Below are 57,671 nucleotides of genomic sequence, written 5' to 3'. Positions count from 1 at the left end.
TCGCCCTGCGGGAACAGGGCTTCACCGGACCGGTGACCCTCATCGGCGCCGAGCCGCACCAGCCGTACGACCGGCCGCCGCTCTCCAAGGCGATCCTCCTGGGCACGGCGGAGGGCTCCGCGTTCGACATCGACTTCGACGCGCTCGACGTCGACCTGCGGCTCGGCTGCGAGGTGACCGGCGTACGCCCGGGGGCGCACGAGGTGGACACCGCCGCCGGCCCCGTCCCGTACGACGCCCTCGTCCTCGCCACCGGAGCCGAACCCGTCGCCCTGCCCGGAGCCACCGGCGTCCCGGGCGTCCATCTGCTTCGGACGCTCGACGACGCCGAACGGCTCCGGCCCGTGCTCGCGCGCCGGCACGACATCGTCGTCGTCGGGGCGGGCTGGATCGGCGCGGAGTTCGCGACCGCCGCGCGCGAGGCGGGCTGCGCGGTGACCGTCGTCGAGGCGGCCGACCGTCCGCTGGCCGGCTCCCTGCCCGCCGAGGTCGCGGCGCCCATGGCCCGCTGGTACGCCGAGGCGGGCGCCGAGCTGCTCACCGGCGAGCGGGTGGCCGCCGTCGAGCCGGGCACGGTCGTGCTGGCCGGATCGGGGCGCAGGATCGCGGCCGGCGCCGTCGTCGTCGGCATCGGCGCCCGGCCCGCGACCGCCGCCCTCGCCGGCAGCGGCATCGAGCTCGGCCCGGACGGCGCCGTCGTCGCAGACCGGCACCTGCGCACCTCCGCGCCCGACGTGTACGCCGTGGGTGACTGCGCCTCCTACCCCTCGGGCCGCTACGGCACCCGGCTGCTCGTCCACCACTGGGACAACGCGCTGCAGGGGCCGCGCACGGTCGCGGCGAACATCCTCGGGGCCGCCCCGGAGCCGCAGGTGTACGACCCGGTGCCGTACTTCTGGTCGGAGCAGTTCGGCCGTTTCGTGCAGTACGCGGGCCACCATCCGGCGGGCGACACGCTGCTGTGGCGGGGCGACCCGGCCGCAGGCGCCGGCTGGTCGGTGCTGTGGCTGCGCGAGGGCCGGCTGGTCGCGCTGCTCGCCGTCGACCGGCCGCGTGACCTGGCCCAGGGCCGCAGGCTCATCGCGTCCGGCGCGCGACTGGACCCGGGCCGGGCCGCCGACCCGTCCGTCCCCCTGAAGGGGGCGACCGCGTAGGCGTCGGCTACCGGCTGTCAGTCGCAGATGGCAGGCTTGTTCCTGTGACCGAGATTGACGCAAAGATCGATGCTCTCGTCCCCGCCTGGCTTCACCTGCCCGACATCGCGGAAATGCTCGATGTCGAGGTGACGCGCGTGCGGCAGCTGGTCAAGGAGGGCCAGCTGATCGCCGTCCGCCGTGGTGAGAACAGGACACTGCAGGTGCCTGCCGCCTTCATCGACGGCACCAAGGTGGTCAAGGGCCTCTCCGGGACCCTGACGCTCCTGCGGGACGACGGCTTCACCGACGAAGAGATGCTGGAGTGGCTGTTCACTCCGGACCCGACCCTGCCGGGGACCCCGGCGCAGGCGCTGAGCGAGAATCGCGGCACGGAGGTGAAGCGCCGGGCGCAGGCGCTCGCCGTCTGACGCCGTCGTCCCATCGGAGCGCGTGGTGCGGGCGGGAGCCGCACGGCCCCGGCCCGCACCCGCGCGCCGCTCATCACCCATCCTGCGGGGGGAAGCACCATGTCCACGGCTCGCGAACTGCTCGGCGACGCCCGCCTGTATCTCTGCACCGACGCCCGGAAGCGCCAGGGCGACCTGGCGGCGTTCCTGGACGCCGTGCTCGCCGGCGGCGTCGACGTCGTCCAGCTGCGCGACAAGGGCATGGAGGCGGGCGAGGAGCTGGAACACCTGCAGGTCTTCGCCGACGCCTGCCGGCGGCACGGCAAGCTCCTCGCGGTCAACGACCGGGCGGACGTGGCCCACGCCATCGGCTCGGACGTGCTGCACCTGGGCCAGGGCGACCTGCCCGTCCCCGCCGCGCGGGCCATCCTCGGCGACCAGGTGCTCATCGGCCGCTCGACGCACGCCGAGGCAGAGGTGGACGCGGCCGCCGCCGAGCCGGGCGTCGACTACTTCTGCACCGGTCCCTGCTGGCCCACCCCCACCAAGCCCGGCCGCTTCGCCCCGGGCCTCGGCCTCGTGCGCTACGCGGCCTCGCTGGGGAGCGAGCGGCCCTGGTTCGCGATCGGCGGCATCGACGCGTCCAACCTGGACGAGGTGCTGGACGCGGGGGCCCGCAGGGTCGTCGTCGTACGCGCGATCACGGAGGCCGACGATCCGGCCGCGGCGGCCGCCGATCTGGCGAAGCGGATCAGGGAGCGCAGCGCCTGATCGGCGGGAGGACCCCGGCAGCCGGAGACCGCCGGCGTCGCCGAGTCGTCTCACGAGTGTCCAGAGTATGGACACGAGGCGGACAAAAGGCGACAAAATCCCCTGATCTGGTTGGGTGATCCGTCCCGCCTGGCTAACCTGCCCGTATGGCCCTCGGCACTGCTTCCACCAGGACGGATCGCGCACGCACCGTGCGCGACATGCTCGCGACAGGCGAGACGACGTACTCCTTCGAGTTCTTCTCGCCCAAGACGGACAAGGGCGAGAAGAACCTCTGGAACGCGCTGCGCAGGGTCGAGGCCGTCGCGCCCGACTTCGTCTCCGTCACCTACGGTGCCGGCGGCTCCACCCGCGCCGGCACCGTGAAGGCCACGCAGAAGATCGCCGCCGACTCCACGCTCACCCCCGTCGCCCACCTCACCGCCGTCGGCCACTCCGTCGCCGAACTGCGCAACATGATCGGCCAGTTCGCCGACGCGGGCATCCGCAACATCCTCGCGCTGCGCGGCGACCCGCCCGGCGACCCGATGGGGGAGTGGGGCAAGCACCCCGAGGGCGTGACGTACGCCGCCGAGCTGGTCCGGCTCATCAAGGAGTCCGGCGACTTCTGCGTCGGCGTCGCGGCCTTCCCCGAGATGCACCCGCGTTCCACCGACTGGGACACGGACATCCGGCACTTCGTGGACAAGTGCCGTGCGGGCGCCGACTACGCCATCACGCAGATGTTCTTCGAGCCCGAAAACTATTTCCGGCTCCGCGAACGCCTCGCCGCGGCCGGCTGCGAGACCCCGATCATCCCCGAGGTCATGCCCGTGACCAGCGTGAAGCAGCTGGAGCGGCTTCCGCAGCTGAGCACCGCCGCCTTCCCCGAATCACTCCGGGACCGGATCCTCTCGGTCAAGGACGATCCGGCCGCTGTACGCTCCATTGGCATCGAGTTCGCGACGGAGTTCTGCGCACGGCTGCTGTCCGAAGGTGTCCCGGGACTGCACTTCATCACGCTCAACAACTCCATGGCGACGCTCGAGATCCACGAGAATCTCGGACTGCACCAGCAGTCCTGACCGGCCACACCCGCCACAACCCCGGGCGGCGGCCGCAGGAGAGGGGCGGGCATGGGCTGGACGGTCCTCTACATCGCGTTCGGCATCGTCGCGTTGTGGCTGCTCGGTGAGGTGCTGCTGCAGTACAAGGCACGACTGCGCTGGCGCGTTCTTGCCTTCGCGGGGTTCCTCGGCGTTGTCGTGGGCGTGCTGCTGACCTCCGTCGTGGTGATCGCGCTCGGTGCGGCCGCCTTCGCGGTCGGACAGACGTTTGTGACGCTCTCCTTCCGGCGCGGCTTCTCCACAGGCTGGGCGCTGGGCGGCAGCCCGGGGGTCAGCAGGCGCCGCAGGTCCGCCCCGGTGAACACCGAACGGGAGCCGACACTGGAGGTCTCGGACCTCTCGTACGAGTCCTCCGAGCCGCCCACGGCCGAGCCGCCGCACGCCCCCGAGGCACCCGAGGTCTACGAGCCCCAGCCGCTGCCCGACGAAACCGGTCAGTACGGCATCTACACCGACGACGCCTACGCGGCACGGCAGCAGGAACAGGCACCGCACCAGTCCTACGCCCCGTACGGCGCCGACCCCACCGGCTACGGCGCGTACGACCCCTACGGGCAGCACCAGCAGGTCGGCCACGGCGGCCAGTACGACTTCGGCTCGGGCCAGGACTACCCGGCCTACTCGGACCCGTACGCCGGCGGACAGCAGTACGCGGCCTCCTACGGCGGCTACGACGCCTACGGCGCGCAGCAGCCGTACGCCGACCCCTACGCGCAGCAGTACGGCGAGACGCCGCCGGGCGGGGTCTGGGTGCCCGAGCAGCGCGACGGCGACCAGCAGATGCCCCCGATGCCGCAGGAACAGCCGTCGCCGTACGGCTACGACGCGGGATCCGGCCACAATGAGCAGCAGTACCGCTACTGACGAGCAGCAGGACCGCTGCTGAGGAACCCGCGCGGCCACGGGCCGGCGGGGGCGCCGGCCCTGTCCCGCACCCGTGTCACTGCGAGCCGCGGAACTCCGCGCCCTCCACGATCAGCCCGGCCACCAGTGCCCCCGACATCCCCGCATGCGCCAGGCCGCCGCCCGGGTGCGCCCAGCCCCCGGCGACGTAGAGCCCGGACAGAGCCACGGTGTTCGCCGCGGGCAGGAAGGCGCCGGACGCGCCCGCGAGCGCCGGGGCCGGGATCCGGTCCGCGCCCGTCTCGCGCCGGATGTCCTCGGGGCTGCGGACCTCGCGCCACAGGATCCGCTCGCGCAGGTCCGGCACCGCGGCCCCGGCGGCTTCCACCATCCGGTCCGCGGCCTGCTCGGCGGCCTCCGCCCAGCTCTGCCCGCCGTGCAGGCCGCTCGGCACGGTGGCGATCAGCGTGACGCTCTCGTGGTCGTCGTCCGGCCGCAGCAGCGGGTCGTCGGGCCGCAGGACCGTCACCGTCGGGCGCGGGGCCGTGCGCCCGGACGCGATCGCGTCCCACTCGGCCGCCGGGTCCGGCGCGTGCACCACGGTGCGGTGCACGGCGGCGGCCTCCCGGCCGCCCCGCAGGGCGAGGTGCACGGTCACCCGCCCGGTCCGCACCCGCGGCTGCCAGTGCGGCCACTCGTCCCGGCGGCTCGGCCGCCCGATGTGCGCCTCGAACAGGGACGGCAGCAGAGCGCCGCAGACCACCGCGTCCGCCTCGACCGGGTCGCCGGAAGCGAGCTCCAGGCCCGCCGCCCGGCCGTCCTTCTCCAGCACGCCCGTCACCGCCGCCCCGAAGACGAACTCCACCTTCCGGGCCAGGCACCGCTCGTACACCGCGTCCGCGAGCGCGCGCAGTCCGCCCCGCACGTACCACGAGCCGAAGGTCTGCTCCATGTACGGCAGGACGGCGGCCGACGCCGGCGCGGTGCGCGGATCCAGCCCGTACGCCACCGCATGGCTGCCCAGAAGCGCGGCCAGGCGTGGATCGCGCAGCTCCCGCTCGCCGATCTCGCCGAGCGTGCGGGCGGGACGCCGGAACACGCCGCGGCGCAGCGCCGGATAGGGGTCCCGCGAGAGCGGCGAGCGGTCGGCGGGCAGCGGCTCCTCCAGCAATGGCCGCCGCGAACGCTCCCACGTCTCGCGCGCCCGCCCGAGGAATTCGCCCCAGCGCTCACCGGCGCCGGACCCCAGGGCGGCGTCGAGCGCGGAGACGATGCCGGACCGCGAGGCGTTCGGCAGGGAGACCTCCGTGCCGTCGGGGAAGACGTGCCGGCTCGCGGGATCGACCTGGGTCAGCTCGACGCACCGCTCCAGCGGCTCCTTGCCCGTCTTGACGAACAGGTCGCGCCAGACGGCGGGCAGGTGGAGGAGTCCGGGTCCGGTGTCGAAGGCGAAGCCGTCGCGCGACAAGCGGCCCACCGACCCCCCGTGGGTCGCCGACCGCTCGTACACCGTCACCCGGTGGCCCGCCGTGGCCAGCCGGGCGGCAGCCGCCATCGCGCCCATGCCGGCGCCGATCACCGCAATTCGTGCCATGCGCCCGACTTTATCGACCGCCCCCGACACTCCCTCCCGTGGCCTGTGGACAACTGCGGCGACCGGAGGTGAGTACGGAGACGGACGTGATCGCGACCAGACCCGGGGGGTCGCGGTGGGGCCCCGCACACAGGGCTGAGTATCCGTACTCAGGTGGCGAGATGAGTACCCGCGCGGATGGGGTGCCACCTGCGCGGAGGGAAGAGTGGAGATCGCGGGAGGGGCGCGGCGCCGGCACCGACGACACGGGGCTTCGGAACGGCGCGGCACCCCTGCCGAACGGGGAGAACTCCGGAGAGCCCACGACCACGGGGGAACGAACGGGGGACGGGCTCTCCGGACCGCGGGGGACCAGGGGGAACGGGGGACGAGGGGGATCGAGGGAAACGGGGGACCAGGGGAACGGGGAACAGAAACGGGGGACACGGGGGACGCAGGCGAGGCCCGGCCGGAACATCCGGCCGGGCCCTCGCGTGTCAGTCGCGTCGCCCGCTCACCCGCCCGTGCAGCAGCAGCGACAGGGCCCCGTGCACGTCGTCGAGCGACCGCTCCCGCTGGAACGCCTGCCAGTCGAGCGCCGCCACCAGCACCATGCCGACCAGGGCGGCGGCCGTGAGCGGGACGTCGATCTCATCACTCAACTCGCCCGCCTCGACGCCCTCCCGCAGCACCCTCTCCACGACGGCCACCGCCTGCTGCCGGACGACGAGCAGCGTGGACTGCCAGGCCCGGTTGGTGCGCCACAGCTCGGCCACGTACAGCTGGGTGAAGGCCGGATAGCGGTCGATGAACACGAGACCGGCCCTGATCATCGCGTCCAGCGCCTCGACCTTGGTGCCGCCGCGCTCGGCCGTCTCGTCCGCCGCCTGCTGCAGCGAGGAGGTCAGCAGGCCGACGCCGAAGCGGAGCAACTCCTCGAAGAGCTCGGTCTTGCTCTTGAAGTTGTAGTACACCGTGCCCTTGGCGACCCCGGCACGCTCGGCGATCTCGTCCACCGTGGTGGCGGAGAACCCCTGCTCGGCGATGAGGGTCACGGCGGCCTCGTAGAGCTTGGCCCGCGTCGCCCGGCGTCTGGTGCTCGTGCTGTCCATGGCGTCGATTCTCACAGGTCGCACCGCTGTCACAGACTCAGCTCGGGGTGCAGCCGGTCGAGTGTCCACACCTGCTTGCGCCGGGCGGAGACCGCGGTGAGTGCGAGGGCGCCCGCGGTGAAGGCCGCCAGCACGAGGCTCGCCTGCCACACCGGTCCGAGCCCGCCGCCCGTGATGAGCCGGCGCAGCGCCTCGACCACGTAACTCATCGGCAGGAAGGGGTGGATGGCGTTGAAGAACGCGGGGCTCGTCTGGACCGGGTAGGTGCCGCCCGCGCTCGTCAGCTGGAGCATCAGCACCGCGAGGACGAGGATCCGGCCGGCCGCTCCGAAGCGGGCGTTGAGCCACTGGATGATCGCGGCGAAACAGCAGGTGACCAGTGCCAGGAAGGCGGCGGCGCCTGCGGCACGCGCGGCTCGCAGCCCAAGTCCCCAGTGCAGCACGGACATCAGCGCGGCGACTTGCAGCAGACCGATCGCGGCCACCGGCAGCCAGCCGGCCAGCGCGATCCGCCAGGCGGAGGCGCCCGCGGCGAGTGCCCGCCGGTTCAGCGGCTGGATGATCATGTACGCGACCATGGACCCCACCCACAGGGACAGCGGGATGAAGTAGGGCGCGAAGCCCGTGCCGTAGTTGGGCGCCTTGTGCAGCGACTGGGCGGCCAGCTGGACCGGGTCGGCCATGACCTCCGTACGCCGGTCGCGGTCCTTCTTGTCGTAGTCCGGGATCCTGCCGACGCCGTCGTGCAGCCCGTCGGCGAGTTCCTTGGAACCCCCGGACAGCCGGAACAGCCCGCCGTCCAGATCGCCCGCGCCCTTCTCGAGCCGGCCGACACCCGCGTCGAGATCCGCGGAACCGGACTTCGCGCTGGTCAGGCCGGTGTGCAGCCGGTCGGCTCCCCGGGCGACCTTGTGCGCGCCCTTGTTGAGCTCGTTGATCTTCCCGACGGCGTAGTCCAGGTCCTCGTCCAGCCGCGGTGAGCGCGCGGCGAGGTCGTCCGCCTGCTTCTCGAGCTTCTTGAGGTGACCGGTCATCGCCTTCAGGTCGCCGTTGTTGTCGGCGACGAGCGCGTTCACGTCGTCGGCGATCGCGGCCACGTCGGCGGCGGTGACCTCGGCGCGCTTGAGGGCGGGGCAGAAGCCGGGGTCGGGGAGCAGGTTCTCCTCGCAGTGCGTGCGGTACATCTCGCTCAGCTCGTCGGCCGACTTGTGGGCGAGCCGGGCCGTGGCGGGAGCGTTCTTCGCGAGGACGTCCAGGTTGTGGCGCACCGCGCGGGAGGAGTCCGCCACGAGGCGGGCGGTGTCGCCGATGGACCTGCCGTTGTCCTTGAGGTACGGACGGATGTCGGCGGCGATGCCGTTGACCTTGTCGGCCAGCTCCTGGGTGCCGGCGGCCACCTGCCGGGAACCGGTCTCCAGCTCGCCGGCGCCCTTGTTCAGCTTCGTGATGCCGCCCGCCAGCTCTCCGCTGCCGGCCTTCGCGTCCTTGAGGCCGTCGGCGAGGTCCTTCGACCCCTTCTTCGCCTTGCCGACGCCGTCCTTGAGCGTGTCGGCGCCCTTGGCCGCCTCCGCGGTGGCGTCGTGGATGTCGGAGAACGAGATGAAGATGCGGTCCAGGAAGCCGCGCGAGGCGTTCGTCGACGCGGCCGTGCGCACCTCGGAGAACACGGTGCGGGAGATCTGCCCGACGATGTAGTTGTTGGCGTCGTTGGTACGGACCCGGAGTGCGCCCGTCTCGGGAGAGTCGCCCGAGCTGGAGGCGATCCGCTTGCTGAAGTCCTCGGGCATGGTCAGCGAGAGGTAGTACGTGCCGTCCTCTACGCCCTCGCGGGCCTCGGCGTCGCTCACCTCGTGCCACTCGAAGACCTCGCTGTCGCGCAGGCCCTCGGTTATCTCGTCGCCGGCGCTGACCTTCTTGCCGCCGGCGGTTGCCCCCCTGTCGTCGTTGACGAGGGCGGCGGGGATCTTGTCGAGACGGCTGTACGGGTCCCAGAAGGACCACAGGTACAGCGCCCCGTACAGCAGCGGCAGCAGCAGTACGGCGACGAGCGCGGCGCGCGGCAGCTTTCCCCTGCCGAAGCGCCTCAGCTCAAGCGCGGCCAGTTTCGGCGATCGCATCGGCCGCCCCCTCCTCGGTCGTGTCCTGGTGATCGCGCGGCGTGGCTTCGGCGGCGCGAGTGGCCTTTTGGTCCTCGTCGGCGTGTGTGGCCTCGGCGGGGTCGCCGGGCTCGCCGGCCCGGGCCCGGTCGCCCGGCTCGCCGGCGTGGGTCCGTGCGGTGGGATCGGCGTCGGGGTCGGTACGGGGGCCGGTCGTGCCACTGGCCTCGGCGGCCTGTCCGGCCTCGGCTGTCCGGGCCGTGTCATCGCTGTCGGGTGAGCCGTGGGCGCACGTGGTACTGCCCGGGGACGCGGCGGAGGCGGGTGGCGACGCAGCGGCGCCTGGCGTGTTCGCGGCGGTCGGCGGCGACGGTGGCCTCGTTGGAACCGTCGGAACCGTCGGAACCGTCGGCAGCGGCGGTGCGGGTGGTGCCGGGCGTGGCCGAGGGCTTCTCGGCCGAGGGACCGGCTGCGTCCGCCGGGTCCCCGGCCGGCGCTGGGCCCGTGCGGACCACGGTCGCGTCCTGCGGGGCCTGGCTGCACACCGCCAGCACGGTGGTGCCGCTGTCGGCGATCGCGCGCAGCAGCGCCCACGCCTCCGCGCGGTCGGCGTCGGAGAGTTTCAGGTCCGTGTCGTCGACGGCGAGCAGCCGAGGGCGACCGATCAGCGCGAGCGCGACGGACAGCCGCAGCTCCTCCAGCCGTTCCAGGTCGCGTACGGCCGTCCGTTCCTGCTTTGGCAGTGTCGCCAGGTCCAGCCCGGCGGCCTCCAGCGCGCCGTCGATGCGTCCCCGTGCCTCGGCCGCCCGCTCGCCGCGCGGACGCAGCAGCGCGCGCAGCGAGCCGTCGAAGCGGCGCTGCAGCAGAGTGCGTTCGCGGAGGTGCTCGGCGACGGTCAGCGCGGGATCGAGGTCGCTGACGCCCGGCACCGGGCCGAGCGCGCTGATCCGCCGGACGGCCGCCATCCTGCGCGGCAGCTCCAGCCCGCCGACCTCGGCACGGCCCGCGGAGGGGCGCATCCGGCCGGTGAGCGCGAGAAGCAGGCACGTGCGCCCCGACCCCGACGGGCCCTCGATCGCGACCAGCGACCCGGGCGCGGCGTCGACGACGACCGCGCGGAAGGCCCAGCCGCGCGGCCCTTTGAGTCCGAACCCGTCGGCGGCCACTGCCGCCCCGTGCGGGCGCTCCACGGCCCCCACCCCCTGTTCGCGCACTGCCGCCCATTCTTTGGACTGACTGGTCAGTACAGAAGCTACCCCGAAGCCTTGATCGAGGCAAAGTCGCAGGTCGGGGCGGATTGTCAGTGGTGGCCCTCACGATGGACACATACGGCCGCAGTGCCGTCACACGACGACAGGAGGCTCGTCATGGCCAGCCACTCCGCAGCTGCCGCGTCCCGGCGCCGCGCCACCGGCCCTGCCCCCTCACTGACCGGTCCCGCTCACGACGTCCACCCCGTCCTGCGACGCGCCTCGGCGCCGCCCGCCGCGCTCGACCTGCTCGCCCAGGCGCGCGCCGGTCTGGAGGAGGCCGCCGTCCTGGACGTTCCGAACGAGCGCTATGCCACAGCCCATCTCGCGGCGCTCCGCACCGCCGCCGCCGTGCTCGCCGCCCGTGGCCGGCCGGAGACCAGTCCCCGCCGCCGGCAGCGCATCCGCAGTGCCTGGGAGGTCCTGCCCGAGATAGCGCCCGAGCTGGCCGAGTGGAGCCTGCTTTTCGCCTCGGGCGCGGAGCGCCGTGCCCGGGCCGAGGCCGGGATACGGGGCGCGGCCAGCGCCCGTGACGCCGACGACCTGCTGCGCGACGCCGCCATGTTCCTGCGCCTCGTCGAGCGGCTGCTGGTGCTGCAGCCGGTGCTGCCGCAACCGAGGGCCGACCACCCGCATCAGCGGCCGCAGGCGGCGCAGCGGCCCGGCGGGACCTTCGGGACGGGACGGGAGGAGTCGTGAGAGGAGACGGAGCGCTGCGGGACCGGTGAAGGCAATAGGGTGGACGGCGTCTCACCAGCACATCGTCCGAGGAGTCAACTGCCGTGCCGGACCCTTCCCCTGCCTCCGGTGGGGAGACCCCACCGCGACCCTCCCGCGCCTCGCTCCGCACCGCCGTGGTCTGGGAAGTCCTCAAGGACGCCATCGACCTCCGGGTCAAGGCGGCCGGTACGGAGTCCCTGGACGTCCTCGACACCGGCGGCGGCACCGGTAGGTTCGCGGTGCCCCTCGCCCGCCTCGGCCACCGCGTCACGGTCGTCGACCCCAGCCCGAACGCGCTGTTCGCCCTGGAGCGCAGGGTGGCCGAGGCCGGGGTCGCGGACCGGGTGCGCGGCGTCCAGGGAGACGTCCACGGCGTGTTCGACGTCGTCGAGCGCGGCAGCTTCGACGCCGTGCTGTGCCACGGCGTCCTGGAATACGTGGACGACCCGGCCGAGGGCGTGCGCAACGCCGTGGACGCCCTGCGGCCGGGCGGGGCGATCAGCCTGCTCGCCGCCGGCCTCGGCGGCGCGGTCCTGGCCCGGGCGCTGGCCGGTCACTTCACCGAGGCGCGCCAGGCGCTGAGCGACCCCGACGGGCGCTGGGGCACGGGCGACCCGGTGCCGCGCCGGTTCACCGCCGACCAGCTCACCGAGCTGGTCGCCGGTGCCGGGGCGGAGGTCTCCGCCGTCCACGGCGTGCGGATCTTCGCCGACCTGGTCCCGGGGGTCCTGGTCGACACGGAGCCCGGTGCCCTGGAAGCGCTCCTGAAGCTGGAGGAGGCCGCTGCCGAGCTCGCCGCGTTCCACTCCGTGGCCACCCAGCTGCACGTCCTGGGAGAGAAGCGGGGCTGATCAGCGGCGCAGCCGCAGACGGAGTAGGCCACAGACCCCCCGATCGGGGGCTTCGCCCCGTATGATCGGGGGACACCGTCCGGCATGACGGATCGGAGGTTGGGGAATCAACGCTTCAGTAACTTCGATCGGGCATGGCGGCCCGGACTGGTTTGGTGAGAGGGCGGGTTTCACGGGGGCGAAACCCTGCCTATCCTGAAAGGGCCGCATACCGGTCGCCCCCGCGACCGACGACGAGGAGGACTCCGTGCCGCTCTCGGAGCACGAGCAGCGAATGCTCGAGCAGATGGAGCGAGCGCTGTACGCCGAAGATCCCAAGTTCGCTACAGCGCTCGAGGGAAGCGGGCTGCGTACGTACACCCGGCGACGGGTCTACCAGGCAGTCGCAGGCTTCCTGGTGGGTATCGCGCTCCTCATGGCCGGAATGGTCGCGCAGCAGATCTGGATCAGCGTCGTGGGTTTCCTCGTGATGCTCGGCTGCGCGGTTCTCGCGGTCACCGGGTGGCGCAAGGCGCCGAAGCCGGGCGAGCAGCAGGCCCCTGGAGGTTCGGCCGGGCGCCGGCAGTCCCACCCGCGACGGTCGATGATGAACAGGATCGAAGAGCGGTGGCAGCGCCGCCGCGACGAGCAACAGGGCCAGTGATCCGGCGGCTGCCGGACCGACACGCACGGATGAGGGGCGACGCGTAAAGCGTCGCCCCTCATCCGTGCGTGCACCTCGTTCCGCGACAGGGCCGGTCCCGCCGTGCCTCTGGCCCTAGGACGAGACCCGGGGGCCTCAGGGGGGCGACAGCCGCCCGGGCCCAGGCCAGCCCGAGCCGTTGCCCACTCCGTGCGTGCACCGTTCTTGGCGCGAGACATGGCCGAGCCGACGCCCGCCCTGGTTGCCCCCGGGCCGACGCCCGCCCAAGGCCCTGGCCCGGCGTGGGCCGGGCCAGGGCTCCGGCCTTCCGGGCTCACGGGGCCCACGCCCGGGTTCAGGTCTCCGCTTCGCCGATGCCTCGCCCGGGCGGACGCCGTCCGGGCACCCCGGGCCCGACCCGACCCGGGCCGACGCCCGTCCGGGACCCGCGCCCGGGTCCACGTCTCCGCCTCGCCGAGGCCTCGCCCGGGCCGACACCCCCCCCGGCCCTGGCCCGGCGTGGGCCGGGCGTCCTGGGGCCGGGCCTCGCGGGCCCACAGCCCGCCCCCGGGTCACGGTCTCCGCCTCGGCCGAGGCGGCGTCGGCTCAGCCCCGTTGGCGGGTCGGGCGGGGGAAGCGCGTCAGCCACTCCGGGAGCGTGAGGCGGGGGCGGAGGGACTCCCAGCGGGAGGACAGTGCCCAGACCACCCGTACCGACGACCGCGGCAGCAGCAGCGCCCGCAGCCGGGTCCACCGGTTCACACCCTCCCGCAGGCCCGCCCGGATCAGGTAGGCGTCGTCCGCCAGTCCCGTGGCCGGACGCGGGGCGGGGGCGTACAGGACCTGCTCGACCGCCCGGGCCGTGCGGTGCATCGCCGCCGCCGGCTCGTCCGTCAGCTTGCCCAGCCGGACGATGCGGGCCGCGGCCTTCCGAGGCGTCTGCGACTCGTCGGGCAGGATGCCGAGGTCCCAGGCCGTGTCCGTGATCTCCTGCCACACCGCCAGCGTCCCCGCCGGATCGTCCACCGGTGCCACGAGACCGCCGGCGTGAGCGAGAGCACCGGCACCGACGGGATCGACGGCCCCGGCACCCTTCCGCCCGGATTTCGCGCCGGACTTGGCGCCCGGCTTCGGCGGCGTCTGCCCCACCGCGCTCAGCCGCCGCGTCCTCGTGGAGATCCGCCACAGCAGCGGCAGCAGGAGCAGGACCAGCCCCGCGACCACGCCCAGGCTCGTGAAGAGCACCGCCTGCCAGGGGAAGCCCGCGTCGGTCTGCTGCTCGATGTCGCGCGGCGCGGCCGCCCCGCACTCGCCGAGGCGGCGCTCGTGCTCCGGGCAGGCGTCCGGGGCGGTCGGCCGCGCCGACGGCTCCGCCGTGTCACCGGCCTCCGGCCGCGCCGGGTCGGTGGCACTGCCCGACGGCGCCTGCTCCTGCGCGTACTCCGGGACCGAGCCGCGGGTCGGGGTCGGCTCGAACCTGGTCCAGCCCACACCCTCGAAGTACAGCTCGGGCCAGGCGTGCGCGTCGCGCAGACCGACCGACATCGTGCCGTCGGACTGCGGGCTGCCCGGCGTGAAGCCCACCGCCACCCGCGCCGGAATGCCCAGCGTCCGGGCCATCGCGGCCATCGAGAACGAGAAGTGGACGCAGAAGCCCTCCTTCTGCGTCAGGAAGCGGTTGATCGCGGCGACGCCCGTGCCGGAGCGGACCTGGGTGTTGTACGTGAAGCCGCCGTCCTCGGCGAACCACTCCTGGAGCTTCGTCGCCCGCTCGAAGTCGTTCGCGGAGCCCCTGGTCACCCGCAGCGCGGTCTCCTTGACCGACTCCGGCAGGACGTCGGGCACCTGGGTGTACTCGCGCTTCAGTTCGGACGGCGGTGCCATCGCCCGGGCGAGCTGCTCCCGCGTGGGCCGCAGGACCAGGCTGTTGACCGAGTACTGCACGCCGCCGGTCGTCTGGCCGCGGTCGCCGACCAGGGTCCGCCCGGCCGGCTCGTACCGCCAGCGCCCGCCGATGGCCACCTGCGTGGCCGGATAGGGCATCGGCAGCCAGCTCTGCTTGTACGAATCGGCGGCCGACAGGTTCGTCTTGATCTCGGTGACCCCCACCGCCGGACTCAGCCCGTCCGGCTCCGGCAGCCGGTCCGGCACGCCCTGCACCTTGCGCTCGGAGGAGCGCCACGCGGTGCCGTCGAAGCGGTCGAGGGCGACGATGCGCAGGTACATGCCCTGGGTGTCGGGCGCATTGGTGCGGTAGCGCAGCACCTCGCGGTCCTGCGGCTGGTTGAGGCTGTCCTGCAGCGAGACCAGCGGGTTGACCGCGGAGATCGTGCCCCCGCCGCCCCCGCCGCCGCCCGGACCGCTGCCCGTCCCGTCGAACAGGCCGCCGTCCAGAGCGGGCAGCGCGGCCGGTACGACGAGGGCGACGCCCAGCGCGACCGCGCCGATGCGCCGGCCGGTGCGGACCGGGGCGTGAGCCGCCCCGCCCGACTCGACCGGGCTGCCGGGCCGGGCCCGGTTCGGCGCGGGTCCGCCGAACACACGTCCCCACTGGGAGAGCCTGTCGCGGCCCTCGGCCAGCAGGAGCAGGAGGTAGCCGGAGGCGGCCAGCAGGAACCAGAGCCAGCCCGCCCCGCCGTCGGACAGACCCGCCGCGACCGTGTAGAGGGCCAGCAGCGGCAGACCGGCCGGGGCGGCGCTGCGGTAGGTGACGGCCAGCGCGTCGACCGCGAGACCGATCACCAGCACCCCGCCGATCAGCATCAGCCGGATGCCGTCGGTGGCAGGCGCGGGAATCGCGTACCGGCTCACGTCGTCGTAGCCCGCGGCGAACAGGTCTCCGAACCGTGCGATCGCCTCCGGGCCGGGGACCAGCCAGAGGATCGCCGCCTCGCGGACGAACACCACGGTGAGCGCCAGCAGGGTGACCAGCGCCTGCGCGCCGATCGTCAGCGCTCCGGCCAGCGGCACCCGCCGGGCCAGCGCGCCGACGCCGCTCTGCAGCGCCAGCAGGAACGCCGCCTGCAGCATCCAGCCGGCCGGATCGACCAGCGGCAGCAGCGCTCCCGCCGCCATCAGCGTGGCGGCGTAGGAGCACAGGGCGAGCCTCGCCCGACCGCTCATGACCAACCCCCCGAGAACCCGTTCGTACCGCTGGGAGACTGGGTGCGCTCCCGGCCCGCCTGCTGCCACAGATCGGTCAGCGGCGTGCCCGGCCGCACGGGCAGCGCCGTCCAGCCCGCCTCGCGCAGCTGCCGCAGCCGCTCGTCGACCGCACCCGTCACCGCGCCGCCGGTCACCCACGTCCCGGAGTCCAGCACGAAGGCGACCGCGGCGCCGCTGCGCGGCCGCATCCGGGCGGCGAGCGCCGCCTGTTCCTCGTCGAGGTCGCCGAAGAACGCGACGAGCAGTCCTTCATTGCCGCTGCTGTCGCCGCCGCGCAGGGCGTCGATCGCCCGGGACAGGCCCGCCCCGTCGGAGTGGTCGACGACCGCGAGCGTGTCGAGCATCAGTCCGGCGGAGTCCGCGGACTCCTGGGAGCCGGCGAAGCCGTCGGCTCCGGTGCCGGGCACCGAGGTGCCCGTGTCCGTCAGCAGCCGGACGGCGAAGCCGCGCTCCAGGAGGTGCACCAGCGCGGACGCGGCCCCCGAGACGGCCCATTCGAAGGCCGAGTCCGGGCCCGCGCTCTGGTAGGCGATCCGGCGGGTGTCCAGCAGGACCGTGCACCGGGCGCGCTGCGGCTGCTCCTCGCGCCTGACCATCAGCTCGCCGTAGCGCGCGGTCGAGCGCCAGTGGACCCGGCGCAGGTCGTCCCCGTAGCGGTAGGCGCGCGGGATGATGTCGTCGTCACCGGCCAGCGCCAGGGTGCGCTGGCGGCCGTCGCCGTAGCCGGACGCCTCGCCGGCCAGCGGCACGGCGGGCAGCACCTCGGTGCGCGGGATGACGGTGAGGGTGTCGAACGCGCTGAAGGAACGGGTCAGCTCGCACATGCCGAACGGGTCGCTCAGGCGCAGCTGGAGCGGGCCGAGCGGATACCGGCCCCGCAGGTCGGACCGCACCCGGTAGGACACCTCGCGGCGGCCGCCTGCCTCGACCCGGTCCAGCACGAACCGGGGGCGGGGGCCGAGTACGTACGGCACGTGGTCCTGGAGCATCAGCAGACTCGTCGGCATCCGCGAGACGTTGTCCATGCGCAGGTACACGCGCGCCTCCGCGCCGGCCGGCACCCGCAAGGGGGACAGCCGGCGGCTCGCCGCGACCCGGTAGCGGGTGCGGTAGAGCACGGCGACGCAGATCAGCGGGAGGGCGGCCAGGAGCAGCCCGATCCGCAGCAGATCGCTCTGGCCCAACACGTACGCGCAGGCCGCGGCGGCCATTCCGGCGGCGAGGAAGGAACGGCCGCGCGTGGTGAGCCCGCTGAGCGCGGCCCGTACTCCGCCCTTGTCCTCGCCCTCCGGGCCCGGGGGAGCGGCGGGCCGTGCGGCGGACATCACAGCCGCCGGGCGCCGGGCTGCTGCCCGTACAGCGGCGGCCGGCCCTGCGGGCCCGTCACATAGGAGCCGTCGGCACTGCCGGTGGTGGGTACGGGGGTGCGCCGCACGATGTCCAGGACGACCTGCTCGGCGGTGCGCCGGCTCAGCTGGGCCTGGGCCGTGGGCAGCAGACGGTGCGCCAGCACCTGAACGGCCAGCGCCTGGACGTCGTCGGGCAGGGCGTACTCCCGGCCGCTGAGCGCGGCGGACGCCTTGGCGGCGCGCAGCAGGTGCAGGGTGGCGCGCGGGGACGCGCCCAGTCTCAGGTCGGGGTGACTGCGGGTGGCCGCGACGAGGTCCACCGCGTACCTGCGGACGGACTCGGCGACGTGCACCGCGCGGACGGCCTCGATCAGCTTCACGATGTCGTGGGCGTGCGCCACCGGCTGCAAATCGTCCAGCGGCGAGACGCCGCCGTGCACGTCGAGCATCTGCAGCTCGGCGGCCGCGCTGGGGTATCCGATGGACACGCGCGCCATGAAGCGGTCGCGCTGGGCCTCCGGCAGCGGATACGTGCCCTCCATCTCCACCGGGTTCTGCGTGGCGACCACCATGAACGGGTGGGGCAGCTCGTAACTGTGCCCGTCGATGGTGACCTGGCGCTCCTCCAAGGACTCCAGCAGCGCGGACTGGGTCTTGGGAGAGGCGCGGTTGATCTCGTCGCCGATCACGATCTGCGCAAAGATCGCGCCTGGCTTGAACTCGAACTCGCGCCGCTGCTGGTCGAAGACCGACACACCGGTGATGTCCGAGGGCAGCAGGTCCGGCGTGAACTGGATGCGCCGCACCGAGCAGTCGATGGAGCGCGCCAGCGCCTTGGCCAGCATCGTCTTGCCCACGCCCGGGACATCCTCGATGAGCAGATGTCCCTCGGCGAGCAGCACCGTCAGAGAAAGCCGTACGACCTCAGGCTTGCCCTCGATCACGCTCTCCACCGACCTGCGGACACGCTCCGCCGTCGTGGTCAGATCCGTGAGGCTCGCTCGATCGTCATAGGTCGTCACCCGGCCCTCCTCGGCCCGTTCATAGGGCCTGTGCGCATGACACGGCACGGCCCACCCCGAAACACGGACACCGTCCCCGGAACGTTCCGGACGGCGTCACACCCGCATTCTTGTTGGCGTCACCGTGTCGTGTCACTTGCCTGTGGACAACTGAGAGGGATATGCCGGGGTTGACCCATTTATCGAGCGGCCGCCGCCTCTCTCGTCGAGCGGCCGCCCGTCACTTTCACCGAGGTCCGTCCGGTCACTCAGCAGGGTCGATCTCCCGGAGCAGACCCGTCGTGACGTCGAAGACGAAGCCCCGCACGTCGTCCTTGTGCAGCAGGAACGGCGAGGTGCGCACCCGCTGCATCGACTGCCGCACGTCCTGGTCGACGTCGCGGAACGCCTCGACCGCCCACGCCGGCCGCTGGCCGACCTCTTCCTCGAGCTCGACCCGGAAGTCCTCGGTGAGGCTCTCCAGGCCGCAGCCGGTGTGGTGGACGAGGATCACGCTGCGGGTGCCGAGAGCGCGCTGGCTGATGGTCAGCGACCGGATGACGTCGTCGGTGACGACACCGCCCGCGTTGCGGATGGTGTGACAGTCGCCGAGTTCCAGGCCGAGCGCGGCGTGCAGGTCGAGCCGGGCGTCCATGCAGGCCACCACCGCGACCTGGAGAACCGGGCGGGCGTCCATTCCCGGGTCGCGGAAGTCGCCGGCGTAGCGCTGGTTCGCCTCGACGAGGCGGTCGATGACGGTCCCGCCGGTGGGAACGGCCGCGGCGGGGGACTGCTGGGCTGAAGTCGACATGGATCGAAGGTAACCGTCACGAGGGGTGCGAGCCCGCTGTGAGGCCGGACAAAGAACGTCAACGAGGCTTGTTGTGAGGTAACCCACAAGCGTGGCATCGAGGCAGGTGCGACGCGCTGGCCGGTTGATTGACCGGCCGTAGCAGTGGACTAAAGTGACGCGAAGTTCAGGGACGTCACCAGCGCATTCGGTGGCATCCGCACATTTCTCCACACTTCCCCGCGTGCGCGGCGTACGCACGGCCCGGCCCCTACCCGCCCGCGCCGGACTGAGAGGGCGCATGAGCCAGACCCGACACGTCCCGGTGATGCTCCAGCGGTGCCTGGACCTGTTGGCCCCGGCCCTGCGCAGACCCGGTGCGGTCGTCGTCGACTGCACCCTCGGCCTCGGCGGACACAGCGAGGCCCTGCTGACGCAGTTTCCCGAGGTACGGCTGATCGCCCTGGACCGGGACAAGGAGGCTCTGCGGCTGTCCGGCGAGCGGCTCGCCCGATTCGGTGACCGCGCCACCCTCGTCCACGCCGTCTACGACGAACTGCCCGGCGTCCTCGACCGTCTCGGCGTCCCGCGCGTCGACGGTGTCCTGTTCGACCTCGGCGTCTCCTCCATGCAGCTGGACGAGGCCGACCGCGGCTTCGCGTACGCGCAGGACGCCCCGCTCGACATGCGCATGGACCAGACGACCGGGATGAGCGCCGCGGAGGTGCTCAACACCTACCCGGCCGGCGAGCTGGTGCGCATCCTGCGCGCGTACGGCGAGGAGAAGCAGGCCAAGCGGATCGTGTCCGCGATCGTGCGCGAGCGGGAGAAGGAGCCGTTCAGCAACAGCGCCCGGCTCGTCGAGCTCATCCGCGACGCGCTGCCGCAGGCCGCCAAGCGGACCGGCGGCAATCCGGCCAAGCGCACCTTCCAGGCGCTGCGCATCGAGGTCAACGGGGAGCTGAGCGTGCTGGAGCGCGCCGTTCCGGCAGCCGTCGCCGCGCTCGGCGTCGGCGGGCGCATCGCGGTCCTGTCGTACCACTCGCTCGAGGACCGGCTGGTCAAGCAGGTCTTCGCGGCGGGCGCCGCCACCACCGCGCCCCCGGGGCTGCCCGTCGTGCCGGAGGAGTATGAGCCCCGGCTGAAGCTGCTCACGCGCGGCGCCGAGCTGCCCACCGACGAAGAGGTCGCCCAGAACCGCCGTGCGGCCCCGGCGCGGCTGAGAGCGGCGGAGCGTATCCGCGAGGACGTCGGGTGAACGGGGCACAACGGCGCGGTTGAGCGGCACACACGGGTGAACGGCGGCACGGAAGCGATGCGGAGGACACCTTGAGCACAGCGGCCAAGCAGGTGAAAGGAAGGGCCGCGCGGCTCGCGCGGCTGATGCCGTCGGGGCCGAGCACCGCCGCCCGCACCCCCTTCGTCCTGCTGGTCGTGCTGCTCCTGTCCGGCGGCCTGATCACCCTCCTGATGCTCAACTCCTCCCTCAACCAGGGCTCCTTCGAGCTGAGCGAGCTGAAGAAGAAGACCACCGAGCTCACCGACCAGCAGCAGGCGCTCCAGCGCGACGTCGACAGCCACTCCGCCCCCGACGCCCTCGAACGCCGCGCCCGCGAGCTGGGCATGGTCCCCGGCGGCAGCCCGGCCTTCCTCGGCCCGGACGGCAAGGTCCGCGGCGTCCCCGGGAAGGCCACCGCCCTGCCCTCGCCCGCCCCGGAACCGCAGCAGGTCCCCGAGACGGAGGTCCCGTCCGCCACACCCCCGGCGTCCCCCACGGCCGAGCCCTCGGCGTCCCCGGCCTCCGCCGCCCCGGCCGCGTCGTCCGCCGCGCCGCCCCCGCCGCAGAGCGCCCCCCAGGCGACCGGCCCCGCCGCCGCCCCCGTCCGCACGTCCCCGCAGCCGACCCCGACGACCACCGGCAGGTGACGCAGTGCCCTCCAAGCAGCCCCCGCGGCGGCATGTGCCGGGCCCCGCCCGGCGTCCCTCCGCATCGCCCTCCGGCCGGCCCGCCCGGCGCCCCGCGCCCCGCGGCGCACGCCCGGACCGGCGCCCCGCCCCGCGCACCATCAGACTGGGCAGCCCCCGGCCCCGGCTGCGGCTGGTCAGCCTGGGTCTCACGCTCGTGATGCTGGCCTTCGTCGTACGGCTGCTCCAGGTGCAGGCCGTCGACGCCAGCGCGTACGCGGCGAAGGCGGAGAAGAACCGCTACTTCAGCTACACGCTCGCCGCCGAGCGCGGCGAGATCACCGACCGGGCCGGGATCGCGCTCGCCACCTCCGTCGACGCGCACGACATCACCGCGGACCCCAAGATGTTCACGCCGAAGGAGAGCAAGGCCCCCGACGCGCCCGAGCAGGCGGCCGCACTGCTCGCGCCCATCCTCCAGGCAGACGCCGCCACGCTGGCCGAGAAGCTGAAGAAGCCGGGGTCCCGCTACGCCGTGCTGGCCCGCCGCCAGACACCGCAGGTGTGGAACCAGATCAAGGACCTCAAGAGCGTCTACTCGCAGAAGGCCGCCGCCGACAAGCGCAGGGGCGGCCCCGGTGCCAATGTCCTGGCGGGCGTCTTCCAGGAGCGCAGCAGCAAGCGCGTGTACCCGAACGGCGAACTCGCCGCCGGGATACTGGGTTACGTCAACGGCGAGGGCCGCGGCGCCGGCGGCATCGAGTCCATGCTCGACAAGACGCTCGCCGGCAAGGACGGCACGGTCACCTACGCCCAGTCCGGCGGCCGGCGCATCCCGACCGCCGGCTCCCGCGAGGAGCCCGCCGTCCCCGGCTCCGACATCGAGCTCACGATCGACCGGGACATCCAGTGGGCCGCCCAGAAGGCCATCGAGGACCAGGTCGGCAAGTCCAAAGCCGACCGCGGCTATGTGATCGTGCAGAACACGCGCACCGGCGAGATCCTCGCCATGGCCAACGCCCCCGGTTTCGACCCCAACGACCTCGGCCAGGCCGACGCCACCGCCATGGGCAACGCCGCCCTCCAGGACGCGTACGAGCCCGGCTCCACCGCCAAGGTCATGTCCATGGCCGCCGTGCTGGAGGAGAAGAAGGCCACCCCGGCCACCCATGTCGTCGTCCCCAACCGCCTGCACCGCGGCGACCGGCTCTTCAAGGACGACATCGACCACCCCACCTGGTACCTCACGCTCAACGGCGTCCTCGCGAAGTCCAGCAACATCGGCACCATCCTCGCGACCGGACAGCTGGGGAAGACCCAGCGCGAGGCGAACCAGGTGCTCCACTCCTACCTGCGCAAGTTCGGCATCGGCAGCACCAGCGGCCTCGGCTACCCCGGCGAGACCCCCGGCATCCTCGCCGAGCCCGGCGACTGGTCCACCTCCCAGCAGTACACGATCCCCTTCGGCCAGGGCCTGTCCATCAACGCGATGCAGGCCGCGTCTGTCTACTCGACCATCGCCAACGGCGGTGTGCGCATCGACCCCACGCTCGTCCGCGGCACCAGGGGACCCGACGGGCACTTCACCGCGGCGCCCGAGCCCGAAAGGACCCGGGTGGTCAGCGAGAAGACCGCGAAGACCCTCGCCACCATGCTCGAATCCGTCGTCGACGACGAGGAGGGCACCGGCACCAAGGCACGCATCCCCGGCTACCGCGTCGCCGGAAAGACCGGAACGGCCAACCGCGTCGACCCCGAACTCGGCCGCTACAAGGGCTACACCGCCTCCTTCGCCGGGTTCGCCCCCGCCGACGACCCGGAGATCACCGTTTACTGCGCGATCCAGAACCCGACCAAAGGCAGCTACTTCGGCGGCCAGATCTGCGGCCCCGTCTACCAGAAGGTCATGGAGTTCGCGCTGAAGACCCTGCAGGTCGCACCGACCGGCAAGGCGCCCGCCCGACTGCCCGTGACCTTCGGGCCCGGCGAGTGACCGGAGGAACACCAGTGACAACGATCACCCCGCGACCCGGGAACCGAGCCGGGGACACCCCCTCTTTTTCCCCCGGGCCGCCTGCGCCCGGTACGCTCACCGCCGTGCCACACGCTGATCAGTACCGAACCACCCAGCAGGACGACCCCGCGAAACACCCGGGGGCGCCCCGCCCGACGCGGCCCCGCCCGACAGACCTCGGGGACCTGGCCGCCCGGCTGGGGGTGCAGACGCAGGCCGGGGGAGAGATCACCGGCATCACCCACGACTCGCGGGCGGTACGCCCAGGTGACGTGTACGCGGCCCTGCCCGGCGCCCGTTTCCACGGAGCCGATTTCGCACCGCAGGCCGCCGACCTCGGGGCCGCCGCGATCCTCACCGACGAGGCGGGCGCCGAACGCGCGGCGGCCACCGGACTGCCGGTCCTGGTCACCGACAACCCGCGCGGCCGGATGGGCGAGCTCGCCGCCGAGATCTACGGTCGGCCCGGCGAGGGCCTGCTCCAGATCGGCATCACCGGCACCTCCGGCAAGACCACCACGGCCTACCTCGTCGAGGGCGGCCTGCGCGCGGCCGGCCGCGCCACCGGGCTGATCGGCACGGTCGAGATGCGCATCGGCGACGAGCGCATCAAGTCCGAGCGCACCACCCCCGAAGCCACCGACCTCCAGGCCCTGTTCGCCGTCATGCGCGAACGCGGCGTCGAGGCGGTCGCCATGGAGGTCTCCAGCCACGCCCTCGTGCTCGGCCGGGTCGACGGCTGTGTCTTCGACGTCGCCGTCTTCAACAACCTCAGCCCCGAGCACATGGAGTTCCACTCCGGCATGGAGGATTACTTCCAGGCCAAGGCCCAGCTGTTCACGCCGCGGCGCAGCCGGGAGGGCGTCGTCAACCTCGACGACGAGTACGGCCGCAGGCTCGTCACGGAGGCGACCGTGCCGGTCACCACCTTCTCCGCCGAGGGGCACCCGGACGCCGACTGGCGCGCCGAGGACGTCGACGTCACCGCCGTCGGCTCGACGTTCACCGCCGCCGGCCCCAAGGGCGAGCGGGTGCGGGCCGAGGCGCCGCTGCCCGGACCGTTCAACGTCGCCAACACCCTCGCCGCGATCGTCACGCTCGCCGTGGCCGGAATCGAACCCCAGACCGCTGCCGACGGCATCGCCGCCGTGCCCGGCGTGCCCGGCCGGCTCGAGCGCGTCGACGCGGGCCAGCCCTACCTCGCGGTCGTCGACTACGCCCACAAGACGGACGCCGTCGAATCCGTCCTGCGCTCCCTGCGCAAGGTGACCGAGGGCCGGCTGCACGTCGTCCTCGGCTGCGGCGGCGACCGCGACGTGACCAAGCGCGGACCCATGGGCGCCGCGGCCGCACGCCTGGCCGACACCGCCGTGCTGACCTCGGACAACCCGCGCTCCGAGGACCCCCTCGCGATCCTCGCCGCCATGCTCGCCGGCGCCGCCGAGGTGCCGATCCACGAGCGCGGGGACGTCCTGGTCGAGGCCGACCGCGCCGCCGCCATCGCGGCCGCCGTCGCCCGCGCCCGGCCCGGCGACACCGTCCTCGTCGCCGGCAAGGGGCACGAGCAGGGCCAGGACGTCGCCGGAGTGGTCCGCCCGTTCGACGACCGCCAGGTACTGCGCGAAGCAATCCAGAACAGTCAGGGATGAAGTAGTGATCGCCCTCTCCCTAGCCGAGATCGCCGAAATCGTCGGCGGGCAGACGTACGACATACCGGATCCGGCCGTCCAGGTCACCGGCCCCGTCGTCCGGGACTCCCGCGAGATCGAGCCAGGCAGCCTCTTCGTCGCCTTCGTGGGCGAACGCGTCGACGGACACGACTACGCGCGCCAGGTCGTCGACGCGGGTGCGGTGGCCGTCCTTGCGACCCGCCCGGTCCAGGTGCCCGCCATCGTCGTGGACGACGTCCAAAGGGCCCTCGGTGCGCTCGCCCGCGCCGTCGTCGAACGGCTCGGCACCCACGTCGTCGCGCTGACCGGCTCCGCCGGCAAGACCAGCACCAAGGACCTGATCGCCCAGGTGCTCCAGCGCAAGGCTCCCACGGTCTGGACCCCGGGCTCCCTCAACAACGAGATCGGCCTGCCCCTCACCGCCCTGACCGCCACCGAGGACACCCAGCACCTCGTGCTGGAGATGGGCGCGCGCGGAATCGGCCACATCCGGTACCTCGCCGGGCTCACCCCGCCCCGGATCGGCCTCGTCCTCAACGTGGGCACCGCGCACATCGGCGAGTTCGGCGGCCGCGAGCAGATCGCCCGGGCCAAGGGCGAACTCGTCGAGTCCCTGCCGAAGGACGGCGTCGCCGTCCTCAACGCCGACGACCCGCTGGTGCGCGCCATGGCGTCACGCACCGAGGCCCGGGTGCTGCTCTTCGGCGAGGCCGCCGACGCCGCCGTACGTGCCGAGAATGTCCGGCTCACGGAGCACGGACAGCCCTCCTTCACGCTCCACACACCCACCGGGTGCAGTGACGTGACCATGCGGCTGTACGGTGAGCACCACGTGTCGAACGCGCTCGCCGCGGCCGCCGTCGCCCATGAGCTGGGCATGCCTGTGGACGAGATCGCCCTCGCGCTCTCCGAGGCGGGCACCCTCTCCCGCTGGCGGATGGAGGTCACCGAGCGTTCGGACGGCGTGACGGTCGTCAACGACGCCTACAACGCGAACCCCGAGTCCATGCGTGCCGCGCTTCGGGCGCTGGCCGCCATGGGCGAGGCCGCACGGGCAAAGGGAGGTCGCACGTGGGCGGTGCTCGGGCAGATGGCCGAGCTCGGGGACGAGGCGCTCGCCGAGCACGACGCGGTCGGACGGCTCGCCGTCCGGCTCAATGTCGGCAAGCTCGTCGCGGTCGGGGGCAGGGAAGCGTCCTGGTTGCAACTGGGCGCATACAACGAGGGTTCGTGGGGTGAGGAGTCGGTGCACGTGTCCGACGCGCAGGCGGCGGTCGACCTGTTGCGCAAAGAGTTGCGCCCGGGAGACGTCGTGCTGGTGAAGGCTTCCAGGTCGGTCGGTCTGGAGCGGATCGCGCAGGCTCTGCTCGAGGGCTTCGACAGCTCCGAGGGTGAGGGTGCCGTCCGATGAGGCAGATCCTGTTCGCGGGAGCCATCGGTCTCTTCCTGACCCTGATCGGTACCCCGCTGCTGATCAAGCTGCTGGCCCGCAAGGGATACGGGCAGTTCATCCGCGACGACGGCCCCCGTACGCACGGCAGCAAGAAGGGCACGCCCACCATGGGCGGCATCTCCTTCATCCTGGCCACGCTCATCGCGTACGCGCTCGCCAAGGTCATCACCGGTGAGGACCCCACCTTCTCGGGTGTTCTGGTCCTCTTCCTGATGGCCGGCATGGGCCTCGTCGGCTTCCTCGACGACTACATCAAGATCGTCAAGCAGCGGTCGCTCGGCCTGCGCGCCAAGGCGAAGATGGCCGGCCAGCTGATCGTCGGCATCGCCTTCGCGGTGCTGTCCCTGCAGTTCGCCGACAAGCGCGGCAACACCCCGGCCTCCACCAAGCTGTCGTTCATCACCGACTTCGGGTGGTCCATCGGACCCGTGCTGTTCGTGGTCTGGGCGCTGTTCATGATCCTCGCGATGTCGAACGGCGTGAACCTGACCGACGGCCTCGACGGCCTCGCCACCGGCGCGTCGGTGATGGTCTTCGGCGCGTACACCTTCATCGGCCTGTGGCAGTTCCAGGAGTCCTGCGCCAACGCAGAGACCCTGACCAATCCCAACGCCTGCTTCGAGGTACGAGATCCGCTCGACCTCGCGGTTGTGGCCTCCGCCCTCATGGGAGCCTGCTTCGGCTTCCTGTGGTGGAACACCTCGCCCGCCAAGATCTTCATGGGCGACACCGGGTCGCTCGCGCTCGGCGGCGCGCTGGCGGGTCTGGCGATCTGCTCGCGCACCGAGTTCCTGCTCGCCCTCCTCGGCGGACTGTTCGTCCTGATCACCATGTCCGTGGTGATCCAGGTCGGTTCGTTCCGGATGACCGGCAAGCGGGTCTTCCGGATGGCACCGCTGCAGCACCACTTCGAACTCAAGGGGTGGTCGGAAGTCCTTGTGGTGGTCCGCTTCTGGATCATCCAGGGCATGTGCGTCATCGTGGGTCTGGGCCTCTTCTACGCCGGATGGGCAGCCGACAAGTGAGCGAGTGGCAGGGCAGGAACATCACCGTCGCCGGCCTCGGGGTGAGCGGCATCAGCGCCGCCCGCGCCCTGGCCGGCCTCGGCGCGGCCGTCACCGTCGTGGACGGCGGCGACAGCGACGCGCACCGGGCGCGGGCCGCGGAGCTGGCCGGGCCGGGCGTCACGGTGCGCCTCGGCGACGCCGAGACGCTGCCCGACGGCACGGATCTGGTGGTCACCTCGCCCGGCTGGAAGCCCTCCAGCCCGCTCTTCGAGGCGGCGGCCAAGGCGGGCGTCGACGTCGTCGGCGACGTCGAGATCGCCTGGCGGCTGCGCGGCCCGGACGCGCCGCCGTGGCTCGCGGTCACCGGCACCAACGGCAAGACGACCACGACGCGGATGCTCGCCTCCATCCTGTCGGCCGCCGGTCTGCGCACCGCCGCCATCGGGAACATCGGCACCCCGATCATCGACGTGGTGACCGGCGACGAGCAGTACGACGTGCTCGCCGTCGAACTCTCCAGCTACCAGCTCCACTGGGCGCCCTCGCTGCGCGCCCACTCCGCCGCGGTCCTCAACCTCGCGCCGGACCACCTGGACTGGCACGGTTCGATGGAGGCGTACGCCGCCGACAAGGGCCGGATCTACGAGGGCAACACGGTCGCCTGCGTCTACAACGCCGCCGACCCGGCGACCGAGGACCTGGTGCGCGAGGCGGACGTCGAGGAGGGCTGCCGCGCGATCGGCTTCACGCTGGGCACCCCGGGGCCGTCCCAACTCGGCGTCGTGGAAGGCATTCTCGTCGACCGCGCCTTCGTGGCCGACCGCCACAAGCAGGCGCAGGAGCTCGCCGAGGTCGCCGACGTCGACCCGCCCGCGCCGCACAACATCGCCAACGCGCTGGCGGCCGCGGCACTCGCCCGCGCCTTCGGCGTGGCCCCGGCGGCCGTACGCGACGGCCTGCGCGCCTTCCGCCCCGACGCACACCGCATCGAGCACGTGGCGGACGTCGCGGGCGTCGCGTACGTCGACGACTCCAAGGCCACCAACACCCATGCCGCGGAAGCGTCTCTGGCCGCGTACGAGCCGATCGTGTGGATCGCGGGGGGACTTGCGAAGGGCGCCACGTTCGACGAGCTGGTCGCCAGGTCGGCGGCGCGCCTGCGCGGTGTCGTGCTGATCGGCGCCGACCGTGCCCTGATCCGTGACGCCCTCGCGCGACACGCCCCCGAGGTCCCGGTCGTCGACCTCGACCGGACCGACACTGGGGCGATGTCCGCGGCGGTGGCGGAGGCGGCCTCGCTGGCCCGGCCCGGCGACACGGTTCTGCTGGCCCCCGCCTGCGCCTCGATGGACATGTTCACCGACTACAACAAGCGAGGCGAGGCCTTCGCGGAAGCGGTCCGCGCACTCGCCGCCGAGCACGGCTGACAGCCGCCAGGTCCGGCTGCCGCCGGGCACGACTGGAGGGGACAGCGACGATGCCGCCCAGCACCACCGGGTCCGTACCGCCGGACCCCACCCCCGCCGCGGGCGCTGCCCACGCCCCCACTGCCCCGACTCCACCACCCGACGGCGGCACCGGCACCGTGCCTGCCGCGGTGGCAGGTGCTCCTTCTGCGACCGACGGCCGCGCCTCGGCTGCGCCTGCTGACGGTGGCGCTCGCATCGTGCCTGCTGCGATGGCAGGTGCTCGTTCTGTGGCCGACGGCCGCGTCCCGTCCGACCCCGCCCTCTCGGCCGCCCCGGCCCCGGCCCGCTCCTCGGCCGACGGCCGCGCCTCGGCTGCGCCAGCCGACCGCGGCGCTGCCGCGGTGCCTGCTGGGGTGGTAGGTGTTCCTTCTGTGGCCGACGGCCGCGTCCTGTCCGACCCGGCCCTCTCGGCTCCGCCGTCCCGGCCCATGGCCGAAGGGGGCGCCTCGGCTGTGCCGGGCGACGGCGGCGCTGCCATCGTGCCTGCTGCGGTGGCAGGTGTTCCTTCTGTGGCCGACGGCCGCGTCCCGTCCGACCCTGCCCTCTCGGCCCCGCCGGCCCCGGCCGGGCCCATGGCCGACGGGCGCGTCACTGCCGGCCCGGACCGCAGTCGTCGCGGGGTGCGACGGGACGCCGCCGCCGCGTTGGACCGGGTGAGTCGCGCCGCGGCTGCGTGGAGCCCGGTCCTCGCAGGGCAGCCCGCCTTCGCCGGCGCAACCGGCATCGCGCTGCGCAGCCGGACCGACGCTCCCCGGGCCGGGCTGGTCCGGGCGGGTGCGGGCCCCCGCATCCCCAAGGCACCCCGCGGCAGCGGACCCCGCAGCCCCCGGCGGCTGTACGAGCAGGCGCGACGGGCCTGGGACCGGCCCCTGACCGCGTACTACCTGATCCTCGGCAGCAGCTCGCTGATCACCGTGCTCGGCCTCGTCATGGTCTACTCCGCGTCGATGATCCAGGCGCTGGAGTACTCCCTGCCCGCCTCGTACTTCTTCCGCAAGCAGTTCGTCGCCGCCCTCATCGGCGCGGGGCTGCTGTTCCTCGCCTCCCGCATGCCCGTCAAGCTGCACCGCGCCCTGTCGTACCCCCTGCTGCTGGCCGCCGTGTTCCTGATGGTCCTCGTGCAGGTCCCCGGGATAGGGCATGCGGTCAACGGCAACCAGAACTGGATCTACCTCGGCGGACCCTTCCAGCTCCAGCCCAGCGAGTTCGGCAAGCTCGCGCTCATCCTGTGGGGCGCGGACCTGCTCGCCCGCAAACAGGACCGGCGGCTGCTGACCCAGTGGAAGCACCTGCTCGTCCCGCTCGTCCCCGTCGCGTTCCTGCTGCTCGGCCTCATCATGCTCGGCGGCGACATGGGTACGGCGATCATCATGACCGCCATCCTGTTCGGTCTGCTGTGGCTCGCAGGGGCCCCCACGCGCCTGTTCGCCGGGGTGCTCGGCATCGCCGTGCTCGCCGGTCTGCTGCTGATCGGGAGCAACGAGAACCGCATGTCACGGCTCGAGTGCGTGGGTGCCACCGACCTCGGACCCAAAGGCGAGTGCTGGCAGGCCGTGCACGGCATCTATGCTCTTGCCTCCGGCGGATGGTTCGGTTCCGGTCTCGGTGCAAGTGTGGAAAAATGGGGTCAATTGCCCGAACCGCACACCGACTTCATCTTCGCCGTCGCCGGGGAGGAACTGGGCCTCGCGGGGACGCTGTCGGTGCTCGCGTTGTTCGCGGCTCTAGGCTATGCGGGTATCCGCGTTGCCGGACGCACGGAGGACCCCTTCGTGAGGTACGCAGCGGGAGGTGTGACCACCTGGATCACGGCCCAGGCCGTGGTCAACATCGGTGCGGTGCTCGGTCTGCTGCCGATCGCCGGCGTCCCGCTCCCGCTGTTCTCCTACGGCGGGTCGGCCCTGCTGCCGACGATGTTCGCCGTCGGGCTCCTGATCGCCTTCGCGCGACAGGACCCCGCCGCGAAAGCGGCCCTGGCCACGCGGAGGCCCGGGGTGAGATGGAAGTCGATGAGACGGCGCGTGAAGAAGCGTCCGTCCGGAGAGCGGTGAATTTCGGTGCATGTCGTACTCGCCGGCGGGGGGACCGCCGGCCACATCGAGCCCGCGCTCGCCCTCGCGGACGCCCTGCGCAGGCAGGACCCGACCGTGGGGATCACGGCCCTCGGCACGGAGCGCGGACTGGAGACCAGGCTCGTGCCCGAGCGGGGCTACGAGTTGGCGCTCATCCCCGCCGTACCACTGCCGCGCAAGCCCACCCCCGAGCTGATCACCGTCCCCGGGCGGCTGCGCGGCACCATCAAGGCGGCCGAGCAGGTCCTGGAGCGCACCAAGGCCGACTGCGTCGTCGGCTTCGGCGGCTACGTCGCCCTGCCCGGCTACCTCGCGGCCAAGCGCCTCGGTGTGCCGATCGTCGTCCACGAGGCCAATGCCCGTCCCGGCCTCGCCAACAAGATCGGCTCGCGGTACGCCGCGGGGGTCGCCGTCGCCACGCCCGACAGCAAGCTGCGCAACTCCCGCTACATCGGCATCCCGCTGCGCCACTCCATCGCGACGCTCGACCGTGCCCGGGTGCGTCCCGAGGCCCGAGCGGCCTTCGGTCTCGACCCCAACCTGCCGACGCTGCTGGTGTCCGGTGGCTCGCAGGGCGCCCGGCGCCTGAACGAGGTCATCCAGCAGATCGCTCCGGTGCTCCAGCGCTCCGGTATCCAGATCCTCCACGCGGTCGGCCCGAAGAACGAACTGCCGCACGTGGACAACATGCCCGGGATGCCGCCCTATGTGCCGGTACCGTACGTGGACCGGATGGATCTCGCGTACGCCGCGGCCGACATGATGCTCTGCCGCGCGGGCGCGATGACCGTCGCCGAACTCTCCGCCGTGGGTCTGCCCGCCGCGTACGTCCCGCTGCCGATCGGCAACGGCGAACAGCGGCTGAACGCCCAGCCGGTGGTGAAGGCGGGCGGTGGACTGCTGGTCGACGACGCCGAGCTGACCCCCGAGTGGGTCCAGGGCAACGTCCTCCCGGTGCTCGCCGATCCGCACCGGCTCTACGAGATGTCGCGCGCGGCTGCCGAGTTCGGCCGCCGGGACGCCGACGACCTCCTCGTCGGCATGGTGTACGAGGCGATTGCTGCACGCCGCCAGGCGTGAGAAGGCAGGGAGCGTGGCCGGACCGACCACCGCCGAACGTGGTGCGCGAAATCCCCGTGACGGATCCGCCGGTTCCGAGGGACCGGTCCGCCCGCCCCGCCCGGACGACGGCGCCGGCCGCCGACGCAGGCCCGGCCCGCGTGCCCTGGCCGCCGTCGCCGCCGTCCTCTTCGTCGCGGGAGTCATCTGGCTTCTCTACGGCTCGGCGTGGCTGCGCGCCGAGCACGTGACGACCACCGGCACCCAGGTGCTGACGCCCCAGCAGGTGGAGGCGGCGGCGGAGGTGCCCATCGGCGCACCGCTCATCGCGGTCGACACGGACGCCGTCGAGGCACGGCTGCTGCGCCAACTGCCCCGTATCCACTCGGTCGACGTCGTGCGGTCGTGGCCGCACGGAATCGGTCTGAAGGTGTCCGAGCGGCGACCGGTCCTGGTGCTCGAAAAGGGCGGAAAGTTCATCGAAGTGGACGCCGACAGCGTCCGGTTCGCCACGGTCGACACCGCCCCGAGGGGCGTCCCGCGACTGGAGTTGACGACGAGCGCCTCCCCGAGCCTGAGGCGTTTCGGCGCCGACCGGCTGGTCGGGGAGGCCGTACGGGTCCGGGGCGATCTGCCCGACCGGATCGTCCGCGACCTGACCAGCCTCGAGGTGCGGTCATACGATCATATCTCTCTTGAGCTCAAGGGGGATCGGACCGTGGTGTGGGGGAGCGCCGAGGACGGCGAGGCGAAGGCTCGCACACTCGTGGCGCTGATGAAGGCGGCACCCACCGCACGGCACTTCGATGTGAGCGCCCCCACCGCCCCTGCCGTATCGGGGAGTTGACGCACATATGCCCAGGCCAGCACCCTGGTTGGGCATGGCTGCGCGTGATCACATAGGGTGAAAAGAAAAACGGGAGGTTCGGCGTGTTCGTTGAACGTGCGCCACTTGTCGACTTAGTGTCCTGTTCGGAAGAGTCAAGGGAACAGACACACTGGTAACCCTAAACTTCACCGTTAGGGTTCGGGTCGGCAGCAGGCGGGTCGGGCCGTCCCCATTCGACATCAGTCGTCGCAGCGCGGCCCCGCGAGGCGGCGACACGTAAATCGAGGCGAGAGGCCTTCGACGTGGCAGCACCGCAGAACTACCTCGCAGTCATCAAGGTCATCGGTGTCGGCGGCGGTGGTGTCAATGCCATCAACCGAATGATCGAGGTCGGTCTCAAGGGCGTCGAGTTCATCGCGATCAACACGGACGCGCAAGCGCTGTTGATGAGCGACGCCGACGTCAAGCTCGACGTGGGCCGTGAACTCACCCGAGGCCTCGGCGCCGGAGCCAACCCGGCAGTCGGTCGCAAGGCGGCAGAGGACCACCGCGAGGAGATCGAGGAGGTCCTCAAGGGAGCCGACATGGTCTTCGTCACCGCGGGCGAGGGCGGCGGCACCGGCACCGGCGGCGCGCCCGTCGTTGCCAACATCGCCCGCTCGCTCGGCGCCTTGACCATCGGCGTCGTCACCCGCCCCTTCACGTTCGAGGGCCGCCGGCGCGCGAACCAGGCGGAGGACGGCATCGCCGAACTCCGCGAAGAGGTCGACACCCTCATCGTGATCCCGAACGACCGGCTGCTGTCCATCTCGGACCGCCAGGTGAGCGTCCTCGACGCCTTCAAGTCCGCGGACCAGGTGCTCCTGTCGGGTGTTCAGGGCATCACCGACCTCATCACCACCCCGGGTCTGATCAACCTCGACTTCGCCGACGTCAAGTCCGTGATGTCGGAGGCCGGATCGGCGCTCATGGGCATCGGCTCGGCCCGCGGCGACGACCGCGCGGTGGCCGCGGCCGAGATGGCGATCTCCTCGCCGCTGCTGGAGGCGTCCATCGACGGCGCCCGCGGCGTGCTGCTGTCCATCTCCGGCGGCAGCGACCTCGGCCTCTTCGAGATCAACGAGGCGGCCCAGCTGGTGAGCGAGGCCGCCCACCCCGAGGCGAACATCATCTTCGGCGCGGTCATCGACGACGCCCTCGGCGACGAGGTCCGCGTGACCGTCATCGCGGCCGGATTCGACGGGGGCCAGCCCCCGGCCCGCCGGGAGAACGTGATCGGCTCGGCGTCCGCCAAGCGCGAGGAGCCCTCGGCCGCACAGCGCACCGAGACCTCGCGCCCGGCGAGCGGCCTCGGCGCCCTGCCCGTACACGAGGAGCCCCAGGCCCCCGCGGAGCCGGCCCCGATGGCGAGCGATTTCTCCTCGTCGGCGTCGCCGCAGGTGCCCTCGGCCCGTCCGTACGACACCCAGGCCGAAGAGCTGGATGTTCCGGACTTCCTGAAGTGACAGTGCAGCACGACGCGATAGACGAGAGCGGCGCGCACTTCGCCTTCACCGACAGGTGGGGCGGGGTGAGCGCCGTTCCGTACGAGGAGCTCAACCTCGGCGGCGCGGTCGGCGACGACCCCGAGGCCGTGCGGACCAACCGCGCGATCGCCGCCGAGGCGCTCGGACTCGACCCGGCCGGGGTCGTCTGGATGAACCAGGTCCACGGCAGGGACGTGGCCCGGGTCGACGGACCGTGGCAGGACGCGGAGATCCCTCCGGTGGACGGTGTGGTCACCGCCCGGCGTGGACTCGCCCTCGCGGTGCTCACCGCGGACTGCACCCCGGTCCTGCTCGCCGACCCGGTCGCGGGCGTCGTGGGCGCGGCGCACGCGGGCCGGCCCGGCACGGTCGCCGGCATCGTCCCCGCGACCGTCGAGGCGATGGTCTCGCTCGGCGCCGAACCGGAACGGATCATCGCCCGCACCGGACCTGCCGTTTGCGGTCGCTGCTACGAAGTACCCGAGCAGATGCGGGCGGAAGCGGCCGAAGTGGAACCCGCCGCCTGGTCCGAGACCAGTTGGGGGACCCCGGCCGTCGACGTCACCGCCGCGGTGCACGCTCAACTGACCGCGCTCGGAGTGACGGACCTGCGCGGATCGCGGATCTGCACCCTGGAGTCGCGCGACCACTACTCGTACCGCCGTGACCGGACCACCGGACGGCTCGCCGGATACGTCTGGCTCGAGGGCCGGGAAGAAGAGGACCGGGAACAGGCATGACGGACCGAAGAACCGAACTCGCCGCGAACCTCGCGCAGGTGGAGGAACGAATCGCCGCCGCCTGCGCGGCCGCCGGCCGCGAGCGGGAGGACGTGACCCTCATCGTGGTCACCAAGACCTACCCGGCCAGTGACGTTCGCCTTCTCCATGAACTGGGGGTGCGCCATGTGGCGGAGAACCGCGACCAGGACGCGGCGCCGAAGGCGGCCGCCTGCGCGGATCTGAACCTCCACTGGCACTTCGTGGGCCAGTTGCAGACCAACAAGGTCCGTTCTGTCGCGAGTTATGCCGATGTCGTGCAGTCTGTCGACCGGCTCAAGCTCGTTTCCGCCCTGTCGGCGGCCGCGGTGCGCGCCGAACGCGAACTGGGCTGTCTCGTCCAGGTGGCGCTGGATGCCGAGTCGGGGCAGCAGGGGACCCGGGGCGGCGTCGCGCCGGACGGCATCGAGGAGTTGGCGACGGCGATCGCGGACTCACCAGGACTGCGGCTCGACGGACTGATGACCGTCGCGCCGCTCGCCGGGCCGTACGCGGGACGGCAACAGGCGGCGTTCGAGCGGCTGATGGAATTCTCATCCGGCCTGCGCGTGGCCCATCCGGCTGCGAACATGGTGTCAGCAGGGATGAGTGCGGACCTCGAACAGGCCGTGGCGGCCGGGGCGACACATGTGCGCGTCGGTACGGCGGTACTCGGAGTCCGACCCAGGCTCGGGTAACGTCGCGAAGCAAGTCGGACCACAGCAGAAAATATGGTCATTCCCGCCCATAGCGGGCAGACCGAGTGGATCGCGGGCACTTGGTGACGCAAGCCGATCCACCACAGAGCGGAGGACTCAGAGAATGGCCGGCGCGATGCGCAAGATGGCGGTCTACCTCGGCCTCGTGGAGGACGATGGGTACGACGGCCGGGGCTTCGACCCCGATGACGACTTCGAACCCGAGCCGGAGCCGGAGCGCGAGCACCGGCGGCACCAGCCGCCGCACCAGGTCGAGCGGGAGGAACCGGCCAGGGTGACGGTGCCGCCCGCCCAGCGCGAGCCCGCCCCCCTGCCCGCCGAGAGCGGGCGTCCGGCGCGGATCGCGCCCGTGGCATCCATCACACCTGAACGCCCGAGCCTGGAGAAGAGCGCACCGGTGATCATGCCCAAGGTCGTGTCCGAGCGGGAGCCCTATCGCATCACCACGCTCCACCCGCGGACCTACAACGAGGCCCGTACCATCGGGGAACACTTCCGCGAGGGCACTCCCGTGATCATGAATCTGACGGAGATGGACGACACCGACGCGAAGCGACTTGTCGACTTTGCCGCGGGTCTCGTCTTCGGTCTGCATGGCAGCATTGAGAGGGTGACGCAGAAGGTGTTCCTGTTGTCTCCTGCTAACGTCGATGTCACGGCGGAGGACAAGGCCCGCATCGCAGAGGGCGGATTCTTCAACCAGAGCTGAGAACGACACCGGGAACGATCCGGCCGAGAGGCCGGCTGAGATGGGATCCAGGGGAGAGGGAAGCGCGGGATGAGCGTCGCACTACAGGTCGTCTACATCGCTCTGATGTGCTTCCTCGTTGTCCTGATCTTCCGGCTTGTCATGGACTACGTCTTCCAGTTCGCCCGTTCATGGCAACCCGGTAAGGCGATGGTGGTCGTTCTGGAGGCCACCTACACTGTCACCGATCCACCGCTCAAGCTTCTGCGGCGGTTCATCCCGCCGTTGCGTCTCGGGGGCGTGGCACTCGACCTGTCCTTCTTCGTTCTGATGATCATCGTCTACATCCTGATCTCCATCGTTCGTGGAGTGGGGAACTCGATGTGAGCGATACGGTCCTGCCGACTGCCGACGACTACGTAGAGGTGAAGAAGAGATGCCGCTGACCCCCGAGGACGTGCGGAACAAGCAGTTCACAACCGTCCGCCTCCGAGAAGGCTACGACGAGGACGAGGTCGATGCCTTTCTCGACGAGGTCGAGGCCGAACTGACCCGCCTGCTCCGCGAGAACGAGGACCTGCGCGCCAAGCTGGCCGCGGCGACCCGTGCGGCGGCGCAGAACCAGCAGCAGGGCATGCGCAAGCCGCCGGAGCCGCAGGACGGCCGCGGTCCGGGTGCTCCCGTGCCCGCTGCCATATCCGGACCCCCGGTCCAGCAGCAGCCCCCGCAGATGGGTCCGCCCCAGCTGCCCGGTGGTGCTCCCCAGCTGCCGGCCGGTCCCAGCCACGGTGGCCCGCAGGGTCCCGGCGGCCCCATGGGCCCCGGTCCGATGCAGGGCGGTCCCATGGGTGGCCCGATGGGCGGCCCCATGGGCGGTCACGGCGGCCCGATGGGTCAGGGCCCCGGCGGCGACAGCGCCGCGCGCGTGCTCTCGCTGGCGCAGCAGACGGCCGACCAGGCGATCGCCGAGGCCCGTTCCGAGGCCAACAAGATCGTCGGAGAGGCGCGTTCGCGTGCCGAGGGCCTCGAGCGGGACGCCCGGGCGAAGGCGGACGCCCTCGAGCGGGACGCCCAGGAGAAGCACCGCGTCGCGATGGGCTCGCTGGAGTCCGCGCGCGCCACGCTGGAGCGCAAGGTCGAGGACCTGCGGGGCTTCGAGCGCGAGTACCGCACGCGTCTGAAGTCGTACCTGGAGAGCCAGCTGCGTCAGCTGGAGACCCAGGCCGACGACTCGCTGGCGCCGCCGCGCACCCCGGCGACCGCGTCGCTGCCGCCGTCCCCGGCGCCTTCCATGGCTCCGGCCGGTGCGAGCGCGCCGTCCTACGGCGGCGGCCAGACGATGGGCGGCCACGGCCCCTCGCCGTCGGGCCCGTCGTACGGCGGTCAGCAGCAGATGTCGCCGGCGATGACCCAGCCGATGGCACCGGTGCGGCCGCAGGCGCCGCAGCCGATGCAGCAGGCGCCGTCGCCGATGCGCGGCTTCCTGATCGACGAGGACGACAACTGACGGGGCGGCGCGCGCAGCGCGCGTAGCCGTCGGCAGGCTGCGGGGCCGGGCCCGGAACGTATCACGCGTTCCGGGCCCGGCCCTTTTGCGTCTACGGCCGCCGGGTTCGGTCCCGGGGGCCGCTGCCCCCGGCCCCGTCGGGCGCTGCCGGGGCCTATGGCCCCGTTCGCGCGTGGTGCGTGGTGCGTGGTGGGGGCGGCCGCTGCGCGGGGCCGTTTCCCCACCCCGCCCCTTCCCGTAACCGGGCTCCGCCCCCGGACCCCGTACCGCGCTTCGCGCGGTGTCCTCAATCACCGGACGGGCTGCATTGCAGCCCCGCTGGGGGCACCTCCCACGGCCGCCAGGCCGTAGGGGGAGTTTGAGGCGCGGGGGCGCGGGGGCGGAGCCCCCGAAGCGCAGCGGGCCGGGCGGCGTGCGGTGGGGCGGGTCAGAGGTAGTTGGCGCGGATGCGCGCGCCGGGTCTGCCGTGAGTCCCATCTCCCGTTGAGCGTCCTGGTGTCCCGGGCGGTGGAGCGGCGCCTGGCGGAGTCGGATCTCGCCGGGCCGCGCGGAGCGCGGTGCGGGGTCCGGGGTGGAGCCCCGAAGCCCGCGCCCGCCAGGGCGCAGGGCCAGGGTCCGGGCGGAGCCCGGTTACGGGAAGGGGCGGGGAGGGGAAAAGCCGACGGCCCGGCCACACACCGTGGCCGGGCCGTCAGCGCGCGCTCCGCGCGCTACGCCTTCCGCAGGCGGAACGTCAGCGACAGGCCCTCGTCCTCGAAGGGCGAGCCGTACGACGCGTCCGCCGCCCCCTCCGCGAAGTCCGTCGCCAGCACCTCGTCCGCGATCAGCGACGCATGGTCCGCCAGCGCCGACGACACCTCCGCGTCCGTCGAGCTCCACCGCAGCGCGATCCGGTCCGCCACGTCCAGGCCGCTGTTCTTGCGCGCCTCCTGGATCAGGCGGATCGCGTCACGTGCCAGGCCCGCCCGGCGCAGCTCCGGCGTGATCTCCAGGTCGAGGGCGACCGTCGCGCCCGAGTCGGACGCCACCGACCAGCCCTCACGCGGGGTCTCCGTGATGATGACCTCCTCCGGCGACAGCGTGATCGTCTCGCCGTTCACCTCCAGCGTGGCCTCGCCCGAGCGCAGCGCCAGGGACAGCGCCGCCGCGTCCGCCGCGGCGACCGCCTTGGCCACGTCCTGCACGCCCTTGCCGAAGCGCTTGCCGAGCGCGCGGAAGTTCGCCTTCGCCGTCGTGTCGACCAGCGAGCCGCCGACCTCCGACAGCGACGCGAGCGAGGAGACGTTCAGCTCCTCGGTGATCTGCGCGTGCAGGTCGGGGGAGAGGGACTCGAAACCGGCCGCCGCCACCAGGGCGCGGGACAGCGGCTGGCGGGTCTTCACGCCGGACTCGGCCCGCGTCGCGCGGCCCAGCTCGACCAGCCGGCGCACCAGCGCCATCTGGGACGACAGCATCGGGTCGATCGCGTCCAGGTCGGCCGCCGGCCACGAGGACAGGTGCACCGACTCGGGGGCGTCCGGCGTCACCGGGACGATCAGGTCCTGCCACACCCGCTCGGTGATGAACGGGGTCAGCGGCGCCATCAGCCTGGTCACGGTCTCGACCACGTCGTGCAGCGTACGCAGCGCGGCCTTGTCGCCCTGCCAGAAGCGGCGGCGCGACCGGCGCACGTACCAGTTCGACAGGTCGTCGACGAACGCGGACAGCAGCTTGCCGGCGCGCTGGGTGTCGTACGCCTCCATGGCCTGCGTGACCTGGTCCACCAGCGCGTGCAGCTCGGACAGCAGCCAGCGGTCCAGGACCGTGCGCTCGGCCGGGGCCGGATCCGTCGCGGACGGCGCCCAGTTGGACGTACGGGCATACAGGGCCTGGAAGGCGACCGTGTTCCAGTACGTGAGGAGGGTCTTGCGCACCACCTCCTGGATCGTGCCGTGGCCGACGCGGCGCGCCGCCCACGGCGAGCCGCCCGCCGCCATGAACCAGCGCACCGCGTCCGCGCCGTGCTGGTCCATCAACGGGATCGGCTGCAGGATGTTGCCCAGGTGCTTGGACATCTTGCGGCCGTCCTCGGCGAGGATGTGGCCGAGGCACACCACGTTCTCGTACGACGACTTGTCGAAGACCAGCGTGCCGACGGCCATCAGCGTGTAGAACCACCCACGCGTCTGGTCGATCGCCTCCGAGATGAACTGCGCCGGGTAGCGCTTCTCGAAGATCTCCTTGTTCTTGTACGGGTAGCCCCACTGCGCGAACGGCATCGAGCCCGAGTCGTACCAGGCGTCGATCACCTCCGGCACGCGCGTCGCCGTCCGGCCGCAGCCGTCCTGCGGGCAGGCGAAGGTCACCTCGTCGATGAACGGGCGGTGCGGATCCAGCGCCGACTGGTCCGCGCGGGTCAGCTCGGACAGCTCCGCGAGCGAGCCGACGCAGGTGAGGTGGTCGTCCTCGCAGCGCCAGATGGGCAGCGGGGTGCCCCAGTAGCGGTTGCGGGACAGGGCCCAGTCGATGTTGTTGTTGAGCCAGTCGCCGTACCGGCCCTGCTTGACGGAGTCCGGGAACCAGTTGGTCGCCTCGTTCTCCGCGAGCAGCCGGTCCTTGATCGCGGTGGTGCGGATGTACCAGGACGGCTGCGCGTAGTAGAGCAGGGCGGTGTGGCAGCGCCAGCAGTGCGGGTAGCTGTGCTCGTACGGGATGTGCCGGAAGAGCAGCCCGCGCGCCTGGAGATCGGCCGTGAGCGCCTCGTCGGCCTTCTTGAAGAAGACGCCGCCGACCAGCGGGACGTCCTCCTCGAAGGTGCCGTCGGGGCGGACCGGGTTGACGACCGGCAGGCCGTAGGAGCGGCAGACCTTGAGGTCGTCCTCACCGAAGGCGGGGGACTGGTGGACCAGACCCGTACCGTCCTCCGTCGTCACATAGTCGGCGTTGACGACGTAGTGCGCCTCGGCCGGGAACTCGACGAGCTGGAAGGGACGGCCGTACGTCCAGCGCTCCATCTCCGCGCCCGTGAACGTCTGCCCCGTGGCCTCCCAGCCCTCGCCGAGCGCCTTCTCGACCAGCGGCTCGGCGACGACCAGCTTCTCCTCGCCGTTCGTCGCGACGACGTACGTGACGGAGGGGTGGGCGGCGACGGCGGTGTTGGACACCAGCGTCCACGGGGTCGTCGTCCACACCAGCAGCGCGGCCTCGCCCGCGAGCGGGCCGGAGGTCAGCGGGAAGCGCACGAAGACGGACGGGTCGACGACCGTCTCGTAGCCCTGCGCCAGCTCGTGGTCCGACAGGCCCGTGCCGCAGCGCGGGCACCAGGGGGCGACGCGGTGGTCCTGGACCAGCAGGCCCTTGCCGAAGATCTCCTTGAGCGACCACCACACGGACTGCACGTAGTCCGGGTCCATCGTGCGGTACGCGTCGTCGAGGTCGACCCAGTAGCCCATACGGGTGGTGAGCTCCGCGAACGCGTCCGTGTGGCGGGTCACCGACTCACGGCACTTGGCGTTGAACTCCGCGATGCCGTACGCCTCGATGTCCTTCTTGCCGGAGAAGCCGAGCTCCTTCTCGACGGCGAGCTCGACGGGCAGACCGTGGCAGTCCCAGCCGGCCTTGCGGGCGACGTGGTAGCCGCGCATGGTGCGGAAACGGGGGAAGACGTCCTTGAAGACGCGGGCCTCGATGTGGTGGGCGCCGGGCATGCCGTTGGCCGTGGGCGGGCCCTCGTAGAACACCCACTCGGGGCGGCCCTCGGACTGCTCCAGGCTCTTCGCGAAGATCTTGCTCTCGCGCCAGAAGTCGAGCACGGCGTGCTCGAGCGCGGGCAGGTCTACCTGAGCGGGCACCTGGCGGTACTGCGGCGGTGTCATCGTCTCCTCCGGCGGACTGTTCGTCGTTCCGTCGGAGGGACGAAAGCCGATGCTCGCGCGGCTTCCGCGGTACCACCCTCCTTGGCGGTGCACGGGACACCGCCCCCTCATTGGGGTCGCGACGCCGGGTCTACTCGCCTGCTGGCTTTCTTCCGGCGGCTCCGGGGTGATGCTTCACGTCGCGCTCGCCCCCGGGCTCTCACCGTCCCCGGGTCGCTCATGGCTGCGTACGCCGCTACTCGTCCCCATCCACGCCTTTCGCTCCGCCCAGTGTACGGGCCCCGGCGAGGGCAGGCCGACCGCTTTTCGCGGCGCCCCGGCGGGGTGGCGCCGTTGACCCGAATGGCCATACGGACGTTTTGGCGGCGTGGTGTGCCGCGGGGGCGGATTACGGGGCGGGGAGCTGGGCACAACGGATGCAGGTCCAGCTCCTCGCAGCCCGGGGCGGGCCGCACCGGCGGCGTGCCCCGTTGCCGCAGGGCTGGTGTCGATTTATCGTCCCAGCACGATTCGCGAGCAAGATCACAAAATGTGAAGGGGCCGCGGTGATGGTGGCGAAGAAGACCGCCGAGAAGACGGTGCCAGTACGTTCCGCCGCCACGTCCCGGACGGCGCGCTCGGGGCGTGCGCCCCGGAAGACCCCCGTGGAACACGTCCCCGAGCCGGCGTCGTCGCGGGCGGGGGCCGTCGTGGATGCCGTGGTGCCGGTGGCCGGGTCGGCCGACCGGACGGCGCGACGTGTCCGGGCCGCGCCGGAGCCCGGTTCGGCGCGGGCGGCGCCGGAACCGGCGAAGCGCCCACGCGGCAAGTCCACCGGTGGCCGGGGCGCGGCCGAGCCGGCCGAGGGCGCCGGCAAGAAGGCGGCCCGGAAGACCGCGCCTGCCAAGACCACGGCTGGTGGCGAGGCCGCTGTTCCCGCCAAGAAGAAGGCGACGCGGAAGCCCACGGCCGGACGCGCTGCGCAGACCGAGTCGGCAGCGACCGGCCCGGCGGCCAAGAAGGCGGCTGCCGGGAAGACGGCCGACCGGGACGCGGTCGAGTCGGCCGACGCCACTGCTGGCGGCGCGGGAGCACGGCGCAGGGCCGCCGGGGCCGGCGCCGCGAAGAAGGCGACCACCGCGGGTGGCAAGGCCGCTGTGGCTGAGCCGTCCGGCGCCACGGGCGCGCGGCGCAGGGCCGCGGGGGCCGCCGCTGGCGAGAAGGTGACGACGTCCCGCTCGACGACCAAGAAGGCGGCCACCGCGAAGGCCGTCGGTGGCGGCAAGGGGAAGCGTGCGCCGGTTGTGGCCGGTGAGGCCGCCGCCGATCGGGACGCGGTCGAGGCGGCCGATGCCACTGGCGGCGGCACGCCCGCGCGGCGCACGGCCGCCGGGGCCGGCGCCGGGAAGAAGGCGGCCACCGCGAAGGCCGTCGGTGGCGTGGCCGGTGAGGCCGCCGCCGATCGGGACGCGGTCGAGGCGGCCGATGCCACTGGCGGCGGCAAGGCCGCCGGGGCCGCCGCCGGTAAGAAGACGGCCGCCGCGGGGCGGAAGGCCACTGCGAAGGCCGCCGGTGGTGCCAAGGGGCGGGCGCCCGCCGAGGGCGAAGAGCCTGCCGCGTCCGGCGGCGCGGGTGCGCGTCGCAAGGACGCCGAGGCCGGCGCCGGGAAGAAGGCGGCCACCGCGAAGGCCGTCGGTGGCGTGGCCGGTGAGGCCGCCGCCGCGAAGGTCGGCGCCGGTGCGCGGCGCACGGCGGCCGCAGGGGGCGGGGACGTGTCGGGGAAGAAGGCCGCCGCCAAGAGGTCGGTGGCCAGGAAGGCCACGCAGAGAGCCGCACCCGCGGCCGAGGCCGCACAGCAGACAGGAGCCAGGACGGTGGCAGCGAAGAAGACCGCGGGCAGGGTGTCGGGCGGAGCCGGAGGCGCGGTGGCGGTGCCCACCGCCCGGGCGGCGGCCGCGACCCCGCCCGGTGACCTGGCGGTACGGCCCGGCGAGGACCCCTGGACCCCCGAGGAGGTCGACGAGGCGCGGGCGGGGCTCGCGGGCGAGGCCGCCCGCCTCACCGCCGAGATCACCTCGTCCGAGACCGCGCTCGTCGGGCTCATGCGGGACTCCGGCGACGGAGCGGGTGACGACGAGGCGGACACCGGCACGAAGAACATCACGCGCGAACACGAGATGGCGCTCGCCGCCAACGCCCGGGAGATGCTGGAGCAGACCGAGCGCGCGCTGCAGCGGCTGGACGCGGGGACCTACGGTCTCTGCGAGAGCTGCGGCAAGCCGATCGGCAAGGCCCGTATGCAGGCGTTCCCCCGCGCGACCCTGTGCGTCGAGTGCAAGCAGAAGCAGGAGCGGCGGGGCTGACGCCGCACTCATGCGGGTCACCCGTGTGCCGTACCCTCGTCCTCAGTCAGGCACCTAGGTTGAGGGACTCACGTGGCAGAGGCGGAGCGCATCATCGGTACGCCAGATGTTGACGACGAGGCGGCGGCACCTGCCGAGCAGCCCCAGCGCAGGCGCAGGGTCCTCGCGCTGTTCGCCGTGGCCCTCGTGGCCTATCTGCTGGACCTGGTCAGCAAGATCATCGTGGTGGAGAAGCTGGAGCACCACGCGCCGATCGAGATCATCGGCGACCTGCTGAAGTTCGAGGCGGTGCGCAATCCCGGCGCCGCCTTCGGCATGGGCGAGGCCTTCACGATCATCTTCACCTTCATCGCGGCGAGCGTGATCGTCGTGATCGTCCGGCTGGCGCGCAAGCTGTACAGCCTGCCCTGGGCGATCGCGCTCGGCCTGCTGCTCGGCGGCGCGCTGGGCAACCTCACCGACCGGATCTTCCGCTCGCCCGGCGTCTTCGAGGGCGCGGTCGTCGACTTCATCGCGCCCGCGCACTTCGCCGTCTTCAACCTCGCCGACTCCGCGATCGTCTGCGGCGGTGTGCTCATCGTGCTGCTGTCGTTCCGGGGCCTGGACCCCGACGGGACCGTCCACAAGGACTGACAAGGCATACTCGACGGGTGAGTACGCTTCCCGAGATCCGCACCCTGCCCGTACCCGACGGCCTGGAGGGCGAGCGCGTCGACGCCGCCATCTCCCGTATGTTCGGGTTCTCCCGTACGAAGGCGGCCGAGCTCGCCGCTGCCGGGAAGGTGCAGGTCGACGGCTCGGTCGTCGGCAAGTCCGAGCGGGTGCGCGGTGGCGCCTGGCTCGAGGTCGAGATGCCCCAGGCGCCCGCGCCGGTGCAGATCGTGGCCGAGCCCGTCGAGGGCATGGAGATCGTGCACGACGACGACGACATCGTCGTGATCATGAAGCCGGTCGGCGTGGCCGCGCACCCGAGCCCCGGCTGGACCGGGACCACCGTGATCGGCGGGCTCGCCGCGGCCGGCTACCGCATCTCGACCTCGGGCGCCGCCGAGCGCCAGGGCATCGTGCACCGGCTCGACGTCGGCACCTCCGGGCTGATGGTGGTCGCCAAGTCGGAGCGGGCGTACACCGTGCTCAAGCAGCAGTTCCGGGACCGTACGGTCGACAAGCGCTACCACGCGCTCGTGCAGGGCCACCCCGACCCGCTGAGCGGCACCATCGACGCCCCGATCGGCCGGCACCCCACCTTGGACTACAAGTGGGCGGTCACGGCGGACGGCAAGCCGTCGGTGACGCACTACGACCTCATCGAGGCGTTCCGGGCGGCGTCGCTGCTGGACATCAAGCTGGAGACGGGCCGCACGCACCAGATCCGGGTGCACATGGCGGCCCACCGCCACCCCTGCGTCGGGGACCTGACGTACGGCGCCGACCCCACGATGGCCAAGCGCCTCCGGCTGACCCGGCAGTGGCTGCACGCGGTGCGGCTCGGCTTCGAGCACCCGTCGGACGGGCAGTGGGTCGAGTTCGCGAGCAAGTACCCGGACGACCTCCAGCAGGCCCTCGACACGATCGCCGCGGAGAGCGCGTGACCGCGTACACGGTGCGGGTCGCGGTCGGCCCCGAGGACCGCGAGGCGTGCTTCGCCGTCCGCAAGCAGGTCTTCGTCGCCGAGCAGCGGGTGCCCGAGGACATCGAGTACGACGCCCACGACGCCGAGGACGCGGGCACCGTCCACGTCCTCGCGGTCCGCGCGGACGGTGTGCCGCTGGGCACCGGCCGGCTGCTGCACGGTCCGGCCGCCGCCGGCCGGACCGGCGGTGACCTCACGGTCGGCTCGCTCGGACGGCTTGCCGTGACCAGGGACGTGCGCGGGCACGGCGTGGGCGTGGCGCTGGTGCGCGCCATCGAGGACGCGGCGCGGGAGCGGGGTCTTGCCGCGGTCGACCTGCACGCCCAGACCCACGCACTGGGCTTCTACGAGCGGCTCGGCTACGAGGCGTACGGCGCCGAGTTCCAGGACGCCGGGATACCGCACCGGTCCATGCGGCGCGACCTGCGTTCCTGAGCAACGTCCAGCGGGAGACGCCGCGCGCCACGAGGTGCTGTCGGCCCACAACGAACCGGGCGCGGACCCGGAGCGGGTGCCGCGGCACCTGGACGTGCACACCCCGCGGCGAACTCCGCCGCCGCGCCGGGCCGCGGCGGCCTCGTCAGGCCACGGTGACCTGGACGCCGAGCAGCGTGGAGCGGTGCGTCCGGCCCGTCGAAATCACCGTGGTCGCACCGGGCCAGGTGAGCTTGGGCAGGAGGATGTCTTCCAGCTCGCGCGCCCTGCCGGGCTCCGGGGGCTCGTAGAAGAGCGACAACGTGCCGCCGGGGGTCAGCAGGCCGCGCAGCAGGGCCACTTCGCGGTCGGCGGCGGACGTCCAGAAGACGTTGACGTTCACGGCGAAGATCTTGTCGAAACGGTAGCCGGCGGGCGGCAGTTCGTCGAGGGCGAGCTGCCGTACCTCGGCGCGGCCGTCCGTGATGTGCGCGCGGTTGCGCCGGCGGGCCGCGTCGACGGCGTGCGCGGAGCGGTCGATCGCGGTGACGGTGCCGGTGGTCAGACGCTCCGCGACCAGTTCGAGCGCGACGCCGGGGCCGCAGCCGATCTCCAGCACCCGGTCGTCCGGCCGTACGTCGAGCTGTTCGACCGCCCAGGCGAGGCGCTGCGGCACAGAGGTCACGCGCCCAGGGTAGGGACGTCCTCGCCGTGGGGACAGCCGCCGCGCCACGGGCCGCCCGGACGGGGCCGGCGTCAGCCGCGGCCCGTGCGCGGGGCCCTGTCGTCCTGTGCGGGGACGGGGCCGGGCACCGGTGCCGACGGGTGCGCGGGCCACTGGCCCGACGGCGGCAGCGAGGCCGCCGACGTGGCGATGCGCGGCAGCGCGTAGGGGTGCTTCTCGCACAGCCAGGCCACCATCTGCTCGCGGACCGTGCACCGCGCCGTCCAGATGTCGTCGGCGTCCTTCGCCGTCACCACCGCCCGCACCTGGATCGTGCTGGGCGTGGTGTCGGTGACGGCGAGGCTCCAGTCGCGGTGGTCCCAGGCGGGGCAGTCCTCCAGGATCTCCCGCAGCTTCTCCCGCATCAGCGCCACCGGCGCCGAGTGGTCCAGGTGGAAGAAGACGGTGCCCGTCATCCGGGCGCCGCCGCGCGACCAGTTCTCGAACGGCTTGCTGGTGAAGTACGACACGGGCATGGTGATCCGCCGCTCGTCCCAGGTCCGCACGGCCAGGAAGGTGAGGGTCACCTCCTCGACCACGCCCCACTCGCCGTCCACCACCACGGTGTCGCCGATGCGCACCATGTCGCCGAACGCGATCTGGAAGCCGGCGAACAGGTTGCCCAGCGTCGACTGCGCGGCCACGCCCGCGACGATGCCGATGATGCCCGCGGAGGCCAGCATCGAGGTGCCCACCCTCTCCATGCCGGGGAAGGTCAGCAGCATCGCGGCGACCGCCATCACGGCCACCACCGCGGTGACGATGCGCATGATCAGCGTGACCTGCGTGCGCACCCGGCGGACCCGCGCCGGGTCCCTCGTCGAGGACGCGTAGCGCGCGTACGTCGACTCCACCGCGGCCGACACGATCCGGGTCACCAGCCACGCACTGGCCCCGATGAGCACCAGCGACAGGACGTGCCCCATGCCCGCGCTGCGCTCGCGCACGAGCGGCTGGTGGATCTCGCCGTACGACGCACGCAGCAGTCCGCCGAGGAGCACGACCTGCAACGGCAGACGGCAGCGGCGCAGCATGCCCCACAGCGGGGTCTCGGGGTGGCGGTCGTCCACGCGGCACAGCAGCCTGTCGACCGCCCAGCCGACGAGCAGCGTCAGCACCACCGATCCGCCGACGACGGTCAACGGGCGCAGTACGTTCTCCATGTCTCCTGATCTCCGTGGGGCGAAGGCGGCTGGGAGGATGGAGGGATGAACATCATCCTGTTCCATTCGACCTTCGGTGGGCGCGCGGCGGTGCACGCGGCCGCCGACCGGCTGCGTGCCGCCGGGCACGAGGTTCGCGTGCCCGACCTGTTCGACGGGCAAACCGCCGAGACCGTGGAGGAGGCCAGGGAGCTGAAGGAGAGGATCGGCACGGACGAGTTGCTGCGGCGGGCGATCCACGCCGCGGCGCCCCATTCCGACCAGGGGCTGGTCTATGCCGGCTTCTCGCTCGGCGGCGCGATCGCGCAGAACCTCGCGCTGGGCGACGAGAAGGCCCGCGGGCTGCTGTTGCTGCACGGCACCTCCGACATCGCGGAGGGCGCGTCGGCGGACGGCCTGCCCGTCCAGCTGCACGTCGCGGACCCCGACTGCTTCGAGCCCGACGACTGGCTGAACACGTGGTACCTGGGGATGCGGCGGGCGGGCGCGGACGTGGAGGTCCACCGCTACGCGGGCGCGGGCCACCTGTACACGGACCCCGATCTGCCCGACTACGACGAGGAAGCCGCAGAGCGGACCTGGCGGACCGCCCTCGGCTTCCTCGACTCACTCTGACGACCTGACCCGGCGTCGGGCACGGTGCGGCGGAAGGGCCGCACCGTGCCCGGGCGCGAGAGGTGTCAGCCGGCGCGGTACGCCGTCCAGTGGTCCTTCATGCGCTGCACTTGGCCGGAGGTGAACTGGTACATGCACGCGTCGTACGTGTAGTCCATGAAGTTGTGGATCGGGTCCACGCCGGGCTTGCTGGCGCAGGTGTCACGGCCGGTCGGGCACTGGTAGGCGGCGCTCTTCTCGGCCGGGGTGTCGCTCACGTAGTCGCCGTTGCCGTTGCAGCCGCCCTGGAAGGTGTGGTACAGGCCCATCCAGTGGCCGACTTCGTGGGTGGCGGTGTCGCCCTCGTCGTAGTTGGTGGCGGTGCCGCCGGGCAGCGAGGCGTCGAGGACGACCACACCGTCCATCGACGGGTTGGAGTTGTACGAGGACGGGAAGGTCGCCCAGCCGAGCAGGCCGCCGCTGAGGTTGGCGGTGTAGAAGTTGAGCGCGCCGGCGCCGCCCTGGCGGAGGGTGGACTTCATCTCCTTCTCGGCGGTGGAGCCTGAGGCCAGGTTGTACCAGGCCGGGTTGTTCGAGTAGTCGGTGCCGGCCAGCGTGAACTGGAAGCCCGAGTCGACGTTTCCGGTGCCCTGGCCGGCGAAGGCCGAGTTGAGGACCGCCATCTGGCTGCTGATCTGGGCGCTCGTCAGCTTGCCCTTCTCACCGTCGTGGATGACGTGGAAGTAGACCGGGATGTTCACCGCGGCGGCGGTGGTCATGCCGCGGGCACTGGTGCGCGCCGCGTCGAGTCTCTTCTTCAGGTCGGCGTCCATGGCCTTCGCCTTGGCCTCGGTGACCTCGTTGGGCTCATTGACGTGGCCGGCACCGGGGCGCGTCTCGCGAGCGGTGGCGCTCTCGTGCTCGTGCGTGTCCTCGACGCACTTCTCGGCCGAAGTCGCCGCGGTGACGGCCGACTTGGGGGCGGCGACGCTGCCGGGGGCGGAGAGCGGCGCGATGGCCAGGGTTCCGGCCGTGATCGCCGTACCGACTGCGCGGTGGCGCAGACGGGGGGATATACGGGCAAGAGCACGCATGACGTCTCCTCGCGGGGGGTGGTGGTGGGGGCCTTTCCTGGCCACCGCGGGGAGATTACGGGTGCATGTCAGATCTTGATGAGGATCGATCAAGCCCAATCAATCGTGGGGTGATTACGGACATCGGGGAGAAAAGTTTCGGCCATGTCCGGCACATGAGATCTGCGCGTAACGATGGGCATGACGACGACGGGTGGTGTGTCCGCATTCATGGTGCGGACGGCACCACCCGTCGTAGCGGTGTGATCTTCTGTTAACAGAGTGGCGAGTGGCTGAAAACAGCCCCTCGATTGCCTCAGCGCACCGGCTGGTTCACGCGCTCGACCTTCTGCGTTCCGCTCAGCGTGCGGTAGGAGCGCGACCACGCGGACGTTGCGTCAGGGTTCGTCCGGTCGGAGATGGTGAAGTAGTCCATCTGCGTCCGCTCGGCCGTCACGTCCAGGACCCCGTAGCCGTGCGCGTCCATGTCCACCCACTTCACATGGCGGTTGGCCGCCCGGATCGCGGCCTGCGCGACCAGCGAGACCGTTCCCGGCGCCACGTGGAGGATGTCGTCCAGGTTGTCCGAGGTCACCGACGTCACCACGAACTCGGTCGCCGCCGACGCGGACAGCGGGTACGTGGCGGCCTTGACCGGCACGTCGTTGGCCCAGGCCATGTGGATGTCGCCGGTGAGGAAGACGGTGTTCCGTACCCCGTGCCGCGTCAGGTGGGCCAGCAGCTCCTTGCGGTCGTCCGTGTAGCCGTCCCACTGGTCGACGTTGATCGCCAGCCCCTCCTGCGGCAGCCCCAGCAGCTCGGCGAGCGGCCCGAGCAGATGCGCCGGCAGGGAGCCGAAGGCGACCGGCGAGATCATCACCGAGGTGCCGACCAGCTTCCAGGAGGCCTCCGAGGACGCCAGGCCCGCCTTCAGCCAGTCCAGCTGCGCCCGGCCGGTGATCGTGCGGTCCGGGTCGTCGACGTCGCCGTTGCCGATGCCCGACTGCTGCGAGCGGAACGAGCGCAGGTCAAGCAGGTGCAGATCGGCCAGTTTGCCGAACCGCAGCCTGCGGTACACGGTGCCCTCGGTGGACGCGCGCACCGGCATCCACTCGAAGTAGGCCTGCTTGGCCGCCGCCACCCGCGCCGCCCAGGCACCCTCGGCGCCCGGCGTGTGGTTCTCCGCACCGCCCGACCAGGCGTCGTTGGCGAGCTCGTGGTCGTCCCATATCGCGATCAGCGGATGCGCGGCGTGGAGCGCCTGCAAATCGGCGTCCGACTTGTACGTGGCGTGCCGCAGGCGGTAGTCGGCGAGCTCGGTGATCTCGTGTCTCGGCTCGTGCTGCCGGACGACGTACTCCTCGGCCGGGTAGCCGCCCGTGGCGTACTCGTAGATGTAGTCGCCGAGATGCAGGACCGCGTCGAGGTCCGGGCGGGTGGCGAGATGGCGGTACGCGGAGAACCAGCCGGACTCCCAGTTGGCGCAGGAGACCACGCCGAAGCGCACCCCCGCCGCGGCGGCGTCGACCGCCGGAGCCGTACGCGTGCGGCCGACCGGGGAGACGGCGGAACCGGCCGTGAACCGGAACCAGTAGGTGGTCGCCGGGCGCAGACCCCGGACGTCCGCCTTGACGGTGTGGTCCGAGGCGGCCCGGGAGACGGCGCGGCCCCGGGCGACGACCAGCCCGAAGTCCCTGTCCTGTGCGACCTCCCAGACCACCGGTGTGTCCGCGCCCCTGCCGGAGCCGGGCACGGCGTCCGCGCTCGGCGTGACCCGCGTCCACAGCAGGACGCCGTCGGGCAGCGGGTCGCCCGACGCGACGCCGTGGCGGAAGGAGGGGGTCTGGTCCGCCGCGGCGGCGGGGGTCGCTGCGGCCGCGAGTGCGGGAGCGGCGACAGCGGTGGCGGCAGCGGCCTTGACGACCGTGCGGCGACTGGGGGTTGAGGAGATTCGACTGGTCACGGCCGATCAGATTACTGATCGGTACGCCGAACGGGCGGGCAAACACGGAAAGTTCGCCCGCCCGTCCGAAAGCGGTCAACTACGGCCCGCCGCAGGTGTGCTCAGCCCTTGAGGGCCTTGTCGATCGCCGCGGTGTACTGCTCCACCGTCATGGGCGCGTTGTCGCTGCCCTCGGCGGTGATCTTCTTGCCGTCCATCCTCAGCGTCGGCGTGCCGCCCACGCCGCTGTCGTCGAAGGTCTTCGACATCTTCATCGCCCAGGCGTCGAAGGTCCCGTCCTCGACGTTCTTCTTGAACTCGCTGTTGTTCTTCAGGGCGGGCACCGAGCCGGCGACCTCGAGGAGGTAGGAGTCCTTGGCGAACTTGTCGTCGTTCTCCTCCGGGTGGAACTGGGCCGAGTACAGCGCCGACTTGTAGGCGAGGAAGGCGTCGGGGCTCACGTTCAGCGCCGCGCCGAGCGCGCTCAGCGCGTTCTTGGAGCCCTCGCCGTTGGTGGCGTCGTCGATGAAGGTGGCGCCGATGTACCTGATCCTGTACTTGCCGGCGTCGACGTCCTTCTCGATCGTCTCGCCTATCGCCTGCTCGAAGGTCGCACAGACCGGGCAGCGGGAGTCCTCGTACAGCTCCAGCGTCTTCTTCGCGTCCGCCTTGCCGATGACGACGGTCGTGCCGTCCTTGCCCTCGGTGTTCTTCGGGGCGGTGACGTTGGTCTCGTCGGCCGCCGCCTCCCACTGGGAGGGCTTGGTGGCCTGCATGATGCCGTAGCCGGCACCACCGGCGATCGCCAGAACCAGCACGCCCGTGCCGGCGACGATCAGCTGCCGGCGCATCCTGTCCTTCTTGGCCTGGCGCTCGCGCTCCAGGCGCATCCGCTCACGGGCCGCCGCCTTGTTGGCCTGGCTGTTGCGCTTGCTCATGATCATTCACTCCATGGGGACGGGGTAACACAGGGGACTTCCGGCCGGGCGCGCACAGCGCGGTTCACGCGCAGAGCGCGACCGGACGCGGGGGTCCCCTCCGTCCGACGGAGTGCACCAGCAGGCGCGCGCGGGAGGAGCGGGGCTCGCGGTGGCCCCGGCCGCCCGTCGTGCGCGGGGCGCCCTCGGTGCCGCACATCGCGGCGACCGCGAGCAGCAGGGGGCGGAAGGCGAAGGTCCCCACCGAGCGCAGAAGGGCGGCGAGCGCCGCCTCGCCCCGCCGCAGCCAGGCCGCGGCGAGCAGGCCGACCGAGACATGGGCGGCGAGCAGCAGCCAGGGCACGGCGGGGCCGGGCGACTCCAGCACGCCGTCGAGGCCGGCTGCCTCCGCGCCCGGCGCGACGCCCGGCAGCCGGGCGCCGATGGCGCCGCCGCACAGCACGTCGAGGCCGACCGAGCGCAGCGGCCCGGTGACCGGGCCGCCGGCGGCCCCGTAACACGCGTGCTGGCCCGCGGTGAAGACCGTGTCGGCGGCCAGCTCCAGCGGGATCAGCAGCGCGGCGATCCGCCCGAAACCGCGCTCCTCGCCCGACAGCGCGTAGGCGACGGCGAAGACGGCGGCCGCGAGCGCGGCGACGGTGGCCAGCGGGAGCGGGGCCCCCGAGAGCAGCACATGGGAAGCGGCGGACAGCGTCACGACCAGTGCCGTGAAGACCGCCGCCCGCAGCGCCTTGAGCCGCGTCCCCGATATGTCCATCGCCGGTGAGTGTGCCACGCCTTCCTTTGAGAGATCCCTAAAGGGCCCGCAGGCCGGGGATCCTGCCGTTGCGGAACAGGTCCACGAAGATCTGGTGGTCGGCGCGCGCCCGGGCGCCGTACTCGTGCGCGAAGGAGACCAGCAGGTCGATGAAGCCGTCCTCGTCCGCCGCGATCGCCGCGTCGATGGCGCGCTCGGTGGAGAACGGCACCAGCGAGTGCCCGCTCTCGTCGTCCGCCGCCGCGTGCATCGTCGCCGTCGCCCGGCCGAGGTCGGCCACGACGGCGGCGATCTGCACCGGGTCGTCGATGTCCGACCAGTCCAGGTCCACCGCGTACGGGGAGACCTCGGCGACCAGCTGGCCCGAGCCGTCCAGCTCCGTCCAGCCCAGCCACGGGTCGGCGTGGTCCTGGAGCGCGCGCTGCGAGATCACCGTGCGGTGGCCCTCGTGCTGGAAGTAGCCGCGGACGGCGGGGTCGGTGATGTGGCGGGAGACGGCCGGCGTCTGGGCCTGCTTCATGTAGATCACGACATCGTTCTCCAGGGCGTCGCTGTTGCCCTCCAGGAGGATGTTGTACGAGGGGAGGCCCGCCGAGCCGATGCCGATGCCGCGCCGGCCCACCACGTCCTTGACCCGGTAGGAGTCGGGCCGGGTCAGGCTCGACTCCGGCAGCGTCTCCAAGTAGCCGTCGAAGGCGGCGAGCACCTTGTACCGGGTGGCCGCGTCCAGCTCGATCGAGCCGCCGCCCGCGGCGAACCGGCGCTCGAAGTCGCGGATCTCCGTCATCGACTCCAGCAGCGAGAACCGGGTGAGCGAACGCGCCGTGCGCAGCGCCCGGAGCAGGGGGCCGTCGGCGGTGTCGAGGGTGAACGGGGGCAGCTCGTCGTTCTTCGCACCCGTCGCGAGGGCGTGGACGCGCTCGCGGTAGGCGGCGGCACAGATCCGCACCAGGTCGGTGATCTGCACGTCGCTGAGCGCCTTGGTGTAGCCGATCAGGGCGAGCGAGGCGGCCAGGCGCTTGAGGTCCCAGGTGAAGGGGCCGACGTAGGCCTCGTCGAAGTCGTTGACGTTGAAGATCAGGCGGCCGTTGGCGTCCATGTAGGTGCCGAAGTTCTCCGCGTGGAGATCGCCGTGGATCCACACCCGGCTGGTGCGCTCGTCCAGGAAGGGCCCGCTGTCGACGGTGCTCCCGCCGCTCCGCCCGTCGAGCTCGCCCTCCAGGTCGCTGTAGAAAAGGCAGGCCGTGCCCCGGTAGAACGCGAAGGCGGAGGCCGCCATCTTGCGGAACTTGACCTTGAAGGCGGCCGGGTCGGCGGCCAGGAGCTCGCCGAAAGCGGTGTCGAAGACGGCGAGGATCTTTTCGCCGCGCTGTTCGGCGGTGGGCTGCGGGACCGGCATCGCGGAGTGCCTCCTGGTGCATGACAAACGGACTGCTTTTCCGCCCCGTCCAACGCGTGACCGTACGCAGGAGTGCCCGCCGGGTGTCAGTCCCGCGACGTAGACTTCCACGCTGTCCCCCAAAGCGGGGGTCTGGGGGGCAGCCCCTCAGGAAGACCGCAGCCCGGAGGCCCGCCGCCGTGACCAAGCCGCCCTTCACGCACCTCCACGTCCACACCCAGTACTCGCTGCTGGACGGTGCCGCGCGGCTCAAGGACATGTTCGACGCGTGCAACGAGATGGGCATGACCCACATCGCCATGTCCGACCACGGCAACCTCCACGGGGCGTACGACTTCTTCCACTCCGCGAAGAAGGCCGGGGTCACGCCGATCATCGGCATCGAGGCCTATGTCGCTCCCGAGTCCCGGCGGAACAAGCGCAAGATCCTGTGGGGCCAGCCGCACCAGAAGCGGGACGACGTCTCCGGTTCCGGTGGTTACACCCACAAGACCATCTGGGCGGCGAACGCGACGGGCCTGCACAACCTCTTCCGCCTCTCCTCCGACGCGTACGCGGAGGGCTGGCTGCAGAAGTGGCCGCGTATGGACAAGGAGACCATCGCCCAGTGGTCCGAGGGCCTGATCGCCTCCACCGGCTGCCCCTCCGGAGAGCTCCAGACCCGACTGCGCCTCGGCCAGTTCGACGAGGCCCTCAAGTCCGCCTCCGAGTACCAGGACATCTTCGGCAAGGACCGGTACTTCCTGGAGCTGATGGACCACGGCATCGAGATCGAGCGCCGGGTCCGCGACGGTCTGCTGGAGATCGGCAAGAAGCTCGGCATCCCGCCGCTGGTCACCAACGACTCGCACTACACGTACGCCCACGAGGCCGGCGCCCATGACGCGCTGCTGTGCATCCAGACCGGCAAGAACCTCTCCGACCCCGACCGCTTCAAGTTCGACGGCACCGGCTACTACCTGAAGTCGACCGACGAGATGTACGCGATCGACTCCTCGGACGCCTGGCAGGAGGGCTGCCGCAACACCCTCCTGGTGGCCGAGCAGGTCGACACCACCGGCATGTTCGAGAAGCGCGACCTCATGCCGAAGTTCGACATCCCCGAGGGCCACACCGAGGTCACCTGGTTCAAGGAGGAAGTCCAGCGCGGCATGCACCGCCGCTTCCCCGGCGGCATCCCCGAGGACCGCCAGCAGCAGGCGGACTACGAGATGGACGTCATCATCCAGATGGGGTTCCCGGGGTACTTCCTCGTCGTCGCCGACTTCATCATGTGGGCCAAGAACCAGGGCATCGCGGTGGGCCCGGGCCGAGGCTCCGCGGCCGGTTCGATCGTCGCGTACGCCATGGGCATCACCGACCTCGACCCCATCCCGCACGGTCTGATCTTCGAGCGCTTCCTCAACCCCGAGCGCGTCTCCATGCCCGATGTCGACATCGACTTCGACGAGCGCAGGCGCGTCGAGGTGATCAGGTACGTGACCGAGAAGTACGGCGCCGACAAGGTCGCCATGATCGGCACGTACGGCAAGATCAAGGCGAAGAACGCGATCAAGGACTCCGCCCGCGTGCTGGGCTACCCGTACGCGATGGGCGACCGGCTCACCAAGGCCATGCCCGCCGACGTCCTCGGCAAGGGCATCGACCTCAACGGCATCACCGACCCCTCGCACCCCCGCTACAGCGAGGCCGGCGAGATCCGCGGGATGTACGAGAACGAGCCGGACGTGAAGAAGGTCATCGACACCGCCAAGGGCGTCGAGGGCCTGGTCCGGCAGATGGGCGTGCACGCCGCCGGCGTGATCATGTCCAGCGAGACCATTACCGAGCACGTCCCGGTGTGGGTCAGGCACACCGACGGCGTCACCATCACCCAGTGGGACTACCCGAGTTGCGAGTCGCTCGGCCTGCTGAAGATGGACTTCCTCGGCCTGCGCAACCTGACGATCATGGACGACGCCGTCAAGATGGTGAAGTCCAACAAGGGCGTCGACATCGACCTGCTCGCCCTGCCGCTCGACGACCCCAAGACCTTCGAGCTGCTCCAGCGCGGCGACACCCTCGGCGTCTTCCAGTTCGACGGCGGCCCCATGCGGTCCCTGCTGCGGCTGATGAAGCCCGACAACTTCGAAGACATCTCCGCCGTGTCCGCGCTCTACCGCCCGGGCCCGATGGGCATGAACTCGCACACCAACTACGCCCTGCGCAAGAACAAGCAGCAGGAGATCACACCGATCCACCAGGAGCTGGAGGAGCCGCTCCGGGAGGTCCTGGACGTCACCTACGGCCTGATCGTCTACCAGGAGCAGGTCCAGAAGGCCGCCCAGATCATCGCCGGGTACTCGCTCGGCGAGGCCGACATCCTCCGCCGCGTCATGGGCAAGAAGAAGCCCGACGAGCTGGCGAAGAACTTCACCATCTTCCAGGCGGGCGCCCGGAAGAACGGCTACAGCGACGAGGCCATCCAGGCCCTGTGGGACGTGCTGGTCCCCTTCGCCGGATACGCCTTCAACAAGGCCCACTCCGCCGCGTACGGACTCGTCTCCTACTGGACGGCGTTCCTCAAGGCCAACCACCCCGCCGAGTACATGGCGGCGCTGCTCACCTCGGTCAAGGACGACAAGGACAAGTCGGCCGTCTATCTGAACGAGTGCCGGCGCATGGGCATCAAGGTCCTGCCGCCCAACGTCAACGAGTCCATGTCCAACTTCGCCGCCCAGGGCGACGACGTGATCCTCTTCGGCCTCACCGCCGTGCGCAACGTCGGCGCCAACGTGGTGGAGTCGATCATCAAGACCCGCAGGGCGAAGGGGAAGTACAGCTCCTTCCCCGACTTCCTCGACAAGGTCGAGGCCGTCGTCTGCAACAAGCGCACCATCGAGTCGCTCATCAAGGCCGGCGCCTTCGACACCATGGGCCACACCCGCAAGGGCCTGGTCGCCCACCACGAGCCGATGATCGACAACGTGGTGGCGGTCAAGCGCAAGGAGGCCGAGGGGCAGTTCGACCTCTTCGGCGGCATGGGCGAGGAGGAGAGCAGCGAGCCCGGCTTCGGTCTCGACGTGGAGTTCTCCGACGTCGAGTGGGAGAAGTCCTACCTGCTCGCCCAGGAGCGGGAGATGCTCGGTCTCTACGTCTCCGACCACCCGCTGTTCGGCATCGAGCACGTCCTGTCCGACAAGACGGACGCGGCCATCTCCCAGTTGACCGGCGGCGAGCACGCGGACGGTGCCGTCGTCACCATCGGCGGCATCATCTCCGGCCTGCAGCGCAAGATGACCAAGCAGGGCAACGCCTGGGCCATCGCCACCGTCGAGGACCTCGCCGGCTCCATCGAGTGCATGTTCTTCCCGGCGACGTACCAGCTCGT

The 57,671-nt window shown here is 71.9% G+C and carries 46 protein-coding genes (2 of these 46 running past the window's edge); 30 read left to right on the top strand and 16 right to left on the bottom strand.

The features are described 5' to 3' along the window. The 5 genes from ACLB9X_RS01505 to ACLB9X_RS01485 all read left to right on the top strand — a co-directional run. Window positions 1-1,154 carry the 3' portion of an NAD(P)/FAD-dependent oxidoreductase gene (locus ACLB9X_RS01505; RefSeq protein WP_410358330.1) on the top strand. The gene continues 85 nt to the left of window position 1, outside the view, so the window shows 1,154 of its 1,239 coding nt (coding positions 86-1,239); its start codon lies off the left edge, out of view; the stop codon is at window positions 1,152-1,154. Between the two features lie 44 nt (window positions 1,155-1,198). Next, window positions 1,199-1,564, top strand: coding sequence for an Rv2175c family DNA-binding protein (locus tag ACLB9X_RS01500; protein ID WP_410358329.1), 366 nt, complete (start codon window positions 1,199-1,201; stop codon window positions 1,562-1,564). Between the two features lie 99 nt (window positions 1,565-1,663). Next, a complete protein-coding gene (gene thiE, locus ACLB9X_RS01495) occupies window positions 1,664-2,314 on the top strand; it encodes a thiamine phosphate synthase (RefSeq protein ID WP_410358328.1) in 651 nt (216 codons plus the stop codon). Window positions 2,315-2,460: 146 nt separating this feature from the next. Then, window positions 2,461-3,378 carry a methylenetetrahydrofolate reductase [NAD(P)H] gene (gene metF, locus ACLB9X_RS01490; protein ID WP_410358327.1) on the top strand — a complete coding sequence of 306 codons (918 nt, stop codon included), beginning with the start codon at window positions 2,461-2,463 and terminating at the stop codon, window positions 3,376-3,378. 51 nt (window positions 3,379-3,429) lie between these two features. Continuing rightward, complete coding sequence (locus tag ACLB9X_RS01485; RefSeq protein ID WP_410358326.1) at window positions 3,430-4,284, top strand: hypothetical protein; 855 nt, start codon at window positions 3,430-3,432, stop codon at window positions 4,282-4,284. Window positions 4,285-4,360: 76 nt separating this feature from the next. Here the strand turns inward: ACLB9X_RS01485 and ACLB9X_RS01480 are convergent, their stop codons facing one another. The 4 genes from ACLB9X_RS01480 to ACLB9X_RS01465 form a co-directional block, all read right to left on the bottom strand. Then, a complete protein-coding gene (locus ACLB9X_RS01480) occupies window positions 4,361-5,857 on the bottom strand; it encodes a phytoene desaturase family protein (RefSeq protein ID WP_410358325.1) in 1,497 nt (498 codons plus the stop codon). Between the two features lie 476 nt (window positions 5,858-6,333). Continuing rightward, window positions 6,334-6,948 (bottom strand): TetR/AcrR family transcriptional regulator, encoded by a 615-nt coding sequence (locus ACLB9X_RS01475; RefSeq protein WP_410358324.1) that lies wholly within the window; start codon window positions 6,946-6,948, stop codon window positions 6,334-6,336. A gap of 29 nt (window positions 6,949-6,977) precedes the next feature. Next, window positions 6,978-9,065, bottom strand: coding sequence for a YhgE/Pip family protein (locus ACLB9X_RS01470; RefSeq protein ID WP_410358323.1), 2,088 nt, complete (start codon window positions 9,063-9,065; stop codon window positions 6,978-6,980). 242 nt (window positions 9,066-9,307) lie between these two features. Further along, window positions 9,308-10,234: an ATP-binding cassette domain-containing protein gene (locus tag ACLB9X_RS01465; RefSeq protein WP_410358322.1), complete on the bottom strand. Its 927-nt coding sequence runs from the start codon at window positions 10,232-10,234 to the stop codon at window positions 9,308-9,310. A 177-nt stretch (window positions 10,235-10,411) separates the two neighbouring features. Between ACLB9X_RS01465 and ACLB9X_RS01460 the strand changes: the two genes are divergently transcribed. From ACLB9X_RS01460 to ACLB9X_RS01450, 3 genes are all read left to right on the top strand, one after another. Continuing rightward, entirely contained in the window at window positions 10,412-10,993 is a 582-nt protein-coding gene (locus ACLB9X_RS01460) for an SAV_6107 family HEPN domain-containing protein (protein ID WP_410358321.1), read from the top strand. A gap of 83 nt (window positions 10,994-11,076) precedes the next feature. Further along, complete coding sequence (locus ACLB9X_RS01455; protein ID WP_410358320.1) at window positions 11,077-11,865, top strand: class I SAM-dependent methyltransferase; 789 nt, start codon at window positions 11,077-11,079, stop codon at window positions 11,863-11,865. Between the two features lie 247 nt (window positions 11,866-12,112). Further along, window positions 12,113-12,508 (top strand): DUF3040 domain-containing protein, encoded by a 396-nt coding sequence (locus ACLB9X_RS01450; RefSeq protein WP_410358319.1) that lies wholly within the window; start codon window positions 12,113-12,115, stop codon window positions 12,506-12,508. Between the two features lie 585 nt (window positions 12,509-13,093). Here the strand turns inward: ACLB9X_RS01450 and ACLB9X_RS01445 are convergent. From ACLB9X_RS01445 to ACLB9X_RS01430, 4 genes are all read right to left on the bottom strand, one after another. Further along, complete coding sequence (locus ACLB9X_RS01445) at window positions 13,094-15,610, bottom strand: DUF3488 and DUF4129 domain-containing transglutaminase family protein (RefSeq protein ID WP_410358318.1); 2,517 nt, start codon at window positions 15,608-15,610, stop codon at window positions 13,094-13,096. Further along, window positions 15,607-16,977 carry a DUF58 domain-containing protein gene (locus tag ACLB9X_RS01440; protein ID WP_410358317.1) on the bottom strand — a complete coding sequence of 457 codons (1,371 nt, stop codon included), beginning with the start codon at window positions 16,975-16,977 and terminating at the stop codon, window positions 15,607-15,609. Before ACLB9X_RS01440 ends, ACLB9X_RS01445 begins: the two co-directional genes overlap by 4 nt. Continuing rightward, entirely contained in the window at window positions 16,977-18,023 is a 1,047-nt protein-coding gene (locus ACLB9X_RS01435) for an AAA family ATPase (RefSeq protein WP_410358316.1), read from the bottom strand. The genes ACLB9X_RS01440 and ACLB9X_RS01435 overlap by 1 nt, the downstream gene beginning before the upstream one ends. Before the next feature lie 244 nt (window positions 18,024-18,267). Then, entirely contained in the window at window positions 18,268-18,813 is a 546-nt protein-coding gene (locus ACLB9X_RS01430; protein WP_410358315.1) for a beta-class carbonic anhydrase, read from the bottom strand. Window positions 18,814-19,093: 280 nt separating this feature from the next. Here ACLB9X_RS01430 and rsmH point away from each other — a divergent pair, with 280 nt between their 5' ends. The 16 genes from rsmH (at window position 19,094) to ACLB9X_RS01350 (ending at window position 37,468) form a co-directional block, all read left to right on the top strand. Continuing rightward, the gene (rsmH, locus tag ACLB9X_RS01425; RefSeq protein WP_410358314.1) at window positions 19,094-20,050 is read left to right on the top strand and encodes a 16S rRNA (cytosine(1402)-N(4))-methyltransferase RsmH; all 957 of its coding nucleotides are present in this window, start codon (window positions 19,094-19,096) and stop codon (window positions 20,048-20,050) included. A gap of 71 nt (window positions 20,051-20,121) precedes the next feature. Further along, the gene (locus tag ACLB9X_RS01420) at window positions 20,122-20,718 is read left to right on the top strand and encodes an FtsB family cell division protein (protein ID WP_410358313.1); all 597 of its coding nucleotides are present in this window, start codon (window positions 20,122-20,124) and stop codon (window positions 20,716-20,718) included. Between the two features lie 4 nt (window positions 20,719-20,722). Continuing rightward, on the top strand, window positions 20,723-22,690 hold the full coding sequence (locus ACLB9X_RS01415; RefSeq protein ID WP_410358312.1) for a peptidoglycan D,D-transpeptidase FtsI family protein: 1,968 nt from the start codon (window positions 20,723-20,725) through the stop codon (window positions 22,688-22,690). Window positions 22,691-22,704: 14 nt separating this feature from the next. Next, on the top strand, window positions 22,705-24,360 hold the full coding sequence (locus ACLB9X_RS01410; protein ID WP_410358311.1) for a UDP-N-acetylmuramoyl-L-alanyl-D-glutamate--2,6-diaminopimelate ligase: 1,656 nt from the start codon (window positions 22,705-22,707) through the stop codon (window positions 24,358-24,360). Window positions 24,361-24,364: 4 nt separating this feature from the next. Beyond that, complete coding sequence (gene murF, locus ACLB9X_RS01405; RefSeq protein ID WP_410358310.1) at window positions 24,365-25,792, top strand: UDP-N-acetylmuramoyl-tripeptide--D-alanyl-D-alanine ligase; 1,428 nt, start codon at window positions 24,365-24,367, stop codon at window positions 25,790-25,792. After that, window positions 25,789-26,859 carry a phospho-N-acetylmuramoyl-pentapeptide-transferase gene (gene mraY, locus ACLB9X_RS01400; protein WP_307715951.1) on the top strand — a complete coding sequence of 357 codons (1,071 nt, stop codon included), beginning with the start codon at window positions 25,789-25,791 and terminating at the stop codon, window positions 26,857-26,859. Before murF ends, mraY begins: the two co-directional genes overlap by 4 nt. Beyond that, the gene (gene murD, locus ACLB9X_RS01395) at window positions 26,841-28,268 is read left to right on the top strand and encodes a UDP-N-acetylmuramoyl-L-alanine--D-glutamate ligase (RefSeq protein ID WP_410358309.1); all 1,428 of its coding nucleotides are present in this window, start codon (window positions 26,841-26,843) and stop codon (window positions 28,266-28,268) included. Before mraY ends, murD begins: the two co-directional genes overlap by 19 nt. 614 nt (window positions 28,269-28,882) lie before the next feature. Further along, window positions 28,883-30,361 (top strand): putative lipid II flippase FtsW, encoded by a 1,479-nt coding sequence (gene ftsW / locus ACLB9X_RS01390; RefSeq protein ID WP_410358603.1) that lies wholly within the window; start codon window positions 28,883-28,885, stop codon window positions 30,359-30,361. 6 nt (window positions 30,362-30,367) lie between these two features. Beyond that, the gene (gene murG / locus ACLB9X_RS01385) at window positions 30,368-31,462 is read left to right on the top strand and encodes an undecaprenyldiphospho-muramoylpentapeptide beta-N-acetylglucosaminyltransferase (RefSeq protein WP_307715953.1); all 1,095 of its coding nucleotides are present in this window, start codon (window positions 30,368-30,370) and stop codon (window positions 31,460-31,462) included. A 13-nt stretch (window positions 31,463-31,475) separates the two neighbouring features. Further along, window positions 31,476-32,288 (top strand): cell division protein FtsQ/DivIB, encoded by an 813-nt coding sequence (locus ACLB9X_RS01380; protein ID WP_410358308.1) that lies wholly within the window; start codon window positions 31,476-31,478, stop codon window positions 32,286-32,288. 284 nt (window positions 32,289-32,572) lie between these two features. Further along, a complete protein-coding gene (ftsZ, locus tag ACLB9X_RS01375; RefSeq protein WP_410358307.1) occupies window positions 32,573-33,775 on the top strand; it encodes a cell division protein FtsZ in 1,203 nt (400 codons plus the stop codon). Next, entirely contained in the window at window positions 33,772-34,536 is a 765-nt protein-coding gene (pgeF, locus tag ACLB9X_RS01370; RefSeq protein WP_410358306.1) for a peptidoglycan editing factor PgeF, read from the top strand. The genes ftsZ and pgeF overlap by 4 nt, the downstream gene beginning before the upstream one ends. Continuing rightward, complete coding sequence (locus tag ACLB9X_RS01365; RefSeq protein ID WP_410358305.1) at window positions 34,533-35,252, top strand: YggS family pyridoxal phosphate-dependent enzyme; 720 nt, start codon at window positions 34,533-34,535, stop codon at window positions 35,250-35,252. Before pgeF ends, ACLB9X_RS01365 begins: the two co-directional genes overlap by 4 nt. A 124-nt stretch (window positions 35,253-35,376) precedes the next feature. Further along, window positions 35,377-35,982: a cell division protein SepF gene (locus tag ACLB9X_RS01360; protein ID WP_410358304.1), complete on the top strand. Its 606-nt coding sequence runs from the start codon at window positions 35,377-35,379 to the stop codon at window positions 35,980-35,982. A gap of 69 nt (window positions 35,983-36,051) precedes the next feature. Continuing rightward, window positions 36,052-36,348, top strand: a complete 297-nt coding sequence (locus tag ACLB9X_RS01355; RefSeq protein ID WP_177148724.1) for a YggT family protein — start codon at window positions 36,052-36,054, stop codon at window positions 36,346-36,348. A gap of 49 nt (window positions 36,349-36,397) precedes the next feature. After that, window positions 36,398-37,468, top strand: a complete 1,071-nt coding sequence (locus ACLB9X_RS01350) for a DivIVA domain-containing protein (RefSeq protein WP_410358303.1) — start codon at window positions 36,398-36,400, stop codon at window positions 37,466-37,468. A 710-nt stretch (window positions 37,469-38,178) separates the two neighbouring features. On the opposite strand, the gene ileS is transcribed toward ACLB9X_RS01350, so the two are convergent. Then, entirely contained in the window at window positions 38,179-41,322 is a 3,144-nt protein-coding gene (ileS, locus tag ACLB9X_RS01345; RefSeq protein ID WP_410358302.1) for an isoleucine--tRNA ligase, read from the bottom strand. A 548-nt stretch (window positions 41,323-41,870) separates the two neighbouring features. Here ileS and ACLB9X_RS01340 point away from each other — a divergent pair. The 4 genes from ACLB9X_RS01340 to ACLB9X_RS01325 all read left to right on the top strand — a co-directional run bounded on the left by ACLB9X_RS01340 (window position 41,871) and on the right by ACLB9X_RS01325 (window position 45,732). After that, complete coding sequence (locus tag ACLB9X_RS01340; protein ID WP_410358301.1) at window positions 41,871-43,664, top strand: TraR/DksA C4-type zinc finger protein; 1,794 nt, start codon at window positions 41,871-41,873, stop codon at window positions 43,662-43,664. Between the two features lie 72 nt (window positions 43,665-43,736). Beyond that, window positions 43,737-44,297: a signal peptidase II gene (gene lspA, locus ACLB9X_RS01335; protein WP_410358300.1), complete on the top strand. Its 561-nt coding sequence runs from the start codon at window positions 43,737-43,739 to the stop codon at window positions 44,295-44,297. A 17-nt stretch (window positions 44,298-44,314) separates the two neighbouring features. Beyond that, window positions 44,315-45,256: an RluA family pseudouridine synthase gene (locus ACLB9X_RS01330; protein WP_410358299.1), complete on the top strand. Its 942-nt coding sequence runs from the start codon at window positions 44,315-44,317 to the stop codon at window positions 45,254-45,256. Continuing rightward, window positions 45,253-45,732, top strand: a complete 480-nt coding sequence (locus tag ACLB9X_RS01325; protein WP_410358298.1) for a GNAT family N-acetyltransferase — start codon at window positions 45,253-45,255, stop codon at window positions 45,730-45,732. The genes ACLB9X_RS01330 and ACLB9X_RS01325 overlap by 4 nt, the downstream gene beginning before the upstream one ends. 145 nt (window positions 45,733-45,877) lie before the next feature. Here the strand turns inward: ACLB9X_RS01325 and ACLB9X_RS01320 are convergent, their stop codons facing one another. Beyond that, window positions 45,878-46,396 carry an SAM-dependent methyltransferase gene (locus tag ACLB9X_RS01320; protein WP_410358297.1) on the bottom strand — a complete coding sequence of 173 codons (519 nt, stop codon included), beginning with the start codon at window positions 46,394-46,396 and terminating at the stop codon, window positions 45,878-45,880. A gap of 71 nt (window positions 46,397-46,467) precedes the next feature. Beyond that, the gene (locus ACLB9X_RS01315) at window positions 46,468-47,598 is read right to left on the bottom strand and encodes a mechanosensitive ion channel family protein (protein ID WP_410358296.1); all 1,131 of its coding nucleotides are present in this window, start codon (window positions 47,596-47,598) and stop codon (window positions 46,468-46,470) included. Window positions 47,599-47,643: 45 nt separating this feature from the next. Here ACLB9X_RS01315 and ACLB9X_RS01310 point away from each other — a divergent pair, with 45 nt between their 5' ends. Further along, window positions 47,644-48,213 (top strand): dienelactone hydrolase family protein, encoded by a 570-nt coding sequence (locus tag ACLB9X_RS01310; protein ID WP_410358295.1) that lies wholly within the window; start codon window positions 47,644-47,646, stop codon window positions 48,211-48,213. Between the two features lie 65 nt (window positions 48,214-48,278). Here the strand turns inward: ACLB9X_RS01310 and ACLB9X_RS01305 are convergent, their stop codons facing one another. The 5 genes from ACLB9X_RS01305 to ACLB9X_RS01285 all read right to left on the bottom strand — a co-directional run bounded on the left by ACLB9X_RS01305 (window position 48,279) and on the right by ACLB9X_RS01285 (window position 54,301). After that, window positions 48,279-49,286, bottom strand: coding sequence for a zinc metalloprotease (locus tag ACLB9X_RS01305; protein ID WP_410358294.1), 1,008 nt, complete (start codon window positions 49,284-49,286; stop codon window positions 48,279-48,281). 295 nt (window positions 49,287-49,581) lie between these two features. Then, window positions 49,582-51,228 (bottom strand): alkaline phosphatase D family protein, encoded by a 1,647-nt coding sequence (locus ACLB9X_RS01300; protein WP_410358293.1) that lies wholly within the window; start codon window positions 51,226-51,228, stop codon window positions 49,582-49,584. 101 nt (window positions 51,229-51,329) lie between these two features. Continuing rightward, complete coding sequence (locus ACLB9X_RS01295) at window positions 51,330-52,145, bottom strand: DsbA family protein (protein ID WP_410358292.1); 816 nt, start codon at window positions 52,143-52,145, stop codon at window positions 51,330-51,332. A gap of 64 nt (window positions 52,146-52,209) precedes the next feature. Continuing rightward, window positions 52,210-52,902: a hypothetical protein gene (locus ACLB9X_RS01290; RefSeq protein WP_410358602.1), complete on the bottom strand. Its 693-nt coding sequence runs from the start codon at window positions 52,900-52,902 to the stop codon at window positions 52,210-52,212. Window positions 52,903-52,939: 37 nt separating this feature from the next. Then, window positions 52,940-54,301 carry a DUF2252 domain-containing protein gene (locus tag ACLB9X_RS01285; protein ID WP_410358291.1) on the bottom strand — a complete coding sequence of 454 codons (1,362 nt, stop codon included), beginning with the start codon at window positions 54,299-54,301 and terminating at the stop codon, window positions 52,940-52,942. A 179-nt stretch (window positions 54,302-54,480) separates the two neighbouring features. Between ACLB9X_RS01285 and dnaE the strand changes: the two genes are divergently transcribed. Then, window positions 54,481-57,671: the 5' portion of a DNA polymerase III subunit alpha gene (dnaE, locus tag ACLB9X_RS01280; RefSeq protein WP_410358290.1), read on the top strand. It continues 349 nt past the right edge of the window; only the first 3,191 of its 3,540 coding nucleotides appear in the window; it begins with the start codon at window positions 54,481-54,483; its stop codon lies off the right edge, out of view.

It is taken from the genome of Streptomyces sp. 5K101, from assembly GCF_046506645.1.
Lineage (GTDB): Bacteria > Actinomycetota > Actinomycetes > Streptomycetales > Streptomycetaceae > Streptomyces.
Note: the sequence above shows the minus strand (reverse complement) of the source record. Positions and strands in the feature narration are given on the sequence as shown.

Bases quoted from the DNA above. Each gene is read 5' to 3' on its own strand.
- thiE (WP_410358328.1), top strand. From the start codon at position 1,664: ATGTCCACGGCTCGCGAACTGCTCGGCGACGCCCGCCTGTATCTCTGC.
- metF (WP_410358327.1), top strand. From the start codon at position 2,461: ATGGCCCTCGGCACTGCTTCCACCAGGACGGATCGCGCACGCACCGTG.
- ACLB9X_RS01485 (WP_410358326.1), top strand. From the start codon at position 3,430: ATGGGCTGGACGGTCCTCTACATCGCGTTCGGCATCGTCGCGTTGTGG.
- ACLB9X_RS01480 (WP_410358325.1), bottom strand. From the start codon at position 5,857: ATGGCACGAATTGCGGTGATCGGCGCCGGCATGGGCGCGATGGCGGCT.
- ACLB9X_RS01475 (WP_410358324.1), bottom strand. From the start codon at position 6,948: ATGGACAGCACGAGCACCAGACGCCGGGCGACGCGGGCCAAGCTCTAC.
- ACLB9X_RS01470 (WP_410358323.1), bottom strand. From the start codon at position 9,065: ATGCGATCGCCGAAACTGGCCGCGCTTGAGCTGAGGCGCTTCGGCAGG.
- ACLB9X_RS01460 (WP_410358321.1), top strand. From the start codon at position 10,412: ATGGCCAGCCACTCCGCAGCTGCCGCGTCCCGGCGCCGCGCCACCGGC.
- ACLB9X_RS01445 (WP_410358318.1), bottom strand. From the start codon at position 15,610: ATGAGCGGTCGGGCGAGGCTCGCCCTGTGCTCCTACGCCGCCACGCTG.
- ACLB9X_RS01440 (WP_410358317.1), bottom strand. From the start codon at position 16,977: ATGTCCGCCGCACGGCCCGCCGCTCCCCCGGGCCCGGAGGGCGAGGAC.
- ACLB9X_RS01430 (WP_410358315.1), bottom strand. From the start codon at position 18,813: ATGTCGACTTCAGCCCAGCAGTCCCCCGCCGCGGCCGTTCCCACCGGC.
- rsmH (WP_410358314.1), top strand. From the start codon at position 19,094: ATGAGCCAGACCCGACACGTCCCGGTGATGCTCCAGCGGTGCCTGGAC.
- mraY (WP_307715951.1), top strand. From the start codon at position 25,789: ATGAGGCAGATCCTGTTCGCGGGAGCCATCGGTCTCTTCCTGACCCTG.
- murD (WP_410358309.1), top strand. From the start codon at position 26,841: ATGGGCAGCCGACAAGTGAGCGAGTGGCAGGGCAGGAACATCACCGTC.
- ftsW (WP_410358603.1), top strand. From the start codon at position 28,883: ATGGCCGACGGGCGCGTCACTGCCGGCCCGGACCGCAGTCGTCGCGGG.
- ACLB9X_RS01365 (WP_410358305.1), top strand. From the start codon at position 34,533: ATGACGGACCGAAGAACCGAACTCGCCGCGAACCTCGCGCAGGTGGAG.
- ACLB9X_RS01360 (WP_410358304.1), top strand. From the start codon at position 35,377: ATGGCCGGCGCGATGCGCAAGATGGCGGTCTACCTCGGCCTCGTGGAG.
- ACLB9X_RS01355 (WP_177148724.1), top strand. From the start codon at position 36,052: ATGAGCGTCGCACTACAGGTCGTCTACATCGCTCTGATGTGCTTCCTC.
- ACLB9X_RS01350 (WP_410358303.1), top strand. From the start codon at position 36,398: ATGCCGCTGACCCCCGAGGACGTGCGGAACAAGCAGTTCACAACCGTC.
- ileS (WP_410358302.1), bottom strand. From the start codon at position 41,322: ATGACACCGCCGCAGTACCGCCAGGTGCCCGCTCAGGTAGACCTGCCC.
- ACLB9X_RS01340 (WP_410358301.1), top strand. From the start codon at position 41,871: ATGGTGGCGAAGAAGACCGCCGAGAAGACGGTGCCAGTACGTTCCGCC.
- ACLB9X_RS01315 (WP_410358296.1), bottom strand. From the start codon at position 47,598: ATGGAGAACGTACTGCGCCCGTTGACCGTCGTCGGCGGATCGGTGGTG.
- ACLB9X_RS01310 (WP_410358295.1), top strand. From the start codon at position 47,644: ATGAACATCATCCTGTTCCATTCGACCTTCGGTGGGCGCGCGGCGGTG.
- ACLB9X_RS01305 (WP_410358294.1), bottom strand. From the start codon at position 49,286: ATGCGTGCTCTTGCCCGTATATCCCCCCGTCTGCGCCACCGCGCAGTC.
- ACLB9X_RS01295 (WP_410358292.1), bottom strand. From the start codon at position 52,145: ATGAGCAAGCGCAACAGCCAGGCCAACAAGGCGGCGGCCCGTGAGCGG.
- ACLB9X_RS01290 (WP_410358602.1), bottom strand. From the start codon at position 52,902: ATGGACATATCGGGGACGCGGCTCAAGGCGCTGCGGGCGGCGGTCTTC.
- ACLB9X_RS01285 (WP_410358291.1), bottom strand. From the start codon at position 54,301: ATGCCGGTCCCGCAGCCCACCGCCGAACAGCGCGGCGAAAAGATCCTC.